This window comes from Variovorax sp. P1_G12 (assembly GCF_056405555.1).
The window spans coordinates 219,696-274,917 of the sequence record NZ_JBFUBW010000004.1; the positions used below are offsets into that span (position 1 = coordinate 219,696).

Below are 55,222 nucleotides of genomic sequence, written 5' to 3' on the forward strand. Positions count from 1 at the left end.
GGTCGCGAAATAGAGCACCAGCACCCGCCGCGTGACCTCCCACAGCAGGGTCGCGGTCACGCCGCCGATCAGCGCATGGCGCAGCCGCAGCCGGCCCACCGGCATCACCAGGTAGAGCGAGGTCAGCATGAAGATCTCGCCCCCCAGCCCCAGCAGGTACAGCAGCACGCCCGAAACGCCCGACAGCGACCAGCGGTACCCCAGCAGTTCGACGCTTTCCTCCCCGATCACCTGCAGCGCGCCCGACACCAGCGTCACCAGCAGCAGCCCGATGCACAGGCACAGGATGTAGATGTAGGGCATCACGACCGAGATCAGGAAGTGGCGCGAGTGGTCGGCCTTGCGGTGGTGGAAGATCACCGCCATGGCGCTCTCGAGCACCGTGAAGGCCAGCGAGCTGAAGAAGATCATCGTCACCAGCAGCACCGGGCCGAGCACGTCGGAATGGGTCAGGAAGTTCGACAGCTCGGCGACGATCGCCTGCGACTGGCCCGGCAGCAGCCAGGCCAGGTAGCGCCCGACCGCGCCGAGCAGCGCCTCCTGGTCGATGAAATGCGACAGCGCGATGACGCTGACGATCAGCAGCGGCACGATCGACAGCAGCGCGTAGTAGGCGACCGCGCCGGCCAGCAGCAGGCCGTGGTTGGCCTTGAAGCTCTTGAGCGCCTGCCAGGCGAAACGCAGCGGATGGCGCAGCACGGGGCCGGCCGCATGGGTGATGGAATGGCGGATCATTCGGTGGTTCCGGGCCATCGGCGGTTCGTGGGGCCGGTGTGGGCTTGACGGCTTGCGTATCATTTGGAGTTCCGAGCCTACATGACCATCCCCGCTTCTTTCATCCAGGAACTGATCGCACGCGCAGACGTGGTCGAAATCGTCGGACGCTACGTCCAGCTCAAGAAGGCAGGCGCCAATTTCATGGGCCTGTGCCCTTTCCACGGGGAAAAATCGCCTTCGTTCTCGGTCAGCCCGACCAAGCAGTTCTATCACTGCTTCGGCTGCGGGGTGCACGGCAACGCGATCGGTTTCCTGATGGAGCACGCCGGCATGGGTTTCGTCGAGGCGGTGCACGACCTGGCCGGCCAGTACGGCCTGCAGGTGCCCGAAGACGATGCCTCGCCCGAGGAGCGCGCCCGCGCAGCCGGCCAACGCCAGAAGCAGGCCACGCTGTCCGAGGTGCTCGAGAAGGCCGGCGAGGCCTACCGCAAGCAGTTGCGCCAGTCGCCCGGGGCCATCGAGTACCTCAAGGGCCGCGGCGTCTCGGGCGAGATCGCCAGGCAATTTGGCATCGGCTATGCGCCGGCCGGCTGGCGCTCGCTGGCCAGCGTGTTTCCGGACTACGACGATCCGCTCCTGGCCGAAAGCGGCCTGGTGATCGTCGGCGAGGCCGACGAAGGCGGCGATGCCAAGCGCTACGACCGCTTCCGCGACCGCGTGATGTTCCCGATCCGCAACGTCAAGGGCGAATGCATCGGTTTCGGCGGCCGGGTGCTCGGCGACGAGAAGCCCAAGTACCTGAATTCGCCGGAAACCCCGGTTTTCAGCAAGGGACGCGAGCTCTACGGCCTCTACGAGGCGCGCGCGGCCTTCCGCGACCGCGGCTATGCGCTGGTCACCGAAGGCTACATGGACGTGGTGGCGCTGGCGCAACTGGGCTTCCCGAATGCGGTGGCGACGCTCGGCACCGCCTGCACGCCTGAACACGTGCAGAAGCTTTTTCGCTTCACTGAATCGGTGGTCTTCAGCTTCGACGGCGACAGCGCCGGCCGGCGCGCCGCGCGCAAGGCGCTCGACGGCGCCCTGGCCTATGCCACCGACGTGCGCAGCATCAAGTTCCTGTTCCTGCCGGCCGAGCACGACCCCGACAGCTTCATCCGCGAGTTCGGCGCCGATGCCTTCGCGCGTTTCGTGAGCGAGGCCACGCCCCTGAGCCGCTTCCTGATCGAGGCGGCGCGCGAAGGCTGCGAGCTGTCGAGCGCCGAAGGCCGGGCCCACATGGCGAGCAATGCCCGGCCGCTGTGGAGCGCGCTGCCCGAGGGGGCGCTCAAGCGCCAGCTGCTGAGCGAGCTGGCCGCCCTGGCGCAGCTCAGCGCCCAGGAGCTCGGCGAGCTCTGGGCGCCCGCAGCGGCACCGCGGCCGCCCGCCCCGGCGCCGGCCCGCGCCCCAGCGCCCTTTTCCGACGACGACTGGGACAGCCGTGACCAGTGGTTCGACGAGCAATCGCGCGCCGGCCCCGGAAAAAAGCGCTTCAAGTCCTTCCGCCCGCCCGCCCCGCGCCCTCCGCCCGGCGGGCGCCGCCTGCCGACCAGCCGGGCCGACGTGGCGGCACGGCTGGTGCTTTCGAATCCTGCCGAATGGGAGGCGCTGTCGCACGAACTGCACGCCCTGCTGTGCGACCTCCCCGGCGACCACGGCCAGCTCTTCGCCTGGCTCGACAGCCAGGCCCACGAGCACGGCACCCAGCCCTGGGCGGCGTTGCGCGAGGGCCTGCGCGGCCTCGCCTTCGAGTCGCTGGCGGTGCGGGTCATGACCGGCCCCGACGGCGGCCCGGTCGGCGACGCCGAGGGCGAGCAGGCGGCCGACGCGGCGCGGGAGCTGCGCAATGTCCTCGACTACATGCTGGACGACCTGCTCAAGGCCCAGCAGAGCGAGGCGATCGCCGCCGTCGGCAGCGATCCACGGGCGCTGGAGCGCTACAAGGCGCTCGAGATGCGCCGGCTGGAGTTGCGCAATCGCCTCAATCCGAGCTCAAACAGTGCTTGAAAAACGCACAGCGCGCTATAATGTAAGGCTTAGTTAGACGCCAGCGGGCTAGTGAGACGCCGGCGTCTAGCGAATTAGGCAAGAGCGACAGCAGCACCTCCGGGCCGACCCCATGCGCAATGCACTTCCCAACGGGAAACGGGTCAATACACCGCAAGGACTGCACACCAAATGTTCGCCCGACATCTTGCCTTTTGACGGCCGTTCGAGGATTCATGTCCCCGACGCCGCAGTGTTTGTGCTCCTGCCTGCGCCGGGTTTGAGGCGCGTGTGATTCCGCTTGGTCCATCTTGTTGTACGAGGTCGTATGCCCAGTTCAAAGAAGCCTGCCGTGTCCGCTGCCAAGAAGCTCGCTGCAGAAAAACCGTCGAAGTCCGCCGCGCTGCAGGCTACCAAGACGGCTGCCGTCGCCTCCAAGGCGTCTGCCGCAACGAAAGTGAAAACCGTGCCCACCAAAACGACTGTCCCTGCCGAACCCACCACCGCCAAGCCCGCCGCCAAGAAAGTGGGCCGTCCGCCCAAGGCCGCCGGCACCTCCACCGCCACCGGCGCCAAGCGCGGCCGCAAGCCCAAGGCCGGCAACGAAGCGACGTCCAGCGACGTCGACCTGTCCGACATCGAGGACGAACTGGTCGGTGAAGAACCGGCGGCCACGACGACCGAGGAAAAGGTCAAGCCGCTGCGCATGAAGATCAGCAAGGCGAAGGAACGCGCCTTGATGAAGGAGTTCGGCCTCGACGAGACCGTCCTGTCCGAGGAAGACCTGGCCAAGCGCCGTTCGCGCCTGAAGACCCTGATCACGCTGGGCAAGACCCGCGGCTACCTCACGCACGGCGAAATCTCCGACCACCTGCCCGACAAGCTGGTCGACGCCGAGACCATGGAAGTCGTGGTCACCATGCTCAACGACATGGGCGTGGCCGTCTACGAGCAGACGCCTGACGCCGAAACGCTGCTGCTGAACAACACCGCCCCGACCGCCACCACGGTCGAGGAAGCCGAAGAAGAAGCCGAAGCCGCCCTGTCCACGGTGGACAGCGAGTTCGGCCGCACCACCGACCCGGTCCGCATGTACATGCGCGAAATGGGCACGGTCGAGCTGCTGACGCGCGAAGGCGAAATCGAAATCGCCAAGCGCATCGAAGGCGGCCTGATGGCCATGATGGAAGCGATCTCGGCTTCGCCCGCGACCATCGCCGCGATCCTCGAAATGGCCGCCACGATCCGTGATGGCAAGGTCGTGATCTCGACCATCGTCGACGGCTTCTCGAACCCCAACGAGGCCGACGACTACGTGGCCGAGGAAGACTTCGACGAGTTCGACGAGGAAGACGACGACGACGGCAAGGGCGGCTCCAAGGCGCTGACCAAGAAGCTCGAGGAACTCAAGCGCGACGCGCTCGAGCGCTTCGATCGCATCGCCGCGCTGTTCGAGAAGATCCACAAGATCTACGAAAAAGAAGGCTACGGCACGCCGGCGTACACCAAGGCGCAGCAGGCCGTGTCCGAAGAGCTGATGACCATCCGCTTCACGGCCCGCACGATCGAGAAGCTGTGCGACCTGGTTCGCACCCAGGTCGACGACGTCCGCAAGAAGGAGCGCGAGCTGCGCCGCATCATCGTGGACAAGTGCGGCTTCCCGCAGGAAGAGTTCATCCGCGACTTCAGCGGCTACGACAAGAACGGCCACCGCGTCGCCTCCAACCTGCTCAACCTCAAGTGGGTCGAGAAGCAGGCCGCTTCCGGCAAGCCCTGGAGCGCCGTGATGGCGCGCAACATCCCGCCGGTGCAGGAGCTGCAGCAGCGCCTGACCGACATCCAGTCGCGCGTCGTGGTGCCGCTGGCCGAGCTCAAGGACATCAACAAGCGCATGAACGAGGGCGAATCCTCCTCGCGCGATGCCAAGAAGGAAATGATCGAGGCCAACCTGCGCCTAGTGATCTCGATCGCCAAGAAGTACACCAACCGCGGCCTGCAGTTCCTGGACCTGATCCAGGAAGGCAACATCGGCCTGATGAAGGCGGTCGACAAGTTCGAATACCGTCGCGGCTACAAGTTCTCAACCTATGCGACGTGGTGGATCCGCCAGGCCATCACCCGCTCGATCGCCGACCAGGCGCGCACCATCCGCATCCCGGTGCACATGATCGAGACCATCAACAAGATGAACCGCATCAGCCGCCAGCATCTGCAGGAGTTCGGCTTCGAGCCCGACGCCGGCATCCTGGCCGCCAAGATGGAGATCCCGGAAGACAAGATCCGCAAGATCATGAAGATCGCGAAGGAGCCGATCTCGATGGAAACCCCCATCGGCGACGACGACGATTCGCACCTGGGCGACTTCATCGAGGACAGCAGCAACACGGCGCCGATCGAGGCCGCGATGCAGGCCGGCCTGCGCGACGTGGTCAAGGACATCCTCGACAGCCTGACGCCGCGCGAAGCCAAGGTGCTGCGCATGCGATTCGGCATCGAGATGTCGACCGACCACACGCTGGAAGAAGTCGGCAAGCAGTTCGACGTGACGCGCGAGCGCATCCGCCAGATCGAAGCCAAGGCGCTGCGCAAGCTCAAGCACCCGTCGCGTTCGGACAAGCTGCGCAGTTTTATTGATACCCTGTAGGCTCGCTGCAAGCAGGACAAGGAAGGCGCCCTAGGGCGCCCTTCTTTTTTCAGAGCACAAGAAAAGACTGGAGACACCGCCATGAACCCCGATGCCGACACACTCTGGCGCGCGCCGCGCTGGGCGCTGGCCGTGCTGCTGGCGGTGCTGGGCATGCTGGGCCCGTTCTCCATCGACACCTACATCCCGGCCTTCTCGGGCATCGCGCGCTCGATCGGCGCCACGCCGGGCGAGATGCAGCAGACGCTGTCGGCCTACCTGTTCGGCTTCGCCTTCATGAACCTGTTCCACGGCGCGCTGTCGGACAGCTTCGGGCGCCGGCCGGTGGTGCTTTGGGGCCTGGCGGTCTTCACCGTGGCATCGCTGGGCTGCGCGCTGTCGCAGACCATCGGGCAGTTGGTCCTGTTCCGGGCGTTGCAGGGCCTGTCGACGGGTGCCGGGATCGTCGTCTCGCGCGCGGTGATCCGCGACATGTTCCCGCCGGCCGAGGCGCAGAAGGTCATGAGCCAGGTGACGATCTATTTCGGCATCGCGCCGGCGATCGCGCCGATCGTGGGCGGCTTCCTGTTCGTCCACCTGGGTTGGCACAGCATCTTCTGGTTCCTGGTCGGGGTCGGCGTGGTGCTGTGGGTTGCCAACTTCAAGCTGCTGCCCGAGACGCTGCACCTGGACCAACGCCAACCCTTCGAGGTCCGGCACCTGATGCGCGGCTACTGGGACCTGTGCTCCGACCCGCGCTTCCTGCTGCTGGCGCTGGCCAGCGGCGTGCCGTTCAACGGCATGTTCCTCTACGTGCTGGCCGCCCCGGCCTTCCTCGGCGATCACCTCGCGCTGGCGCCGACGCAGTTCTTCTGGTTCTTCATCCTGACCATCGGCGGCATCATGGCCGGCGCCTGGGCCAGCGGCCGCATGGCGGGCAAGGTGGCACCGAAGCGGCAGATCCGCGACGGCTTCGTGATCATGCTGGCGACTTCGGTCGTCAACGTGGCCGCCAACGCCCTCTTCCCGCCGCATGCCGCCTGGGCGCTCTGGCCGCTGGCGGTGTTCGCCTTCGGCTGGGCGCTGATGGTGCCGGTGGTGACGCTGCTGGTGCTCGACCTCCACCCCGAGCGCCGCGGCATGGCCTCGTCGCTGCAGGCGGTGATCGGCTCCACGGCCAACGGCGTGGTCGCCGGCGTGATCGCGCCGCTGGTGATGCACTCCACGCTGTGGCTGGCCGCCACCTCGCTGCTGATGCTGAGCGTCGGGCTGGTGGCCTGGGTCTGGCTGCACGGGCGCTGGCCCGAGATCGGGCGACTGGTCGCCGGCGGCGAGGCAGCCTGATGACGCCCACCCCCGTTGCTTGCTCACTTCGTGTAGCCGCCTCCCCCCTCAAGGGGGCAACACCAGCGGCCCGGCAAAGCCGGTTCCGCGGTGTTCCTGGCCTCGGGCAGCGACGACTTCATGCGCCGCGCGCCATGCTCCTGCCCGGCGCAAAGACGAAGTGATGCGGACCGAAGACCTGCGGAGTTTCGCGCGCGCCTGGTTGCCCGGCCGGACCCCGGTCGATGGGCGCGAACGCCTGCGCGCGGCCGCGGGCGCCGCGTTCGGTCTGCTGTTCACCGGGCTGGTTTGCGAATGGCTGGCCGGTGGCAGCGGCTGGCTGGTCGCGCCGCTGGGCGCCAGCGCGGTGCTGGTGTTCGCGCTGCCGGCCAGCCCCCTGGCGCAACCCTGGCCCGTGATCGGCGGCAACACCCTCGCGGCGCTGGTCGGGGTCGCCTGCGCCCGCTGGCTGCCCGACGCCGTCTGGGTCGGTGCGCTGGCGACCGCGCTGGCCATCAGCCTGATGTTCGCGCTGCGCTGCCTGCACCCGCCGGGCGGCGCCGTGGCGCTGCTGGCCGTGCTCACGCACACCGGCGAACTGCCCTTCGCCTTCCTGCCGGTGATGCTCGATTCGCTGCTGCTGGTGCTGGCCGGCGTGGCCTACAACAGCCTGACCGGCCGCCGCTACCCGCATGTGCAGCTGGCGCCGCGCCAGCCCACGGCCGATACCCGCTTCAGCTCCGCCGACATCGACGCCGTGCTGGCACGCTACAACCAGGTGCTGGACATCAGCCGCGACGACCTGGAAACCCTGATCCGGGAGACCGAGATGGAATCCTGGCGCCGGCGGCTGGGCACGGTGCGCTGCGTCGACATCATGTCGCGCGACCTGGTGGTGGCCGAGTTCGGCACGCCCTTGCAGGAGGCCTGGTCGCTGATGCACGAGCGCCGCATCAAGGCGCTGCCGGTGATCGACCGCACGCGTCGGGTGGTCGGGATCGTCACCCAGGCCGACTTCTTCCGCCAGATCGACCTGCAGCACCACGACGGCATCGGCGGGCGGCTGCGCGACCTGATCCGTGCGACCCGCAGCGTGATGTCGAGCAAGCCCGAGGTGGTGGGCCAAATCATGACGCGCCAGGTGCGCGTGGCCAGCGAGGAGCGCCCACTGGCGGAGCTGGTGCCGCTTTTTTCCGAAGGCGGGCACCACCACATTCCGATCATCGACGGCGAGCGCCGCCTCACCGGCATGATCACGCAGTCGGATTTCGTGCGCGCGCTCTACCGCGCGGTGGGGCCGGAGGGCTGAGTTCCTGCGGCGGCCAGTGGGCCGGGTCGGCGAAGCGCAGCACCAGGAAATCCAGCAGCACCCGCAGCGAAGCCGGCATCTGGCGCCGCGACGCGTAGACGCCGTAGACCCCCAGGCCTTGCGGCACGAAGCCGGGCAGCAGCGCCACCAGCCGGCCTTGCGCAATCGGCCCGTTGGCCGAATAGGCCGGCTGCATCGTGATGCCGGCGCCCTCGAGGGCCGCCGCCAGCAGCACCTGCGACTCGTTGGCGCTGAGCCTCCCGCTGACCGGCACCGCGATGCGCTCGTCGCCATGATCGAACTGCCACAGGCTCTTGCCGAAGTAGGAGTAGGTCAGGCAGTTGTGGGTCGCCAGGTCCTGCACGCTGTGCGGCGTGCCGTGCGCGGCCAGGTAGGCGGGCGAGGCGCAGATCACCGAGGCGCAGCGGCCCAGCGGGCGGGCGATCAGGTTCGGGTCGAGTTCGTTGGTGATGCGGATCGCCAGGTCGATGCGCTCCTCGACCAGGTTCACCGGCCGGGCGTCGATGTGGAGGTCTATCGCTGCTTGGCGGTAGCGGCGCAGGTAGTCGGCGACCGCCGACGCGAGCACGTCCTGGGCCAGCGACTGCGCGCAGGCGACGCGCAGCAGTCCACGGGGCTGGTCCGCCCCGGCGCTGGAGGCCATCGCCATCTCGGCCGCGGCCTCGAGCATCCGGCGGCAGCGCGCCAGCGTTTCCTCGCCGGCCTCCGTGAGGCTCAGCCGGCGCGTCGTCCGATGCAGCAGCCGCGCGCCGGCCCACTGCTCCATCTGCGCCAGGTAGCGGGTGACCATGGCGCGCGACATGTCGAGCGCCTCGGCGGCGGCGGTCATGCTGCCGCGCTCGGCGATCCGGACGAAAACCTCGGCGGCGGTGATGCGGTCCATATTCGATCGAATCAAGCAACAAACAATTGCATGCTACGGGGTTTTTCGATCGAATCAAGAAACATACGATTCGGGCCATGACTGAATCGTCCCCCCTTCCCCGGCGCGCGACCCTGCACTATGTCTTCGATCCGCTGTGCGGCTGGTGCTATGCCGCGGCGCCGTTGATCGAAGCCGCGCGCAGCGTGCCGGCCCTGTCCATCGAATTCCACGGCGGCGGCATGCTCACCGGCAGCAACCGGCGCGCCATCACGCCCGAATGGCGCGACTACGTGATGCCGCATGACCATCGCATCGCCCAGCTCAGCGGCCAGCCCTTCGGCGCCGCCTACTTCGACGGACTCCTGAACGACACCGGCGCGATGCTGGACTCCGCGCCGCCCTTGACCGCGGTGCTCGCGGCCGAGGCAGAGGCCGGCCGCGGGCTGGACATGATCGAGCGCGTGCAGCGCGCCCACTATGTCGAAGGCCGCCGCATCGCCGAGGCAGCGGTTCTGCGCGAACTGGCCGCAGAACTCGGCCTCGATGCCGCGGCCTTTTCCGACACCTTCGACTTCCTGGCCGGCGAGCCCACCCAGCGCCATATCGACGACAGCCGGCGCTGGCTGGCCAGGGCCGGCGGACAAGGCTTTCCGACCCTGGCGCTCGCCACCGCCGACGGCCGGCTGACGCCGCTGGACACCGGCCGCTACCTCGGCCGACCCGAGGCCTGGGCCGCGCAGCTCGACGCCCTGATCGGCGCACTGCCGCCGACGGCTTCCCTCGGCTGAAGCACGGCATCGCCCTTTTTCCAACCACCACCCAAGGATCCAACATGAGCAAGATCGCCCTCCTCGGCATCACCGGCCGCGCCGGTTCACGCATCGCCCACGAACTGCTGGCGCGCGGCCACAGCGTCACCGGCATCGCGCGCAAGGTCGACGGCGTCGAAGCCCGTCCCGGGCTGACCGTGAAGGCCGCCGACGCGACATCGGTCGACGCCCTGGTTCCCCTGTTGCGCGGCCATGACGCCGTGCTCAGCGCGACCCGCTTCGCCGGCGGCACCGATGCCGCAACCCTCGTCGCTGCGGCCAGGAAGGCCGGCGTGCCGCGCCTGCTGGTGGTCGGCGGCGCCGGCAGCCTGGAGGTCGCGCCGGGCGTGGCGCTGCTCGACACGCCCGGCTTCCCCGATGCCTACAAGCCCGAAGCGAAGGCCGGCGGCGTGATGCTGGCCGCGCTGCGCGCGGAAAAGTCGCTCGACTGGACCTTCCTGTCGCCCTCCGCGATCTTCGAGCCGGGCCCGCGCACGACCCGGTTCCGGCTCGGCGGCGACGGCCTGCTGAGCGATGCGAACGGCAAGAGCTGGATCTCGATGGAGGACTATGCGATCGCCATGGTCGACGAGATCGAATCCCCGAAGCACCCTCGCCAGCGCTTCACCGTGGGGTACTGAGCTCGCCCCCCAGGTTGGGCTCACTGCGTGTAGCCCGCCCACCCCCCTGCCGGGGGGCGCCGCACTGCGGCCCGGCGAAGCCGGTTCCGCTGCGGCTCCCGTGAAGAGCGCGCTGGGCAAGACGGGAATCAGGCCTCGAGGGTCTTCTTCATCGCCCGCATTCCGTCGGCGATCATGGCGGCGATCGGGGCCGCCATCTCGTGCGGCGTCAGATCGGCGATCCAGACCAGGCGGCTGTGGGTGGCGTCTTCGGGGAACACCTGCAGCGAGGCGTTGTGGTGCGTCAGGCGGCCCCCGCTCGCGGACCAGGCAAGGCGCCGCGCCGCATCGTCGCAATCGACGATCAGTTCGCGCGCCACGAGGCCGTTGGCGAAGGTGACGATGCGGGTGTCGCCCTCGAGCCAGCAGTCGGTCACGAAACCCGGCACCAGCCGGCGGTGGATCTCGCCAACGTCGCGGACCGCGTCCCAGATTGTCTCGGCGCTCGCCGCGACCTGGATTTCCTGTCGAATCGATGCCATGGTTCGCCTTTCCGATCAGCCTGGATCGTGGCCGGCGAGTGTAGGCCGATGCGCCCTAGCGGCCAACCCCGAGCAGGCGTTCGAGCACCTCGGGCTGGGCACGCAGGGTGGCCGCATGGTCGGCGTGCACCACGGTGCCGTGGTCCAGCACCACCGCCTCGTCGGAAATCGCAAGGATCGCCTGCGGATGCTGCTCGACGATGATGGCCGCCAGGCCCTCGTCGCGGGTGATGCGGCGGATGGCGCGCAGCAGTTCCTCGACGATGATCGGCGCCAGTCCCTCGAGCGGCTCGTCGAGCAGCAGCAGCGTCGGGTTCAGCACCAGCGCCCGGCCGACCGCGAGCATCTGCTGCTCGCCCCCCGACAGCTGCGTGCCCAGATTGCCCTTGCGCTCCGCGAGGCGCGGGAACATCTCGTAGACGCGCTGCGGGTTCCAGCGTCCGGGCCGCTCCACCGCCGTGAGGTTCTCGTGCACCGTGAGCGACTTGAAGATGTTGCGCTCCTGCGGCACCCAGCCGATGCCCGCCGCGGCGCGCTGGTGCGGCGGCAGCTTGTGCAGCGCCGCGCCGCCCAGCGTGATGCTGCCGCCGTGCTGGCGCGTGGCGCCGGCCAGCGTGTTGATCAGCGTGGTCTTGCCGGTGCCGTTGCGGCCCAGCAGCGCCAGTGTCTGGCCTTCGCCGAGCGCCAGCGCGATGTCGTGCACAACCACGGCCTCGCCATAGCCGGCGCTCAGGTTCTCGATGCGCAGCAATTCACTCATGCACGGCTCCATGGCCGAGATAGACCTCTTTCACCTTCGGATCGTTGGCGATCGTGTCCGGGTCGCCCTCGGTCAGCAGCGAGCCGTTGACCAGCACGGTCATGCGGTCGGCGAAGCTGAACACCAGGTCCATGTCGTGCTCGATCAGGAGCACCGACACGTCGGCCGGCAGCGCCGCCACGGTCTCCAGCAGCTCTTCGCGCTCGCCGGCCGGCACGCCGGCCACGGGTTCGTCGAGCAGCAGCACGCGCGGCTCGCAGGCCAGCGCGATCGCGATCTCGAGCAGCCTGCGCTTGCCGTAGGCCAGGTGCCTGGTCTGCTGCTGCGCGACGTCGGCAAGCCGGAACTGCTCGAGCAACTGCCCGGCGCGCTCGGCCACGGCCTTCGACGACCCCAGCGGGCGCCACCATTGCGCGCCGACGCCGGTGTGTTGCGACACCACCAGCGCCAGCGTCTCCAGCGGCGTCATCGAATCGAACAGCTGGTTGATCTGGAAGGTGCGGACCATGCCGCGCGCGACCCGGCGGTGCGGCGCCAGGCGCGTGATGTCCTCGCCCTCGAGCACGATCCGGCCCTCGGTCGGCGTGAGCACGCCGGTCAGCAGGTTGATCAGCGTCGTCTTGCCGGCCCCATTGGGACCGATCAGCGCATGGCGGGCGCCGCGCCGCAGGTTCAGCGAGACATCGTTGGTGGCCGTGATGCCGCCGAAGCGCATCACCAGGCCGGTGGCGGACAGCACGATCTCGCTCGCTGGAGTACGGCTCATGACCGGACCGCCTTTCGCGCGCCGAACCAGTTCCAGGGCTTCAAGAGCCGATCCCGCCCGACCAGCACCAGCAGCACCAGGATCAGGCCGATCCAGAACATCCAGTACTGCGGCGTGACGGTCGACAGCGTGTCCTGCAGCAGCTTGAAGACGATCGCGCCCGCGATGCCGCCATAGAGCCAGCCCACGCCGCCGATCACCAGCATCAGCAGCACGTCGGCCGAGCGGTCGAAGGCCAGCACGTCGAGCGAGGCGAAGCCGGTGGTCTGCGCCAGCAGCGCGCCCGCGGCGCCCGCGATCGCCGCGGCCACGGTGTAGATCACGGCCAGCCGCGAAACCACCGGGATGCCGATCGCCATCGCGCGCAGCCGGTTGTCGCGCACCGCCTTGAGCGTGGCGCCAAAGGGCGAGTGCACCAGTCGGCGCATCAGCAGGAACAGCAGCAGCATCACCGACAGCGAGTACCAGGCGGCCGTGCGACCGGAGATGTCGAAGGCGAAGAAGCCCAGAACCGGCCCCATCTCCACGCCCTGCAGGCCATCGGCGCCGCCGGTCAGCCAGTCGAGCTTGTTCGCGAGTTCGAGCAGCAGCAGCGCGGTGCCGAGCGTGACCATGAGCCGGGTCAGGTCGCTGCCGCGCAGGATGGTGATGCTCGCAACCGCGCCGAGGGCGGCCGACAGCACGACGGCCACCAGCAGGCCGACTGTCGGATCGGGCATCACGTGCTTGGCGAACAGCGCCGCGGCGTAGGCGCCGAAGCCGAAGAAGCCCGCGTGGCCGAGCGAGACGACGCCGGCATAGCCGAGGATCAGGTCGAGCGACATCGCGAACAGCGCGACGATGGCGATCTCGTTGATCATCAGCGCGTGCGAGGGCATGACCAGCGGCAGCACGAAGGCCAGCGCCCAGAGCGCGTATTCCCAGGGCCGCCAGCGCGCTTTTTCAAGCAACGGTTGCTGGAAGGACTGTGCCCCCACGCTCGGCACTCGCGTCTCCTCGCTGCCCCCCGAGGGGGTCTTCGCGCCTTGGGGCGGCCCGGCGTCGCTCATGATCACTTGCCCCCCTTGCGCGTGAACAGCCCCTGCGGCCGCCACATCAGGATCAGGATGATGAGCAGGTAGACCGTGAAGGCGCCCATCTTCGGAATGAAGTACTTGCCCGCCACGTCGGCGATGCCGAGCAGCAGCGCGGCCAGCAGCGGCCCGGTGATCGACGAGGTGCCGCCGACCGACACCACGATGAGGAAATAGATCATGTACTTGAGCGGGAAGGTCGGGTCGAGCCCGAGGATCTCGGCGCCCAGGGCGCCGCCCAGTCCCGCCAGCCCCGAGCCCACTGCGAAGGTGAGCAGGAACACGACGTTGACGTTGATGCCCAGCCCGGCCGCCACGCGCGGGTCGTCGACCGCGGCGCGCAGCCGGCTGCCGAAGCGGGTCCTGGAGAGGATCAGCTGCAGCACCACGGTCAGGAGCGCGCAGACCGCGATGATGAAGATCCGGTAGTGACCCATGCCCAGCAGCAGCGCGCCGTCGCCGACCTCGGTGCGGCCGCGCAGCCACTCGGGCAGGTGGATGTTCTGCTGCGAGGAGCCGACGAAATAGTCGACCGCGGCCACCGCCATGAAAGCCAGGCCGATGGAAAACAGCACCTGGTCCAGGTGCGACTTGCCGTACATCGGCCGGTAGAGCGTGCGTTCGAGCAGCGCCCCCGCCGCGCCGACCACCAGGAAGGCCAGCGGCAGGCAGAGCAGGAAGGGCACGCCCAGCTTCTGCATCGCGAACACCGTGAGATAGCCCCCGGCCATCGCGAAGGCGCCGTGCGCGAGGTTGATGAAGTTCATCAGCCCCAGGGTCACGGCCAGGCCGACCGCGAGCACGAACAGCAGCATGCCGTAGGCGATGCCATCGAAAAGTATTGTCAGCATGCGACTGTCCGGAACCCTTCGGCTGGCTTACTTGGTCTTGCCCGGATCCTTGACCGCCTTGATGACGTCGAACTCGACGTTGTAGAACTGGCCGTCCTTCTTCTCGACACGGCGCAGGTACACGTCCTGCGTGATGTCGCGGGTCTGGGCGTCGATCAGCACCGGGCCGCGCGGGCTCTCGAAGACCTGGCCCTTCATCGCGGCCAGCAGCGCGTCGCCGCCGCCCTGGCCCTTGGTGGTCTTGAGGGCCTCGTAGATCACGCGCATGCCGTCATAGCCGCCGATGGCCATGAAGTTCGGCCGCATGTTCTTGTTGGCCTTCTGGAAGTCTTCCACGAACTTCTTGTTCATGGCCGAGGGATGGGCCGCCGAGTAGTGGTGCGAGGTGACCACGCCGAGCGCGCCGTCGCCCATGTCGTTGAGCTGGTCGTCGTCGGTCACGTCGCCGGTGGCGATCATCTTGATGCCGGCCTTGTCCATGCCGCGCTCGAGGAACTGCTTCATCACCGCCGCACCGGCGCCCGAGGGCACGAAGACGAACAGCGCGTCGGGCTTGGCATCGCGCACCTTCTGCAGGAACGGCGCGAAGTCGGGGTTGCGCAGCGGCACGCGCAGCTTCTCGATCACCTTGCCGCCGTTGAGCTCGAAGCGCTCGCTGAAGAACTTCTCGGCGTCGTTGCCCGGACCGTAGTCGGCCACCAGCGTGACCACGGTCTTGACGCCGTTCTTCGGCGCCCAGTCGCCCATCGCGACCGAGACCTGCGGCAGCGTGAAGCTGGAGCGCACGATGTAGGGCGAGGCCTGGGTGATGCTCGAGGTGGCCGCGGCCATCACGACTTCCGGGGTCTTCGACTGGGTCGCGATCGGCGCCACGGCCAGCGCGGACGGCGTGATGCCGAAGCCGGCCAGCACGTTGACCTTGTCGTTGACCACCAGTTCCTGCGCGATGCGCTTGGTGACATCGGGCAGGCCGGTGTCGTCCTTGACGATCAGCTGGACCTTCTTGCCGGCGACCGTGTCGCCGTGCTGCGCCATGTAAAGACGGGCGGCGGCTTCGATCTGGCGACCGGTGGAGGCCTGCTGGCCGGTCATCGGCAGGATCATCCCGATCTTGAAGGTGTTGTCTTGCGCGTAGGCCAGGGGCATGGCCAGCGCGATGGCGGTCAGGCTGGCAGCCTGGACAAGGTGGCGACGAAGCATGGAACTCTCCTGATTCAATGGGATGCGGGACGGGGGATATTGTGACCAGATGCAAGCGAGCCCGGGCTCCGGCAAACACCTAGCGCTCGCCCCGGTGGAATCAAATTCTGCGCGATCATCAAATCGAATGCGCGATGATCGCGCAGACAGTCCGGCGCCTCACGGAGGGTCGGGCCGCCAGGCGGAGTCGAGCGTGATCGTGCCGACCGCGCGCGAGACGCAGGCGCAGATGCGGCGACCCGATGCCTTCTCGTGCTCGCTCAGGAACACGTCCCGATGGTCGATCTCGCCGTCGACCGCGAGCACGTCCATCGCGCACAGGCCGCATTCGCCGCGCCGGCAGTCCCACAGGGTCTGGACGCCGGCGCCCTCGAGCGCTTCGAGCAGCGTGCTGCCGACGGGAACGGTCAGCACCAGGTCGTGGCGCGGAATGCGCACCTCGAAGGCCTGCGTCGCGAGCCGGCCGCTGCTGCCGAAAGTCTCGAAACGCAGGTCGGCCTGCGGCCGGCCGGCGGCGGCCCAGGCGCGCTTGACGGCTTCGAGCATCGGCACCGGACCGCAGGTGTAGAGCTGGCCGCCCGCGGGCAGCGCGGCGATCTCGGCGGCGAAATCGATGGGCGTGCTGCCGGTGTAGGCCTGGACCCGCGCGCTCGCAGGCTTGTCCAGGGCTTGCCGAAGTTCCGGCAGGTAGGCCAGCTCCTGTGCATTGCGCGCGCCGTAGAGCATGCGCACCGGCACCCCGCTGCGCTCGGCCAGCGCACCCAGGCGCTGCGCCATGTAGACCAGCGGCGTGATGCCGATGCCGCCCGCCACCAGCAGGTAGCCGGGCGCCGTCAGGTCGAGGCCGAAATGGCTCTGTGGCTCGCTCACCAGCAGCCGGTCGCCGACGGCCAGCCGCCACATCGCGAGCGAACCGCCGCGGCCGTCGTCGAGCCGCTTGACCGCGATCCGCCAGCCACGCCCGTCGGGGGCGCCGACCACCGAATAGGAGCGGTTCTGCATGCGCCCCAAACCGGGCTCGCCGACCAGCACCTGCACCTGCAGGTGGGCGCCGGGTTCATGCCCGTCGACGATGCCCGACTCGGGCGTGATCTCGAACTCGCGCACCGTGGCACTGACGTCGCGCAGGGAGGTGATGCGCGCGGGCATCCAGTGGATATCGCTTTTCATCTCAGTTTTCCAGCACGTGATCGCGTGACCCGCAACGCGCGGAACCGTCACATCCCAAGCCCAGGGATACCGTGGATCTGGCTTTGCCAGGCCGCTGGTATCGCCCCCTTGAGGGGGCAGCGCCGCAGGCGCTTCGGGGGTGGTTCATGCTCTGCGCCGAATCAGCTGCACGCCGGGCAGCGGATGGTTCTGGGCGCCATGCAGGGCCTCGCGCAGGTTGCGCTGCGCGAGGCGGCTGTGCTCGCGCATCAGCGCCTCGGCGCGCGAGCCTTCGCGGTTCTCGATCGCATCGAGCACCTGGCCGTGCTGGTCCTGCGCGATCAGGAGCATGTCCCGCGCCGCGGGCGAGTTGGCCTGCACCACGACGAAGCCCGAAGGCGAGGCAAAGGGCAGATTGATCACGCGCTCCATCTGCTTGGCGATCAGCGCACTGCCCGACATCTCGGACAGCAGCCGATGGAATTCCTCGTTGAAGGCCACGTAGTGCGAGAAGGCCGCGTCGTCGAGCGCCGGATCGCGCAGCAGCTCGTCGATGCGCCGCAGGCAGGCCCTGGCCTCGCGCAGCACCACCGGCGGTGCGCCGCGCTCGGCGGCCAGCCGCGCCGACAGGCCTTCGAGGGTGCCACGCAGCTCGATGGCGTCGGCCACGTCGCGTTCCGAGAAGGTGCGCACCGCATAGCCGCCGTTGGGCAGGGCTTCGAGCAGCCCTTCCTGTTCGAGCCGCATCAGCGCGCTGCGCACCGGCGTGCGCGAGACGCCCAGCAGTTCCGACACCGCCACTTCGGCGATCCGCGCGCCGCCCGGCAACTCGCCGGCCAGGATCATCTCGCGCAGCCGCAACTGGGCCTTGACCGCCTGGGACCCGCCGGCTTCGCCCGGCTCGCCGGCCACGGGCAGCGCACTCATCGGGCGAGCTCCGCGGCCTGGATCGGAATCGTCGGCGCCCGCGGCTTCTCGCGCGCCACCATCTGGTCGATCAGCCGCCGCGCCCACATCGCGCCGGCGTCGATGTTGAGGTTGTAGAAGCTGTAGTCGGGCCGGTCGTCGATCGCGCGCTGCTGGGCTTCGAGCACCAGCTCGTCCTCGCGGAAGATGCCCGACACGCCCTCGCGCAACTGGTGCGTGAGCCGTTGTTCGCCGATGCAGTAGTTGCGCGCAAAGGCCCAGAAGTAGAGGCAGGTCTTGTCGGTCTCGGGCGTGATGGTGTTGAGCACGAAGCCGTTGACGCCTTTGCTGCGGTCGCCCGGCGCGCCATCGCGCGGCACGGCGCCGCTGCCCGCCTCGGCCACGCCGACATCGATGTTGACGGTGCAGGGCCCTTCGAAGCGAATGATCTGCCAGCGGTCGACCTTGCCCCGATAGCCATGCGCGTGGTGGATCTGACCGGCCCAGAAGGGCGGCGGGTCGATGTTCTTCATCCAGCGCGTGACGGTGGCCGAACGGTCGCCATGGGTGGCGACGAAAGGCGCCTCGGCCACCTCGCGGTTGCCGATCGACGAGCCATGCACGAAGGTCTCGTGGGTCAGGTCCATGAGGTTGTCGACCACCAGCCGGTAGTCGCAGGCGACGCGGATCATCTTGCCGTCGCCGGCCCACTCGGGGTCGTCGTTCCAGTGCATGTCGGGCACCAGCGCCGGGTCGGCCTTGGCCGGGTCGCCGGGCCAGACCCAGACGAATCGGTGCTTCTCGACCACCGGATAGGCGCGCACGCAGGCCGAGGGATTGAGCGTTTCCTGGCTCGGCATGAAGGTGCAGCGGCCCTGGCTGTTGTAGACCAGGCCGTGGTAGCCGCAGACCACCTCGTCGCCCTCCAGCCGCCCGAGCGACAGCGGCATCAGGCGGTGCCAGCAGGCGTCCTCCAGGGCCGCGACCTGGCCGTCGGTGCGCCGGTAGAGCACCAGGTTCTGGTTGCAGATCGTGCGCGCCAGCAATGCGTGCGAGACCTCGACGTCATAGGCGGCGGCGTACCAGGCGTTGAGCGGAAAAGGGCTGGCTGAGGCTTTCATGGGATACGCAATGTATACATTGATGGCCAAAAGTCCACGCTTTTTGGCAGAATTCAGGGTAAATACCGATCTTTCTGTATCCAGCGAAGGGGTTCACTGTCCGGATACGATCGACCGTTCTTTTCCAGATTCGACGGAGCCCACCCATGTCCCAGCACGCCGCCCTGCCCGCCCGCTACGACCACGTCGGCAGCTTCCTGCGCCCCCGGTACCTGCTCGAAGCGCGCGAGCAGAAGGCCAAGGGCGAGATCACGCCCGAACAGCTTCGCCGTGTCGAAGACAAGGCGATCACCGAGATCGTCAAGTTTCAGGAAGACATCGGCCTCAAGAGCATCACCGACGGCGAGTTCCGCCGCACCTATTTCCACATCGACTTTCTGGAGCAACTGGGCGGCGTGAAGACCGACATCCCGGTCACGATCCGCAAGCCCGACGGCACCGAGGAACTGGCGCCGCCCGTGATGCGCGTGACGGCCAAGGTACGCCACGAGAAGAACATCCAGCTCGCGGACTTCGAATACCTCAAGAGCCAGGTGTCGGCGGGCAACACGCCCAAGGTCACGATCCCCTCGCCCACCATGCTGCACTTCCGCGGCGGCCGCGCCGGCATCAGCCGCGAGGCCTACCCCGAGCTCGACCCGGTGTTCTACGACGACGTCGCCAAGGCCTACGGCGACGAATTGCGCTCGCTGGCCGCGGCCGGCTGCACCTACGTGCAGATGGACGACACCAACCTCGCCTACCTGTGCGACGAGAAGATGCGCGAGGCCGCCCGCCAGCGCGGCGACGACCCCAACGAGCTGCCGCACCGCTACGCCGCATTCATCAACAAGGTGGTGGCGCAGAAGCCCGAAGGCATGCTCCTCGCCATGCACCTGTGCCGCGGCAATTTCAAGAGCACCCACGCGGCGGCCGGCAACTACGAGCCGGTGGCCGAGGCGCTGCTCAAGGAGATGGACCTCGATGCCTACTTCCTCGAGTACGACGACGCCCGCTCGGGCGACTTCCGGCCGCTGCGCTTCCTGCCCAAGGGCAAGACCGTGGTGCTGGGCCTGGTGACGACCAAGTTCGGCGAAATGGAGGACAAGGACGAGCTCAAGGCCCGCATCGAAGCGGCCGCCAAGTACGTCTCGCTCGACCAGCTCGCGCTGTCGCCGCAGTGCGGCTTTTCCAGCACGGTGCATGGCAACAACATCGCGGTCGAGGCGCAGCGCGCCAAGCTGCGATTGGTGGTCGAGACGGCCCAGGAAGTCTGGGGGAAATAGGCTCGCCCCCAGGTCGGGCTCACTGCGTGTAGCCCTCCCACCCCCTGCCGGGGGCAACACCAGCGGCCCGGCGGAGCCGGTTCCGCGGTGTTTCACCAACGGGCCTCGCTTCGCTGGCCGGTTTGAATTGGGGTCGGGGTGAAGTAGGTTCTGTGTCCATGAAGCTCTTCACCCTGTAGCCCTCCCACCCCCTGCCGGGGGCAACACCAGCGGCCCGGCGGAGCCGGTTCCGCGGTGTTTCACCAACGGGCCTCGCTTCGCTGGCCGGTTTGATTTGGGGTCGGGGTGAAGTAGGCTCTGTGTCCATGAAGCTCTTCACCGGCCCCCTCAGCATGTTCGGCGCCAAGGCGCAGATCGCGGCGCTCGAGAAGGGCGTCGCCCTCGATTGCGTCATGGTGCCTTTCGACCGCGACGACCACTACCTGCCCAAGCACCCCGAGGTGCTTCGGGTCAATCCGAAGCGGCAGGTGCCGGTGCTGATCGACGGCGAGGTCGAGCTGTTCGACTCGACGCAGATCTTCGAATACCTGGAGGACCGCGTGCCGGAGCCGGCGCTGTGGCCTCGCGAGGTCGCGGCGCGGGCGCGGGCGCGCCAGCTCGAGCTGATGTCGGACGAGGTCTTCTTTCCGCATGTGATCAGGCTTTTCAGGCTTCAGCAGGAGATGCAGAGTCCGGCAGCGCTCGCGGCCTGCGCCGGCTGCACGGCGTTCTACGCCGAGCTCGAAGTCTTGCTGGCCGGGCGTGACTACCTGGCCGGCAGCTACTCCTTCGCCGACATCGCCTTCTACATGGCGCAGGTGTTCGCCGAGCGCAAGGGCGCGCCCATGACCGGGGCCACGCCCCGGCTGCTCGCCTGGCGCGAGCGCGTGGGCGCGCGCGGCCCGGTGCGCGAAGTGGTCGGACCCATGATGCAGTTCCTGGCTTCGCAGGGGCGTCCGGTGCCGCCCTACCTGCAGGCGCTCCTCCGCCCGTGAACCGCATCGACGACCTGCTCGACTGGCTGCCCTCGCCATCGCAGCACCTGCTGGTGGTGACCTTCGCGCTGCTGGTCTATGTGCTCACCACCCGCGCCCGGCGCGAGCAGCGCGCGCCCGCCACCGCCATCGCGTGGGTCATGGGTCTCGCGCTGCTTCCCTACGTGATCCTCCCGATGTACCTGGTGTTCGGCCAGCGCAAGCTGCGGCCCGTGGGCACGCCGCGGCCGCCGCGTTCGGCGCCGGCGGGGCACTGGGCGGCCGACCTGGTCGAGAGTTTCGGCCTCGCCGCGCCCAGCCGCTGCGACGTGCGGCTTCATTCCGACGGCGCCGCCGCGCGCGATGCGCTGTTCGAGGTGATCGAGGGCGCGCGGCATTCCATCGACGTCTCGACCTTCATCATCGGCGACGACGCGCTCGGGCACGAGGTGATCAACCGGCTCTCGCGCCGAGCGCGCGGGGGCATCAAGGTGCGGGTGCTGCTCGACGGCTTCGGCGCGCTGTCGCTGCCGCGCTCGCATTTCGATTCGTTGCGCGATGCGGGCGCCGAGGTGGCGGTGTTCCGCCCGATCTTCAGCCTGCGCCGCAGCGGCCCGCGCAACCTGCGCAATCACCGCAAGCTCACGATCGCGGACGACGGCTGGCTCTGGTCCGGCGGCAGGAACCTCGCGGGCGAGTACTTCGTCGGCAACGATGCCCATCCGGTGCCCTGGCGCGACCTGTCCTTCGACCTCCGGGGCGACGTGGCGACCGCGGCGGCACGCCAGTTCGACCACGACTGGACCTCGGTGCGCGGCCGCACATCGCGCATCATCGCCGCCGACACGGGACCACGCAGCGACGGCAGCCCGGCGCAGTTCCTGCCCAGCGGACCCGACCAGACCGAGGACACGGCGCAGGCACTGCTGATCGACGCCTGCTTCCGCGCCGAGCATCGCCTGCTCGCGGTCACGCCCTACTTCGTGCCCGGCGACGGCCTGCGCGATGCGCTGCGGCTGGCGGCCCGGCGCGGCGTGCAGGTGACGATCGCGATTCCGGCGCACTCGAACCATCGCCTGGCCGACTTCGTGCGCGCCCGCACCATGCGCGACCTGGCGCGCGCCGGCGTGCTCTTCAGGATGCTGCCCTTCATGGCCCATGCCAAGGCGGTGGTGATGGACGACGACCTGGCGCTGTGCGGCTCGATCAATCTCGACCTGCGCAGCCTGCTGCTCAACCACGAGGCGGCGGTGGTGTTCTACGGCCGCGCCGAGATCGACTGGCTGGCGCAATGGATCGAGACCACCGCCTCGGCCGGCGAGACCTACCGGGCACGCACGCCGGGGCTGCTGCGCGACGTTGCCGAGGGGCTGCTGCTCACGATCGCCTTCCAGCTTTGAGCGATGCACGCGAACATGCCCCATGTCCGATACTCCCTGTCTTGACCCCAACATCAGGAGAGACTCATGGGAACCATGATCGAATTCAAGCGCCCGGATGGCGGCGCAGTGCAAGGTTATCTGGCCGAGGCCGAAAAGGCCTTCGGGTCGGTGGTCGTGATCCAGGAGTGGTGGGGATTGAACGACCAGATCCTCGGTGTGGCCCAGCGATTCGCGCAAGCCGGCTTCACCGCGCTGGTGCCCGATCTCTATCGCGGAAAGAAGACCGTCGAGGCCGAGGAAGCCCACCATCTGATGAGCGGGCTGAACTTCGCCGACGCGGCCTCGCAGGACGTGCGCGGCGCGCTGCAGTATCTGAAGGCGCGCGGCGGCAAGGTGGGCGTCACCGGCTACTGCATGGGCGGCGCGTTGACCCTGCTGGCCTCGTCGATGGCGTCCGAGGCCGATGCCGGTGTGATCTGGTATGGCTACCCGCCGCTGGAGTATGTCGATGCCTCGAAGATCACCGTGCCGCTGATGGCGCATTGGGCCACGCAGGACGCGGCGTTCGCCATCGCCGGCGTCGATGCCCTCGAAGAGAAGCTGAGCGCGGCGGGCGTGCGCTATGAAGGGCATCGCTACCAGGCCCATCACGGCTTCGCCAACGAAACCGCACAAGGCCCGGGCCGGATCCCCATCACGCAATACGACGCCGTCTGGGCCCAGCTCGCCTGGGACCGCACGCTGCGCTTCTTCGGCCGGGAACTCGGCTGACGGCGGTCGGTCGCGGCCGCCGATGCGGCGGCCCGATCGACGTGCCTACTTCGGCTTGTTCGTGTAGCTGGCATTGCCCAGCCCGGTGCCGATCGTCAGCACCGCCCAGCGCTTCACGTCCCGCATGAACGGCAATTCGCTGAGGCCCTGCACCACCGCATCGTTGTGCAGCAGCGCCACGGTCGGCGCCCCGGCGATGGCCGGGATCTTCTTGCACAGCTCGCTCGGCAGGTGGAAGTTGTCGCTGTCCCAGTCGCCCGGCAGGTTCTGCGCGCCGCGCGAGATCGAGCCGTCCTTGCGGATCAGCCCCGGGCAGGCGATGCCGATGAAGGGCGCCAGGCGGATGCCCTTCTTCCTGCCGTAGCGGATCTGCGCCTCGAGCATTTCGGCCAGGCGGTCGATCAGCAGCGTGCGGCTCGGTCGCTCGTCGGCGTGGCGCCATTTCTCGCGCCGCATCACCTTGGCCTTCGACAGGTCGGGCGCGCGCTTCTTGCGCAGCTTGACGATGCCGCAGCGCACGTTGGTGCCGCCGATGTCGAGCGCGAGGATGGCGTCGTGGCCCTTCAGCACCGGCGGCGGCACGAGGTGCACCCAGCCGAGCAGGCCGCCGTCGTCCGGCTCGTGGCAGATCCGGGCCAGTTCCACCGACGCCTTGAGGTCCTGCAGCATGGCTGCCGCCTGCAGCACGGCGCGCTCGCCCACGTCGCTGCCCGGGAATCCGCCGCCGATCACGATCCGCTCCACGCCGGCCCACGACGGCTGGCGCAGGAAGCGTTCGATCACCCAGGCCAGCTCCTGCGCGAACGCCTCGATCGCGCCGTGAAGCATGTCCGAAGCCTCGGACGCCTTGCTCCGGCCGATCGCCTGGTCGAGTTCCCGCTTGCCGAGGTCCTTCGAATGGACGCCGCCCAGCGGGTCCCTGCCCTTGCGCCGACGGCGCTGGCGCCAGCGCTCCAGCAGTTGCCGGAAGGCGGTCTGGCTGGCCTGGTCGCCGATGAAGCCGTCCTTGTCGCGCAGCTGGAGGCTGTAGCTCTCGACCGTCACGCAGAGCAATTCGCGGGCGCCGTGCGCTTCGGCAAGCGGCATCGCCTGCGGATCCTTGGCCATTGCTTTTTTCACTTCTTGCCGGAGGCGATATCGCTCAGTCGGCCGTGGTCTCGAGGATCAGCCGCGCCGTCTCTTCCGGCGCATCCCAATGGGGGTAGTGGCCGCAGCGCTCGAACCAGTGCAGCCGCGCATCGGGGAACAGCTGTTGCGCGCGTGTTGCCTGCCTGGGAGGGCAGACGCGATCGAGGCGGCCCCAGCCGATCACCATCGGCCTGCGCATCCGCCCGCGGGGCGCGCCCTCCAGCGGCGCCCCGCGCATGCAATCCTTCAGCATCGGATCGAAGGACCGGGCCGAGGCGTAGCTGCGCATTTCCTCCAGCACCAGAGCCGGCGACAGCTGGTGAGCGCGCGGCGAGAACCGCGCCAGAAACAGCGATCGCGACCACCCATGGGCGGCCATCGACGGCATCGCGAACTTCAGCGTCCGCGCGAGGCGCATCGACATGCGGATCGCGCCCTGGAACGCCAGGCGCTCCCATCCGGCCCAGAAGCCGCCCGGGTCGAGCAGGACCACCGTGCCCAGCGCCTCGCCGCGACGCGCCAGCTCGAGCACCAGCCGCGCGCCCATCGAACTGCCGACGGCATCGGTGCCCAGCAGATCGTGCTCGCGCAGGAATTGCGCCACCGCAGCGGCCAGCGTCTGCATCGAGACTTCGCCCGCCAGCGGCGGGCTCTTGCCGAAACCCGGGAGATCGATCGCCACCACGGCGCGTTCGGCGGCCAGAGGTTGGAGGATGGTTTGCCACGTGTGCCAGCTGCTGCCCAGTCCATGCACCAGCAGCAGAGGCTTTCCTTGACCGTGGCGGACATAGTTGATCAGCATCCGCCCACTATGGCTGGCCTGGGTGCCGGGCAGCATCAGCACGACGCACCATCGGCTGTAGGAGAAGGGCATCTTCGCGCGCCGATACACTGGCCCGATGCAATTGCCTCGTCGCAGGTGGCTCGCCGCCCTGGCCTTCCTGGCCCTCTTTTGCGCCGCCCTGGCTTCGACCGCCCAGGAGCAGCCGCTGCGCATCGGCTCCAAGCGCTTCACCGAGTCCTACATCCTGGCCGAGGTGCTGGCCCAGACCGCGGCGCCCCGGACTCCGGTCACACCGGTGGTGCGGCAGGGGCTCGGCAACACGGCCATCGTCTACGAGGCCCTGCGCTCCGGCGGGATCGACCTCTACGCCGAGTACACCGGCACCATCGCGCTGGAGATCCTCAAGGGCTCGCCATCGATGACGCTCGAAGCCATGAACGCCGCCTTGCGGCCGCTCGGCCTCGGCGTGGCGGTGCCGCTCGGCTTCAACGACGGCTATGCGCTCGCCATGCGCGCCGCCGACGCCGAGCGGCTCGGCGTGCGCACCCTGAGCGACCTGGCCGGCCATCCGGCGCTGCGGCTCGGCCTCTCGAACGAGTTCATCGGCCGCGCCGACGGCTGGCAGGGCCTGGCGGCGCGCTACGGCTTCGGCCAGACGCCGACCGGGCTGGACCACGGACTGGCCTACGAGGCGATCGCGGCGAAGCAGATCGACGTCATGGACATCTACACCACCGACGCCAAGATCGACCACCTGGGCCTGCGTGTGCTCGAGGACGACCGGCGCTATTTCCCGCGCTACGACGCGGTGCTGCTGTACCGGCTCGACCTGCCGACGCGGCTTCCCGAAGCCTGGGCCGCCTTGCAAAGGCTCGGGGGCCGCATCGACGAGCGCTCGATGATCGCGATGAACGCGCGCGCCGAACTGCAGGGCGTGGCCTTCGACGTCATCGCGCGCGATTTCCTGGCGGCGGGGCAGCCCGGAGCAAAGGCCGCCGCCGCGACCGACGTCGCGGCCCGCGGCTTCATGGCCAAGCTGTTCGGCCCCGACCTGGGTCGGCTTGCTCGCCAGCACCTGCTGCTGGTCGCCATCTCGGTCGGCGTCGCGATCCTGATCGCCGTGCCGCTGGGGATCGCGGTGTTCGCGCACCTGCGGTTGCGCGCCCTCGTGCTGGGCTTGACCGGCCTGCTGCAGACCATCCCCTCGCTGGCGCTGCTGGCGATCCTGATCTCGCTGCTCGGCGTGATCGGCACGCTGCCGGCGCTGATCGCGCTGACGCTCTATTCGCTGCTGCCGATCATGCGCAATACCGTGACCGGGCTCGCCGAAGTGCCCGCCGGCCTGCGCGAGGCCGGCACGGCACTGGGCCTGACCGGCGGGCAGAACCTGCGCGTGGTGCTGCTGCCGCTGGCGCTGCCCACGCTGCTGGCCGGGGTGCGCACCGCGACCACCATCGCGATCGGCACCGCCACCATCGCCGCCTTCATCGGCGCCGGCGGCTTCGGCGAACGCATCGTGACCGGGCTCGCGCTCAATGACCGCCAATTGCTGGTCGCGGGCGCGGTGCCGGCCGCGGTGCTGGCGCTGCTGAGCGAGGCGCTGTTCGAAGCCATCGAAGCCTTCATGCGCCGTCGCCGCGGGGGCGCTCCGGCCTCGGCTTAGACTCGCCTTCCCAAGAAGGCTCTCGCACATGCACATCGTCATCACCGGCGGCGCCGGATTCGTCGGCGCCCGGCTGGCCCGCACCCTGCTCGCCGGCGCGCAACGCTCACTCGCCGGAGCCCTCCCCGCATCGATCACGGCGATCACCCTGGTCGACCGCGCAGCGCCGCCGCCCGACCTCGCGGCCGATCCGCGCGTCGCCGCGGTGGTCGGCGACCTCAATGAACTGCTCGCCAGCGCACCCGAGCGCGTGCTGCCGCCGGGCACCGCGCTGGTCTTCCACCTGGCCGCCGCGGTCAGCGGCGAATGCGAGGCCGATTTCGACCTCGGGATGCGCAGCAATTTCGCCGCCACGAATGCCCTGCTCGACGCCTGCCGCCGGGTCGGCACCGTGCCGACACTGGTGTTCTCGAGCTCGCTCGCGGTCTTCGGCGATTCGCCTGAACAACCGCTGCCGACGGTGATCACCGACCAGACGCTGCCGACGCCGCAGACCAGCTACGGCATCCAGAAATTCGTCGCCGAGCAGTTGGTGGCGGACTACACGCGCAAGGGCTTCATCCGCGGCCGCAGCGTCCGACTCATGACGGTGAGCGTGCGGCCGGGCCGCCCCAACGGCGCCGCCTCCGGCTTCTTCAGCGGCATGATCCGCGAGCCCCTGGCGGGCCTGCCCGCCGCCTGCCCGGTCGCCGACGACACGCCGGTGGCGATCGCCTCGCCGGCGCGCACCATCGAGGGCCTGCTGCGCGCCGCCGAGGCCAGCGATGCCGAATGGGGCCCGCGCACTGCGCTCAACCTGCCCTCGCTCGCCACCACGGTGGGCGAGATGGCGGCGGCGCTGGCGCGCGTGGCCGGCCCGGCCGCCACCGCCCTGCTCGACCGCACGCCCGACCCGTCGATCCGGCGCATCGTGAAGTCCTGGCCCGGGCACTTCGAAACCGCGCGCGCCGCCGCGCTCGGCCTGCAGGCCGACGCCAGCTTCGAGACGGTGATCCGCGACTACGTCCGTGAAAATCCCGACGCAGTGAAGCTCGCTATTGCGGCATAGTCGCAGGTTGCCTTGCGGCCCTGGGTCCGCACTCTTTTCCACTCAGGAGACTCCCCCATGAAATTGAGCCAACTGGCCGCAGGCCTGGTCCTCGGCTTTGGCATCGCGAGCGCGGCCCTTGCGCAGACGACGATGAAGATCAGCATCTCGACCTCGCAGAACTCGCACCAGGGCGTCGCCATCGACACCTTCGCGAAGGAAGTCGCGAAGCGCACCAATGGCCGCTACAAGGTCGAGACCTTCTACAACGGCTCGCTGGGTGGCGAGCGTGAATCCATCGAAGCGGTGCAGCTCGGCACCCAGGAACTCGCCTTCTCGTCGACCGGCCCGGTGCCGAACTTCGTGCCCGAGACCAAGATCCTCGACGTGCCCTTCCTGTTCCGCGACAAGGCGCACGCCCGCGCGGTGCTCGACGGCCCGATCGGCCAGGACATGCTGGTCAAGTTCGACGCCAAGGGCTTCAAGGCATTGGGCTGGGGCGAGAACGGCTTCCGCCACATGACCAACAGCAAGCGCGACGTGAAGGCGCCCGAGGACCTCAAGGGCCTGAAGATGCGCACCATGGAGAACCCGGTGCACATCGCGGCCTACAAGGGCTTCGGCATCATCACCACGCCGATGGCCTTCCCCGAGGTGTTCACCGCGCTCCAGCAGGGCACGGTCGACGGCCAGGAGAACCCGCTGCCCGTGATCATCTCGGCCAAGTTCGACCAGGTGCAGAAGCACCTCACGCTGACCGGCCACGTCTACTCGCCCTGCATCTTCCTGATGAGCAAGGGCACCTTCGACAAGCTCAGCGCCGCCGACAAGCAGGCCTTCCTCGATGCCGCCAAGGAAGGCATCAAGGCCAACCGGGCCCGCGTCGACGAAGACGATGCCAAGGGCGTGGCCGACCTGCGCGCCAAGGGCATGACCGTCATCGACAACGTCGACAAGGCCAAGTTCGTGGCCGCGCTGGCGCCGGTCAACGCCGACTTCGAGAAGCAGTTCGGCAAGGCCAACCTGGACAAGATCCGCGACGTCAAGTAACCCGCCGCCGCGAAACTTCTCGCGGCCGCACGCGCCCGCACAGCCTGCGCTGGCGGGCGTTTTTTTGTCCGAACCCTGATGCGCTCATGAAATCCGCCTTCCTCGCACTCGACCGCTGGACCACCGGCCTGGCGATGGCGATCGCCTGCTTCATGCTGGTGGTCGCCTCCGCCCTCGGCGTGTTCCAGATCGTCACCCGCTTCGTGCTCGAACAACCGGCCGAATGGTCCGAGATCCTGATCCGCATCAGCCTGATCTGGATGGTTTTCCTGGGCATCCCGACCGCCTTCCGCGAGGGCGCGATGGTCAGCGTCGACGTGCTCTACCGCTGGAGTCCACCGAAAGTCCGCCGCGTGCTCGACTGGGTGGTGTGCCTGGCCGCGCTGACCCTGATCGCGGTCATCATCTGGTGGGGCTGGGATTACGCGCAGCGCGGCAGCGTGCAGTCGATGGCCGGCCTCGAATCGGTCTCTATGTTCTGGGCCTACCTGGCGCTGCCGGTGGGCGGGCTGTTCTGCGTGATCGGCATCATCGCCAACCTGATCGACCCGAAGCGCAACGAACTGGAAACCGCTCAATGACCCCCGTGATGATCACGACCATGGTGGTGTGCTTCGCACTCACCATCTCCGTCGCCGTTTCCATCGGCCTGGCCTCGGTGCTCGGCATCCAGGCCTCCAGCGCGAACATGCTGATCTCCGTCAAGGAGATGTTCAACGCGATCAACAAGTTTCCGCTCGCCGCCATTCCCTTCTTCATCCTGGCCGGCAACCTGATGGAGACCGGCGGCATCTCGCGCCGCCTGGTCGACTTCGCCAAGAGCCTGGTGGGCGGCGTGCAGGGCGGCCTGCCGATGACCTGCGTGCTGACCTGCATGATCTTCGCCGCGGTGTCGGGCTCCTCGGTGGCGACCACCTTCGCGATCGGCGCCATCCTGATCCCGGCGCTGATCAAGCACGGCTACCCGGTGGGCTACGCCGCCGCGCTGCAGGCCACCAGCGCCGAGCTCGGCGTGATCATCCCGCCCTCGATCCCGATGATCCTGTACGGCGTCAGCGCCGAGGTCTCGATCGGCGAGCTGTTCATCGCCGGCTTCGGCCCGGGCATCCTGATCAGCCTGGCCCTGATGGCCTTCGTCTACGTCTATTGCAAGTTCAAGGGACTGGGCAAGAACGACGGCGACGGCCGGCTCGGCGTCGGCACCGCGACCTGGCGCGCCGGCTGGGCGCTGCTGATGCCGGTGATCATCCTCGGCGGCATCTACGGCGGCATCTTCACGCCCACCGAGGCGTCGGCGGTGGCGGTGCTCTACGCGCTGATCGTCGGCACGCTGATCTACCGCGAGATCAGGCCGGCCGGACTCTATGCGGTGCTGCGCAAGTCGGTGGTGTCGTCGTCGGTGATCATGTTCATCATCGCCAACGCCGGGCTGTTCGCCTTCCTGATCACGCGCGCCGGCGTGCCCGACGCCATCGGCCGCTGGCTGCAGGAGGTGCTGCAGTCGCCGGCGATGTTCCTGCTCGGCGTCAATGGCGCCCTGTTCGTGATCGGCATGTTCATCGAGACCAGCGCGGCGATCATCGTGCTGGCGCCGATCCTGGCGCCGGTGGCGATGCACTTCGGCATCGATCCGGTGCACTTCGGCCTGGTGATGGTGGTGAACCTGGCGCTCGGCATGATCACGCCGCCCTTCGGCGTCAACCTGTTCGCGGCCTGCACCGTGGCGCGCATTTCGCTCGACCGCATCGTGCCCTACCTGGTCCCGTTCGTGCTGGTGATCCTGGCCTGCCTGATGGTGGTCACCTACGTGCCCGGCATCTCGCTCGGGCTGCGCGACCTGGTCTACTCGAAATAGCGCCGATGCCGGCGGTTTCACGACGCCGTCACGCAAGAGGCCCATGCTGCGGCGCTCGACCACCGAACGCCGCAGCACCCCATGTTCCTCATCAAGACCGACAAGGCGCGCCATGAACTCCGCCCCGGCTGCCGCAGCCTGGGCCAGCGCGAACGCGCCCTGCTGCTGATGGCCGATGGCCAGCGGTCGGTGACCGACTTCGGCCAGCTGTTCGGCGGCCGGGACGAAGCCGGGCGTGTCGCGCTGCATCTGGTGCGCGAAGGCTACCTCCTGGATCGCGGACCCCTGGCGCAGGACCGCGTGCCGATGCCGGTGCAGCAACAGCCGGCCGACCCCGCGCCGGCCGCGGCCGATGCCTTCGACGGCAAGCGCTCGCTCGCCACCACGCGCATGTTCCTTTTCGATCTGTGCGAACGCATGTTCGTGCGCCGCGATCCCCTGCTGGCCGAGCGCTTTCGCGAGCTGCTGCGGGAGGCGCGCGACCGCGCCGCGATGCTGGCCGTGGCGAGCGAGATGCTCGACGAAATCGAACAGGCAGCGGGCACCGAACGCGCCGAGTCGATCCGCGAGCGCATCGACCGGCTGCTGCCTTCGACGGCCGTGCACTGAAAAACGCCGGCCGGGCGGCCGCCGATTCCCTTACACTCGCCCGGTCAGGAGAGCGTCCCGCCACCATGGGACCGCCGAAGGCGCAGGTCCCTCGAAACACGGGCCCGAACGCTCAGGCAAAAGGACTGACGAAGCGCCCGTTCCCGGGCGTTTCCTTGCTGGAGAGAGGCGGTTCGTCGCGCAGTCGCGCCGGTCCGTCCACCGAAGGAGCAAACCCCGATCGTGGGGCGAATCTCTCAGGTAAAGCGGACAGCAGGGGTGGCCCATGGCTTCTCGCCATGGAACTAGACTGCCCCTTTGGAGATACGCCCTTGGCCGCCGCATCCGACGATCTGCAGAAGACCCCGCTCCACGGCCTCCACCTGGAGCTCGGCGCCCGCATGGTGCCCTTTGCCGGCTACGCGATGCCGGTGCAATACCCCGCCGGCCTGATGGCCGAGCACAAGCACACGCGCGAGGCCGCCGGCCTGTTCGACATCTCCCACATGGGACAGCTGCGCCTGGCCGGCCCCGATGCCGCCGCCGCCTTCGAGAGCCTGATGCCGGTCGACGTGATCGGCCTGGCGCCCGGCAAACAGCGCTACGGGCTGCTGCTGAACGACGAAGGCGGCATCCTCGACGACCTGATGTTCTTCAACGAAGGCCAGGATTCGCTGTTCGTGATCGTCAACGGCGCCTGCAAGCAGGCCGATATCGCGCACATCACGGCCCGGATCGGCCAGCGCTGCCAGGTGCTGCCGATGCCCGACCACGCGCTGCTCGCGCTCCAGGGGCCGCAGGCCGCGGCCGCGTTGGCGCGCCTGTCGCCCGGCATCGAGCGCTTCGTCTTCATGACCGGCGGCACGGTGCAGATCGGCGGCATCGCGGCCTTCGTGACGCGCAGCGGCTACACCGGCGAGGACGGTTTCGAGATCTCGGTCGCCGCCCGCGACGCCGAGCCACTGGCCCGCCTGCTGCTGGCCCAGCCCGAGGTGAAGCCGATCGGCCTGGGCGCGCGCAACTCGCTGCGGCTGGAAGCCGGCCTGTGCCTCTATGGCAGCGACATCGACGCCGGCACCACGCCGGTCGAGGCCTCCCTCGGCTGGGCGATCCAGAAGGTGCGGCGCACGGGCGGCGCACGCGAAGGCGGCTTCCCCGGCGCGGCCAGGGTGCTGGCGCAGCTCACCGCCGCCAACGGCGCGGCCGGCCACCTGGACCACGAGACGCTCAAGCGCAAGCGGGTCGGCCTGGTGGCGCTGGAACGCATTCCGGTGCGCGACGGCACGATGCTCGAATCCTTCGAGGGCGGCCTGGCCATCGGCCAGGTCACCAGCGGACTGCTGGGCCCGACCGTCGACCGGCCGGTCGCAATGGGCTACGTCGCGCTGGCCTATGCCGAGCCCGGAACACGGATCCAGGCCATCGTGCGCGGCAAGCCGGTGCCGATGGAAGTGAGCACCCTGCCCTTCGTTCCCGCGCGCTACCACCGGGGCTGAGGCCTTCCTCGATTTCTCGATTTCTTCAAGCCAGACACTTTTCAAGGAGATTTTCATGAGCCTCAAGTACACCAAGGACCACGAGTGGGTGCGGCAGGAAGCCGACGCGGCGCTGGTCACGGTCGGCATCACGGTGCATGCGCAGGACGCCCTCGGCGACGTGGTCTTCGTCGACCTGCCCGAAGTCGGCAAGAGCTTCGCCCAGGGCGATGTCGCCGGCGTGGTCGAGTCGGTCAAGGCCGCGGCCGACGTGTTCATGCCGGTGTCTGGCGAGATCACCGAGGTCAACGAGGCGCTGCGCGCCGATCCCTCGCTCGCCAACAGTGCACCGATGGACGCCGGCTGGTTCTTCAAGGTGCGCGTGAGCGACCCCGCGCAGCTCGAGCCGCTGCTCGACGAAACCGCCTACGCGAAATTCTCCGCCGACAACTGACCCCTACGCCCGACCGGACCCTTCCATGCCGACGCCCGTGCTGCCCACTGCCCCCTCGCTCAGCGAACTCCAGAACGCCGAAGAATTCATCGCGCGCCACATCGGCATCGAAGCCGAGGACGAAGTCCGCATGCTCGCCGCCGTCGGCTCGGCCACGCGCGCCGAGCTTATCGACGGCATCGTGCCGCCGGCCATCCGCCGGCGCCGGCCGATGCGGCTGGCGCCGCCGATCACCGAAGCCGATGCGCTGGCCGAGCTGAAGGCGATCGCCGCCAAGAACAAGGTGGCCAGGAACTTCATCGGCCAGGGCTACTACGGCACCCACACGCCCGGCGTGATCCTGCGCAACGTGCTCGAGAACCCGGCCTGGTACACCGCCTACACGCCCTACCAGGCCGAGATCTCGCAGGGCCGCATGGAGGCGCTGGTCAATTTCCAGACCATGGTCTGCGACCTCACGGGCATGGCGATCGCCAACGCCTCGATGCTCGACGAGGCCACTGCGGCGGCCGAGGCGATGACATTGGCCCGCCGCAGCGTGAAGAGCAAGAGCAACGTGTTCCTGGTGTCGGGCGACTGCCATCCGCAGACCATCGAGGTGATCCGCACGCGCGCCGCGCCGCTGGGCATCGAGGTCAAGGTCAGCACCGCCTCCGAGACGCTGCCGCACCTGATGGCCAGCGGCGGCTTCTTCGGCGCGCTCGCGCAATACCCCGCCACCACCGGCCAGGTGCACGACCTGCGCCCGCTGGCCGGCCACGCGCACCAGTGCGAGGCCGCCTTCTGCGTCGCGGCCGACCTGCTGGCATTGACGCTGCTGGCGCCGCCGGGCGAATGGGATGCGGACATCGTCTGCGGCACCACCCAGCGCTTCGGCATGCCGATGTGCAACGGCGGCCCGCATGCGGCCTACCTGGCCTGCCGCGATGAATTCAAGCGCTCGCTGCCCGGGCGGCTGGTGGGCGTCAGCGTCGACGCGCACGGCCAGCCGGCCTACCGGCTGGCGCTGCAGACGCGCGAGCAGCACATCCGGCGCGAGAAGGCGACCTCGAACATCTGCACCGCGCAGGTGCTGCCCGCCGTGGTGGCGAGCATGTACGCCGTCTACCATGGCCCTGAAGGCCTGCGCCGCATCGCGCAGCGCGTCGCCCTGCTGACCGCGGTGCTGGCGCAGGGCCTCGAACAACTGGGCCGCGAGCTGGTCAACGGCACCGCCTTCGACTCGCTCACGATCCGCACCGGCGACGACACGCAGGCGATCAACGAACGCGCACAAGCCGCCGGCATCAACCTGCGCCACCGTCTGCAGCACCACCTGGGCGTCTCGCTCGACGAGACCACCACGCGGGCCGACGTCGTGACGCTGTGGGGTCTGTTCGCGCCGGCCGGCACGCCGGCGCCCGACTTCGACGCCATCGCCGCCGCGGCGGCGCCGCGCCTGCCCGAGGACCTGCGCCGCACGAGCGCCTTCCTGACGCACCCGGTGTTCAACACCCACAAGAGCGAAACCGCGATGCTGCGCTACATCCGCAGCCTGAGCGACAAGGACCTCGCGCTCGACCGCAGCATGATCCCGCTGGGCAGCTGCACCATGAAGCTCAACGCGACCAGCGAGATGATCCCGATCACCTGGCCCGAGTTCGCCGACATCCACCCGTTCGCGCCGCCCGAGCAGATGCTGGGCTATGCGCAGCTCGACGCCCAGCTGCGCGCCTGGCTCTGCGAAGCGACCGGCTACGCGGGCATCAGCCTGCAGCCCAACGCCGGCTCGCAGGGCGAATACGCGGGCCTGCTCGCGATCAAGGCCTTCCATGAGGCCAAGGGCGAAGCGCATCGCGACGTCTGCCTGATTCCCTCGTCCGCGCATGGCACCAATCCGGCCAGCGCCCAGATGGTGGGCATGCAGGTGGTGGTGACGGCCTGCGACGCCGACGGCAATGTCGACATCGACGATCTGAAGCGCGCCTGCGAGAAGCACGGCGACAAGCTGGCCGCGGTGATGATCACCTACCCCAGCACCCACGGCGTGTTCGAGACCCGCGTCAAGGAACTCTGCGAGATCGTGCACGCGCACGGCGGCCGGGTCTACGTCGACGGCGCCAACATGAACGCGCTGGTCGGCGTGGCCGCCCCGGGCGAGTTCGGCGGCGACGTCAGCCACCTGAACCTGCACAAGACCTTCTGCATCCCGCACGGCGGCGGCGGCCCCGGCGTCGGGCCGGTGTGCGTGGTGGAAGACCTGGTGCCCTACCTGCCGGGCCATGTCACCGGCGGGCTGGCGTCGAACGGCGCCGTCGGCGCGGTCTCCGCCGCGCCGCTGGGCAATGCGGCGGTGCTGCCGATCAGCTGGATGTACTGCCGCATGATGGGCGCCAAGGGCCTGCAGGCGGCGACCGAGACCGCGATCCTCAGCGCCAACTACATCAGCGCGCGGCTCAAGGACCACTACCCGACGCTGTACGCGAGCCCGAACGGCCACGTGGCGCACGAGTGCATCCTCGACCTGCGCCCGCTCAAGGAGGCCAGCGGCGTGAGCGCAGAGGACGTCGCCAAGCGACTCATCGACTACGGCTTCCATGCGCCGACGCTGAGCTTTCCGGTGCCCGGCACGCTGATGGTGGAGCCGACCGAGAGCGAGCCGCTGGCCGAGCTCGACCGCTTCATCGACGCCATGATCGCGATCCGGGGCGAGATCCGCCGCGTCGAGGAAGGCATCTGGCCCAAGGACGACAACCCGCTGCGCAACGCCCCCCACACCGCCGCCAGCCTGCTCGGCAGCGAATGGACGCGGCCCTACTCGCGGGAGCTCGGCGCCTTCCCGCTGGACAGCCTCCGACAGGCCAAGTACTGGCCGCCGATCGGCCGGGTCGACAACGTCTACGGCGACCGCAACCTGTTCTGCAGCTGCGTGCCGCTGGACGCGTACGCCAAGGCCTGAGGATTTAGAAACATTTTTTTACAATTGAAAGCCCCTCCGGCTGTCGATTTCGCGTTCGCTGCTTCGACGTCCAATCAGAGCCCCGGAACTGCCCGGTCGATCCCGACCGGCGCCGGCCTCGAATCCGAAGGAGCAACGACATGCGATACATGGTGATCGTCAAGGCCAGCAAGGACTCGGAAGCCGGCGTGATGCCGAGCGAACAGCTGCTGACCGACATGGGCAACTACAACGAGGCGCTGGTCAAGGCCGGCGTGCTGCTCGCGATGGAAGGCCTCCATCCCAGCGCCAAGGGCGCCCGCATGCGCTTCTCCGGCAAGGACCGGACCGTGGTCGACGGCCCCTTCAGCGAGACCAAGGAGCTGATCGCCGGCTTCTGGCTGTGGCAGGTGCGCTCGAAGGAGGAAGCGCTCGAATGGCTGCGCCGCGCGCCCTTCGACGATGGCACCGAGCTCGAGCTGCGCCAGGTGTTCGAGCTGGACGACTTCGGCGCCGAGCTCACGCCGGAGCTGCGCGCGCAGGAACAGCGGGTGCTCGCCGAAGTCGCCGCCAAGCGCGCCTGAACGGACGCCCGAAGGAGACACGACCATGAAATTCATGATCATTCGCAAGGCCGACCCCGAGACCGAGGCCGGCGCGATGCCGACCCAGCAGCTGGTCGCCGACATGATGAAGTACAACGAGCAGATGATCGCCGCAGGCGTGATGCTCGACGGCATGGGCCTGAAGCCCAGCGCCACGGGCGCCCGCATCCAGTTCAAGGGCGGCAGGCCGACCGTGATCGACGGCCCGTTCGCCGAGACCAAGGAACTGGTCGCAGGCTTCACCTTGATCCAGGTGAAGTCGAGGGAGGAAGCGCTCGAATGGGTCAAGCGCTGGCCGCCGATCGACGGCCACGGCAACGTCGCGCTGGAGCTGCGCCAGGTCTACGAGGCGGAAGATTTCGGCGCCGAGTTCACGCCCGAGATCCGCAAGCAGGAAGAGAACCTGCGCGAGCGCGCCGTGGCCCGGCAAGCGGCCGGCAAGGCCTGAGGAGCACTCGCATGCAAGCCATCCTTCCGACCGCGCCCGCCTCGGGCGCCGCCCTCTGGACCGGCCGCATCCTCAGCGGCCTGGTCGTCGCGTTCCTGCTGTTCGACGGCGCCATCAAGGTGGTCGAGATGGACGTGGTCAAGCAGTCACTGGCCGAACTCGGCTATCCGACGGACATCGCCTTCGGCCTCGGCGTGCTGACGCTCGCGATCGGCGTGCTCTACGCCATCCCGCGCAGCTCGGTGCTCGGCGCCATCCTGCTGACGGGCCTGCTCGGCGGCGCCATGGCGACCCACCTGCGCGTGGGCAGCCCGGTCTTCAGCCATCTGCTGTTCGGGCTCTACATCGGACTCATGGCCTGGGGCGGCCTCTTCCTGCGCGACGAGCGGCTGCGCGCCATGCTCCCGCTGCGGCGCTGAGCGCACAACGCTATCCTTGCGGGATGAGATTCGTGATCCTCCGCAAGGCCGACCGGCGCACCGAGACCGGCCTCGACGCCGACGAGACGCTGCCGGTGGCCCCCGCGCTCCCCCATGCCGCGCTGCAGGCCAGCTCGCACGGCGTCCGCCTGCACTTCTCGGCGGACGGCCCGCAGCGGGTGCCGGGGCCGTTCGAGCACACCGAAGACCTGGTGGCGGGCTTCGGCTTCTTCGAGGCCGACTCGCTGCAGGCGGCCACCGAACAGCTCGCCCGCTGGGTGCCGGGCCCCGAGGCCGCTCCCGTGCTCGAGATTCGCGAGTCGGGCTGCCCCGGCGGCCTGCCGGGGATCCACTCGTCGGCCGCGCAGCAGGATCCGGATCCGCGTTTCATGGTGATGCTGCTGTCCGACGCGCAGCTGGAGGCCGACGCGCCCACCGCCCCCGAACGGCTCGACGCGATGGCCCGGCGCAATGACCAGAGCGTCGCAGCCGGCGTGCTGCTGGCGGGCGAAGGCCTGAAGTCGACCGCCAAGGGCGCCCGCCTGAAGTTCGGCGGCGGCAAGCCGCGCGTGGTCGACGGTCCCTTCGCCGAAGCGAAGGAGCTGATCGCGGGCTTCTGGCTGATCCGTGCCCGGTCGATGGATGAAGCGATCGAATGGGCGAGTCGCTACCCCTACGCGCCGGTGCATCCCGTGGTCGAGATCCGCCCCGTGCGCGAGATGTCGCGATAGGCGCTCCCGGATGAACGTCGCCGAGACGCATCGCGCGATCAACGCGGTCTGGCGCATCGAGTCGGCCCGGATCATCGGCGCGCTCGCCAGGATGGTGCGCGACGTCGGCGTGGCCGAGGAGCTGGCGCAGGACGCGCTGGTCGCGGCCCTCGAACATTGGCCGCGCGAGGGCATCCCGGACAATCCGGGCGCCTGGCTCACCGCCGCGGCCAAGCGCCGCGCGATCGACCTGCTGCGCAAGCGCACGCTGCATGCGAACAAGGAAGGGGAAATCGGCCGCGAACTCGACGCGCAACATGCGATCGCCGCCGCCGACTTCGCCGAGGCGGTGGACGCCGCGCTCGACGACGAGGTGGGCGACGACCTGCTGCGCCTGGTATTCACGGCCTGCCATCCGGTGCTTTCGCCCGAGGCGCGGGTCGCCCTGACCCTGCGCCTGCTGGGCGGCCTGACCACCGACGAGATCGCGCGCTCCTTCCTGGTGCCGGAAGCGACGATCGCGCAGCGCATCGTGCGCGCCAAGCGAACGCTGGCCGCCGCGCGAGTGCCCTTCGAGGCGCCGCGCGCGCACGAACTGGCCGCGCGCCTTGCGTCGGTGCTCGAGGTCATCTACCTGGTGTTCAACGAGGGCTATTCGGCCACTGCCGGCGAGGACTGGATGCGTCCGGCGCTGTGCGAGGAAGCGCTGCGGCTCGGGCGCATCCTGGCCGAGCTCGTCGCCGAGGAGCCCGAAGTTCATGGCCTGGTCGCGCTGATGGAGATCCAGGCCTCGCGCGCGGCCGCGCGCATCGACGCCGACGGAGAACCGGTGCTGCTGCTCGAGCAGAACCGCGCGCGCTGGGACCAGATGCTGATCCGGCGCGGCCTCGCCGCCCTGGCGCGTGCCGAGAAGCTCGGCGGCACCCTGGGGCCCTATGCCCTGCAGGCCGCCATCGCCGCCTGCCACGCACGCGCGCGCCACGCGGCGCAAACCGACTGGACGCGCATCGCCGCGCTTTACGAGGCACTGGCCCAGCTCGCGCCCTCGCCGATCGTCGAGCTGAACCGGGCCGTGGCGCTGTCGATGGCCTTCGGCCCGGCGGTGGGCCTTGAAGTCGTCGACGCACTGCGCTCGGAGCCGCAGTTGCAGGGCTACCACCTGCTGCCGAGCGTGCGCGGCGACCTGCTCGCCAAGATGGGCCGAAAGGCCGAGGCCCGCGAGGAGTTCAAGCGGGCGGCGGAACTCACGCGCAACGCACGCGAGCGCAAGCTGCTGCTGATGCGCGCGCTGGCCTGTTCCGGCGGCCCCGCGAGCGCCGGTTGACCGGCCCTCGCGCTATTTCTTCGCCACCGCGCCGGTCGCGAGCTGGGCGCGCAGCTCCTTCAGCCTGGCCTTCAACCGACGCTCGTTGACCGGGCCCATGCGCACCAGCATCTTCTGGCCGGCCGAGAGCGCTTCCAGCTGGGGGTCGGCGAACTCGTAGCTGATCCAGGGATGTTGCGGCGCCATCTCGCCTTTCACTTCGGTGAGCTTCACCTGCACCGGCCCGGCGGGTTCGGGCGCCTGCAGCAGATGGTCGATCACGGCCACCAGGCGGTCGTTGAAATACTTGCCCGGATAGCCCAGCTCTTCGTAGGCCTGCTGGAACAGCGGATAGAGCCTGGCATAGAGCGCCACCGCCCGGGCCGTGTCCACCGACTCGACGAACAGCACGAACGGCGTGTAGCGGCTGGCGTTGTCCGCGCCGATGGTCTTCAGCTCGCCCGCGCCCTGCACCTCGAAGGACTTGGGCGCCCGTTGTGCCGGCCACATGCGCGCAGGCGCCTGCGCCCGCGGCAGGTTGTCCACGGTGGCGACGAAGCGACGCACGAAGCCACCGGCCTCGAGGAAGGTGCCGACCGACTTCTTCCCGAGCAGTTCGTTGAGCGCCGCGGTGACGCGGCCATCGGCGTCGTTCAGCGCGGGCAGCGCGGCCTCGGGCTCGGCCAGTGCATCGACCGGATTCTGCGGGCCGACCGCCACCGGAGGGGGCGTGTCGGCCGGTGCGGCCGAGGGCGGCGGCGCGCTGACGACGGGCGGTGCCGGTGGCGCTTCCTTCTGCAGCGACCAGCGCCACCAGCCGAAGGCGGCCGCGAGGATCACGGCAACGACAATCACCAGGGTCCACACCGAAGACTCGCGTGCTGGCCTGAATTCTGCTGGGTCCCGTTCGGGCATGGTGGAATCCTCTTTTCTCAAATGCGGGCAATGCGTGCGGTCCATTGGAAACCACGCGGGCGCTTCCTGCCGTAACGCTCTGTGAGCGTCAAGGAATCCGAATGAACATCGACTTTTCCACCCTGACCGAGTACCAGCGGTACAAGCTCATGGCGAGCCTGATCGTGCCACGGCCGATCGCGCTGGTGACCACGCTCGGCGAAGACGGCATCGTCAATGCCGCGCCCTTCAGCATGTTCAACATGCTCGGCGAAGAACCGCCGATCGTGATGATCAGCGTCAACCGGCTGCAGGACGGCGTGCTCAAGGACACCGCGGCCAACATCGTGCGCAGCGGCGAATTCGTGATCCACCTGGCGGACGAGGACATCGCCGAGCAGATGCATCGCTGCGGCGAGCGCCATCCGCCGCACGTGAGCGAGCTCGAGGTGGTCGGCTTCACCGCGCTGCCCAGCGAAGCGGTCAAGCCACCGCGAATCGCCGAGGCGCCGGTGGCTTTCGAATGCACGCTCTGGGAGACGCTCGAAACCGAAAGCCGGCAGATCTTCATCGGCCAAGTGCGCTGGATGCACGCGCGCGACGAACTGATCGACACCGAGACCTGGCGCGTGCGCCTGCAGCACTACTTCCCGGTCGGCCGCTTCGGCGCGAGCTTCTATGTGAAGACGCGCGAGCGCTATGCGCTCGCGGCGCAGAACGGAGCGCGAAGCACGCCGATCGACGAGATGTAGCGTGGGGGCTCAAGCCGGCGCCGGGCCGCCCCAAGGCGGCTTGCGGCCCCCTCGGGGGGCAGCGACCACACGCAGTGAGGGAGCGTGGGGGCTCAGTCCAGCCGGACGACGTGCGCGCTGCGCGGATCGACACGGCCATCATGCAGATCGGCGACCACCTGCTGCGCGGCTTCGAAGCCCCGGCTTTCCGCCAGCGTCATCCAGCGACTGTCCGGACGGCTGAGTTCGGCGATGAAGCGGCCCTGGGCGTCGTTGAAGCGCCGGTTCACCTCCTGCGGACCCCAGTCTGCGTTGCGCTTGCGGATCTGCACCGGCGCGAAATACAGCAAGGGCTTGGGACCCGGCAGCGGGGTTTCGGCGAGGAAGGCGGTCTTCTGCGCCGAGCCGGCGTAGCAGTCGTAGACCAGCGCCGCGCCGAAATGATGGTGGAGGGTGGCGCGCAGATCGTCATCGCCCGAGAAGTCGACGTAGAGCGTTGGCACACTGGCGGGCAGCAAGGTGGCGCTCGTGTAGGGCAGAACCTGGTCGTAGCAACGCAGGTTCTCGACGAAGCCGCGGTTGCGCTCCGAGGTCAGGGCGATCAGGCTCAGCCCCTCGCGCTGTCCGAGGCAGAAGGCGGTGCCGTAGGCCGTCTTGCTCGACGCACTGGAGACGACCACCTGCGTGGCGCCGAAGAAGGCGTTGTCCTCCAGGAAATCCGCCAGCATGAAGGAGGTGATGAAGAGCGGACGCACCAGCATCTGGTAGTTCTCGAGCGCCTGGACATAGCCGGCGTCGCGGCTGCAGCGCATGTACTGGTTGTAGGCCGAGACCAGTTCGCTGCGGTGCGGCGCGCCGTCGTAGAAGCCGCGCTCGGTCACGCGCACCGGTGTCATGCGCAAGTGGCTGGCGATCGGGAAGTAGCCGTAGAAGCGTTCTCCGACCTCGACGCCGTCGACCGTGGATGCGAACACATCGGCGAAGCCCCAGGCCGGCATGTGGCCCCAGTCCGGGTCGCCGGTCGGGAAGAACGACCAGTACTTCATCATCGCGTCGCCGAAGGCCGCGTAGGTGATGTTGTTGGTGGTCAGCGCAAAGCGGTCGATGCGCAGCAGCACCTCGCCGGCGGCCAGCACGCCGGGGTCCTGCGCGCTGCGAAGGCGCGTGGTGCCCAGCGCGTCCTTGCGGGTCTCGAGACGGGTTAAAGTGAAAGCGACGCTCATGTCTTGTCCCAGGTGATTCGGGGGTCGACCCCCTTGCCAAAAAATGTACCGCCGCACATCCACCAGCGGGTTCGGAAAACAGGAGGAGGCCGCCGCGCCCCGCTCCAAGCCGCTGAAACGCCCGACGCAAGCCCGGGGCAAGTTCACCGTGCAGGCCATCTACGACGCGTTTGTTCGGATATGGAATGCCGAGGGCTGGGACGGCGTGACGACCCGCGCCGTGGCCCTCGAAACCGGCATTGCGGTCGGCACGCTGTACGACTACTTTCCGGACAAGGAGGCGCTGCTCTCGGGCTACGTGCGCCATTGCATCGAGGCCTTGCTGCGGCGGCTCGACACCGACGTCATCGCACCGCCGGCCACGGAACTGCCGGCGCGGGAGCGCGTGAAGCAGCTGGTCCGGATCACGTGCGACACCCGGCTCGAAGGGCTGCCGGCCTTCGACCGCGGCATGCTGCAGCTGGAGCACCGCGTGGCCGAGCCCAAGCACCATCAACGTGTGTATGACGAACTGGCGATCCGGTGGCGCGAGGCCTTCGCGGCCTGCACCGACCTGCCGCGGCCACCGCCGCCGTCGACCATCCAGGCCTTGCTGACCGCGGCCTGGGGCGGACGACGCTATCGCCTTCTGCTGCGGCCCGATCCACCGGACGACGCCGGCTGGGTCGCCGAGATGGAGGCGATCGTGCTGCACCGCATCGCACTGGCGCAGCCCAAGCAGGGTTGACGTCTTCGTCGACGCCTTGCCCATGCATCGCCCATGCATCGCCCAAGCAAAAGGCCACCCGGAGGGTGGCCTTTTTGTCTGCGTGCTTCGCGTTGAGCACCAGATTCGATATCTGGAGCGGGAGAAGAGTCTCGAACTCTCGACCTCAACCTTGGCAAGGTTGCGCTCTACCAACTGAGCTACTCCCGCGAAGCCTCTGATTATAGTGCATTTTTTTCGACTTCTTCGCCGGCCGGCAAATGAATGAGGCCGGTGCGCAAATCGAACTCGAACACCTCGCCATAGCGCCCCCATTCGATCGCGGTCCGCAGCACGCGCTCGGCGGTCGGCCGGTCCAGGCTTTCCTCGAGCAGATCGAGGAAGGGTTCCTGCGGCAACTCGCCCGCCGGTGCCTGCTCCAGGCTGTGGCGGATGTGCGCCGCGAGCGGTACGTGCGCCAGCAGCTGCTGGCCCAGCAGTTGCTGGCGCAGCGTGTGCGCGCCAGCCACATAGCGGCGGCCCAGTTCCGTGAGATGCAGGTCGGCATCCGCCAGCTGCGCGAAGCCCAGCATCGACAGGGCCTGCGCCAGCGGCAGCAGGTCGTGGTCGGTGAGCTCGGCCTCCTCCGCGAGCTGCGGCAGATCGGCTCGCCCTTCGCGGCCGTCATCCACYAGCATCTCGAGCAAGGCCTCCATGCGGCCGATGTCGGCATCGGGCAGGCGATCGCCCAGGTGCATGCGCACCGGCTCCTCGGGCGGGCGGCCGGCCACCGGCGCGCCGGCGGTCATCAGCGCGTAGGCCTCGTCGATCAGCGCCCTCACCTCCAGGCTGTCGGCGTCGCGCGGCCGCGCGAGCCGGATCGGCAGTTCCGCGCGCACGCGGCCCGGGTCGGCCGCGAAGATCAGCACGCGGTCGGCCATCAGTACCGCTTCCTCGATGTTGTGCGAGACGACCAGCATCGCCTTGGTCGGCATCGCGCCGCCGCCCCAGAGCCGCAGGATGTCGTCGCGCAATCGCTCGCCGGTCAGCACGTCCAGCGCCGAGAACGCCTCGTCCATCAGCAGCACCTCGGGCTCCACCACCAGCGCGCGCGCGATGCCCACGCGCTGCCGCATGCCGCCCGACAGCTCGCGCGGCAAGGCACCCTCGAAACCGGCGAGGCCGATCAGCTCGATCGCAGCATTCGCGCGCCGGGCCCGCTCCGCCGGCGCCACGCCGCGCGCCTCCAGCCCCAGCTCGACGTTCTGCTGCACCGTGAGCCAGGGAAAGAGCGCGAAGGACTGGAACACCATCGCGATGCCGCGCGCCGGCCCGTAGAGCGGCTGGCCGCGGTAGCGCACGCTGCCGGTGTCGACGCCGATCAGGCCCGCAAGGATGCGCAGCAGCGTCGACTTGCCCGAGCCCGACTGGCCCAGCAGCGCCACGATCTCGCCTTCGGCCAGGCGGAAGTCGACGCCTTCGAGCACCGAACGCGCGGCGCCGTCGGCCGAGCGAAACGACTTGCCCACACCCTTCAATTCAACGATGGCTTCGGCCATGGACCCTCCTCGCGCGTTCATCTTCAAAAGTGCATCCTGTTCTCGGCCAGCTCGTAGAGGCGACGCCACACGAAGTGGTTCATGCCCATGACGAACACGCACATCACGCCGATGCCCAGCGCGATGCGCGGAAAATCGCCGATGGCCGTCATGTGGGCGATGTAGCTGCCCAGGCCCGCGGCCTGCAGCGTGGTGTCGCCCCAGGTCACGTACTCGGCCACGATGCTCGCGTTCCAGGAGCCGCCGCTGGCCGTGATGGCCCCCGTGACGAAGCTCGGGAACACGGCCGGCAGCAGGTAGCGCCGCCAGCGCAGCCACCCGCCGAGCCCGAGGTTGCTCGCTGCGTAGCGCAGTTCGGTCGGCACGGTCGACGCGCCGGCGATCACGTTGAACAGCAGGTACCACTGCGTGCCCAGCACCATCAGCGGCGCCAGCCAGATGTTCGGGTTGAGCTGCCAGCGCACGATGAACAGCACCGCCACCGGGAACATCAGGTTGGCCGGGAACGCCGCCATGAACTGCGCCACGCCCTGCAGCCGCCCGGCCCAGCGCGGGTTCATGCCGATCCAGATGCCGATCGGCACCCAGACCAGCGCGGCCAGCGCGATCAGCACGACCACGCGGATCATGGTGTAGAAGCCCAGCACGAACACGTGTCGGACCTCGGACCAGCCGACCTCGGTGTGGATGAAGCGCACCAGCCACACCACGGCGAGCAGCACCGCGGCGGCGAGCGCGGCGTCCCACGCGCGCGCCATGGCCGGGTTCGGCGTGCGTGGCCGGGCCTTGATCGAGGTGCCGTCATGGTCGCGCCGGAACAGCACCAGCGAGCGCTCGAGCAGCCGCGCCGCGCCGATCATGGCCCGCTTGATGCGCTCTGTGCGGCGCAGCCAGGTGAGCAGCCAGGAGCGCGGCGCATCCTCGCTGCTGCCCTCCTCGAAACGGAACTTGTCGGCCCAGGCGATCAAGGGCCGGAAGAACAACTGGTCGTAGAGCGTGATCCCGATCAGCATGCCGCCGATCGCCCAGCCGATGGCGCCGAGGTCGCGCGCCTGGATCGCCATCGCGATGTAGGAGCCCACACCGGGCAGCATGATGCTCTGGTTGGAGACCGAGATCGCCTCGGAGGCGACCACGAAGAACCAGCCGCCGGACATCGACATCATCATGTTCCACAGCAACCCGGGCATCGCGAACGGCAGCTCGAGCCGCCAGAAGCGATGCCAGGCCGAGAGCTGGAACACCGATGCCGCCTCGCGCAGTTCCGAAGGCACGGTACGCAGCGACTGGTAGAGGCTGAACGCCATGTTCCAGGCCTGCGAGGTGAAGATGGCGAAGATCGCGGCGCACTCGACGCCGAGCAGGTTGCCCGGGAACAGCGCGATGAAGCCGGTCACCGTGATCGACAGGAAGCCCAGGATCGGGATCGACTGCAGGATGTCGAGCATCGGCACCAGTATCTTCTCGGCGGCGCGGTAGCGCGTCGCCAGCACCGCGAAGACGCAGCTGAACACCAGCGACGCCGCGAGTGCCAGGAACATGCGCAGCGTGGTGCGCAGCAGGTAGTACGGCAGCATCCACGGATCGAGGCTGATCGGCAGCGGCTGGCCGAGCTCATAGGGCCGCGCCATCTGGGCGCCGCCGAAGGCCAGCGCGAACAGCGCCGCCAGCACCAGCGGCAGCAGCGCCCAGTCCCAGCGGTTGCCGCCGGACACGACGGCCTGGCGCGGAAAGAAGCGTTTGTCGAGCATGGGCGGAAGCGTTGGGTTCGATGCACGGACCCGGTCCGCAGCGCGGGCGCCATTGTGCCTTCCGAACCGGACGCAGGCCTGACTCATTCGCCCCCACGCTCCGTCACTTCGTGTACTCGCTGCCCCCCGAGGGGGCCGCAGCCCGCCTTGGGGCGGCCCGGCGCCGGGCTGTGTGCTACAGCGGGAAGGCGTCGAGCCCGCGCTGCCCCTCGGCCCCCTGCACCGGCGTGTGGGCCACGTTCATGATCCAGCAGACCATCGTGAAGTAGCCCACCAGGGCGCTGAGCTCGACCACCGTCGCCTTGCCGAAGCGCGCCTCGGCCGCCGCATAGGTCGGCTCGCTGACGCCGTCGTGTTGCAGCAGTTCGAGGGCGAAGTCGAGCGCGAGCTGCTCGTCCGGCGCCAGCGGCTGGGCCCGGCGTCCGAGCCGCAAGGCTTCGATCGCCTCGGCGTTGACCCCGGCCTTGACCGCCGCCGTCGCATGCAGGACCCATTCGAACTGGTTGCCGACGTGGCGCGCGACCGCGCAAGTCACCAGCTCGCGCACGCGGGCGTCCAGCGCACTGTCGAAGCGCAGGTACTCGCCGAGGCTGCCGATGCGTTCCATCAGCACCGGGCTCTGCAGCAGCGGAACGAAGGGGCCGAAGACGGCCTTGCGAGGCCCGTCGATCAGGGCCTGGGCGGCGGCGCGCTGCGCGTGCGTCATCGCGCCGGCGGCGGGCATCGGGAGGCGTTCGGTCCAGGGATGGGTATGGCCTTGCTGGAACATGGGGGGGTCTCTTTCAGTTAGTTCAGGTCGGTTTTTAACAGCCACGCCGCGCTGGCCAGCAAGGCCACCGCGCCGACGGCCAGCGCGACGAACAAGCCGCCGAAGCCCTGCGACTTCGCGCTCAGGGTCGAGGACAGCATCGGCCCGGCCATCTGGCCGATCGCGAAGGCGGCCGTCATGCGGCCGAGCGCGCGCGTCGGGTCGCCGACGGTGCGCGCCCTGGCCTCCTGCATGCCGGCCATGGTGGCGACCATGAAGGTGCCGCCCACCAGCAGCGCGGCCGCCAGCACGGTGATCGCCGACAGATGCAGCAGCGGCAGCAGGCAACCGGCGGCCATGAGCACATGGCTGCCGGCCAGCACCCGCCGCCGAGACACGCGGCCCAGCACCACGCTCGCGAAGAAGGTGGACGCGGCGGCGGCAGCGCCGAACACCGGCCAGGCGGCACCGAACACCAAAGGGTCGTCGACCACGGCGCGCGCGAGGACCGGCAGGAAGGTGGCCGGCAGGATGTAGCCGAAGCCGAGGGCGCCGTAGCAGATCACGAGGCCCCATGGGGTGTCTGCGGTGCCCGACGACGCGGCTTTCGATCCCGGTGCCGCGGCGGCGCCGGCCGCCGCCTCGCGCGGCATCAGCAGCGCGACGACGAACAGGCCCGCCAATGCGATCGCACCGAGCTGCAGCCAGAGCGCATCGGCCGCGGCGCCGACGGCACCGGCGCGCCAGCAATGAAGGCCGGCGAGCGCGATGCCCACGCCGACGCCCGCATAGAGCAGCCCCGCCCCGGACGGCCGCTCGAAGCGCGCGAGCCAGGCCAGGCACCAGACGCTGGTGCTCACCAGCGCCCAGGCGCTCGCCGCGCCGGCGACGAAGCGCAGCACCAGCCAGGCCGGCAACGACGCCGTCAGGCCCATGGCGGCCGTCGACAGGACGATCGCCGAGAGCGCCACGAGCCCGATGCGCTGCGGCGTCAACGGGATGCGCACGGTCGTCAGTGCGCCGAGCAGGTAGCCCGCATAGTTGGCCGCGGCGAGCCAGCCGCCATCCGCCACATCGACGCTGCCGGCGCGAATCATCAGGGGCAGCATCGGCGTGAAGGCGAAGCGTCCGATGCCCATCGCAACAGCCAGTGCGAGCAGACCCGCGATGCAGGTGGCGACAAAGGAAGGCCGGGCCAAGGCGATGGAAGGGTTCGACATGGATGTCGATTGGACGCAGAATCCACTCACGGCACAAATGAATTATTCAGAACATTCATTCTTCAAATGAGAACCATCGATCTCGACTCCCTGGAGATCTTCCGCACCGTCGTCGCCGAGGGCGGCGTAATTCGCGCGGCCGACAAGCTCCATCGCGTGCAGTCGAATGTCACGACGCGCATCCAGCAGCTCGAAGGCCGGCTGGGCCAGAAGCTGTTCCATCGCCAGGGCCGCACGCTCGCGCTGGCGCCCGCCGGCGCCAAGCTGCTGCCCTACGCCGAGCGCCTGCTGCGCCTGGCCGATGAAGCCGAGAGCGAACTGCGCAGCGCAATGCCGATCGGCACCTTCAGGCTCGGCTCGCTCGAAAGCACGGCGGGCAGCCGGCTCGCGCCGCTGCTGTCGCGCTTCCACAAGCTCTATCCCGGCGTCGTGGTCGAGCTGGTCACGGGGACCACGGGCGCACTGCTGAAGCGGGTGAACGCCTTCGAGGTCGAGGCCGCGTTCGTGTCCCAGCCCTTCTCGGCCCCGGGGCTCGAAACGATGGCGGTCTTCGAGGAGGAACTGGTGCTGGTCACGGCGCGCAGCGTGGCTTCGGTCACCGGGCCCGGCGACCTGGCCAACGCCACGCTGATCGCGTTCGCGCAGGGCTGCTCCTATCGGCGGCTGCTCGAGCAATGGCTCGGCAAGGGCGGCGCGGCGCCCTCGCGTTCGCTCGAATTCTCTTCCTACCAGGCAATGATCGCCTGCGTGGCGGCGGGCACGGGCTTCGCCATCGTTCCGGTGTCGGTGCTCAAGGCGCTGCGCGCGACTGCCGATGTTCGCCAGCATGCGCTGCCGGAGCGCATCCGCATCAATCGCACGCATCTCGTGTGGCACGGCACGCCGTCGGTGGCGCTGGCGCGGTTGATCGAGATGCTGGGCAAGGCCTGACGGACGGTCGATCTCAACCCGCGAAAGCCCCCGCATCGTAGGCGGCGCAGAACACCTTCCAGTCGCCGTCGACCTCGGCCGCGCAATGGCGCGCGACCTCCATGAGCTGGCGGCGCCATTTGCGGCCCTGTGCGAAATCGATCAGCTCGTCGGCGTCAGCCGAACCGCCGCGCCCGCTGCTGCGCAACTGCGCCCATGCCAGGCACTGCGCCATCACGGTCACAAGGTGTTCCAGCCGCAACTGCGGATGCCGGATGCCTGTGGCGGCGAGCGCCACCCGGTCTTCGCTGGGCTGCAGGGCGCGCAGCACATAGGGGATCCCGCCCATGTGCACGGGATGCAGAAAGGCCATTGCGATCGCCTGCATCCGCTGCTGCACCGTCACCACGCGCTGCGCGTCGTCGGTCCAGGCCGGCTGCGGCAGGGGCACGCGCGGCAACGGCGATGCGGGCAGGGCCTGCTTCAGGTCGAGCAGGTAGTTGCCGTCGGGCGAGCCTTTGCCGTGCACCAGAACGATGTAGCGATCCACGCCCAGGCTGCCGTTGCCGGCGATCCGGCGCGCCACGTCCAGCACCTCGAAGAAGCGCGGCACCGGTTGCCGCACGGCGAAGTCGGCAACGAAAGTCTTCACCGTTGCATGCTGCTGCGGCGTGGCGGCCAGGGCCTTGCGTCCGTCGATGCGGATCCGGCGGCGACGGCCATGCAGCACGGTGCGGGTGTCGAGAAAGGTCGACCGGCTGCGCTGGCGCACCGCCTGCAGCAGGTCGCTGACCGGCGGCATGGCGGTCTCGCGCTCGACCCATCGCGGCTTGCCGTCGACCAGCGTGCGCGCATAGACGCCCAGGAACAAATCGCACAGGTGCGGCGGCACGGCCGGGTCGCGATGCAGCGAGTTGCCCGCGACCAGGATGCTGGCCAGGCCGCGCACCGGATCCCACGTGAGCGGCGCCAGCAGCGCCTCGTCGAAGTCGTTGACGTCGAAGTACACCTGCCGGTTGTCGCCCTTGTAGCTGCCGAAGTTCTCCAGGTGCAGGTCGCCGCAGGCCCAGGCCGCCGGCGCCTTGCGCATCACCGGCTCCAGCGGCAGACGGGCGTAGAAAAGGTGGCAGGTGGCGCGCAGAAACACGAAAGGATCGCTGCGCATGTTGCGGTACTTGAGCGCCAGACGTTCGGGCTCGCGGTCCGCATTGAAGTTGCGAATCTGCTTGACGATGTTCATGGCGCACCTCGGCTGCACCGAGGCCGGTGCACATCGGCAACATCCTAAGCGCACCGGTCGCGGGTCAGCGTCCGGTCAGGCCCTAGACCAGGCCGAGATCCTTCGCCGCCACGCCCCCGAACACCCGATCGAGCTGGGCCGGCGCGAGCCCGTACATGCGCGCGAACACGCCGCCGAACACCGCGCGGTATTCGTTGAGCACCGGGTAGTCGCGGTTCTGGAAAAGACGCGGTTGCGAGACCTCCACCTGCTCCCCGACGATCCGCCCGCCCGCCTGCGCGGCCAGTCCGCCGCCGAGCACCCAGTAGACGGTTCCGTGCCCATGGTCGGTGCCGCGGTTGCCGTTCTCACGGAAGGTGCGGCCGAACTCGCTGATGACCACCACCACGGTGTCGCGCCAGGCGTCATCGCCCATTTCGGTGGCGAAGCCCGCCAAGCCGCGGCCCAGTTCCTCGAGCCGGTTCGCGAGGTAGCCGGTGGCACCGCCCTGCCCCACGTGCGTGTCCCAGCCGCCGACGTCGACGAAGCCCAGATCGAAGCGCTCGCGCATCAGCCGCGCCATGCGGCGGGCCGTGAGTTCGAAGCCCTTGGCGGTCATCGCATTGCGGCTCGCGGCGTCCATCTCGGCCTGCACCGCACGCCGCACCTCGTCGCGCACTTCGAAGCCTTCTCTCACCGGCTGCGCGAGGGCGGTGTTGCGGTACATCGACTGGATCACCTGGCTCTGGCGCTCGTCGATGCCCTGCCGGGCGACGGCAGTCAGCGCCATGTTGGCGGCCTTGGCCTCGCCGCGCAGCGAGAGCGGCAATCGGTCGGTGAAGGCGATCGACGCCACATCGGTCAGCGGACCGGCGCCGAGCACGAGCGCCAGCCGATTGAGGAAGCCCGAGCGGTAGTCGCGGCGCTGGTCGAGCGCCTGGCCCAGTTCGATCGAATCCTGGGTCTCGAAGTGGCTGCGCGTGAGGTCGTCGATGCCCGCGAACGGGATGAAGGTGAGCTGCTTCCTTTGGACCATCGGCATCAGGCTCGCGGCCAGCGCCGGATGCAGGCCCCAGTGGGCGTCGAGGGCCAGCGCGCCGTGGGGTTCGCCAGGCCGCGCGATGGCGATGTTGGGGCGCGCGGCGTAGTAGAAGTCGCTCGCGGTCGGCACCAGCACATTGGCGCAGTCGTAGGCACCGCGCAGGAACACCAGCAGCAGCTTCGCGCCGCCGGCCGCCGGCGCGGCGAGCAGCCGGCCGGCCGCGCCGGCGAGCGGCGCGGCAGCCAGGAGTCCGACGAGGTCACGGCGCTGCATGGACGGTCCTTCTTCAACGGTGCATGAGTTCGGGCGAAGCCAGCAGGAAAGTGTTCCATTCCTGCGGCGACCTGGCCTGGGCCAATGCGTCGCGCGTGTCGACCCCGAAGCCCGGCAGGCTGGCGCGCACGATGCGCGAATCGGTCAACTGCGGAAACGCGGGTTGCTCCAGGGCGGCGCCGTCATCGGTTCGGAACAGCACCGCGCCGTTGCTGCCGATGGCGCGCGCGATCTCGAAGCGCGTGCTCATCTGGCCCGCGCTGGCCCAGGCATCCTGCGTCAGCGGATAGCCGTCAGGCGTCTCGTGGCCATAGAGCGTCTCGCCCATGCGATTCATCCAGCCGAGCATCGGATTCACGTTGCTGGCCACGCGAACGTCGTAGGCCAGCCGCACGCCGGCGATCACGTAGTGCACCGGGTCGCGGAACTTGTGGCCGAGCGAGGCCGAGAACTCGGGCGATTCGAACATCGTCTGCAGCGTCGCGGCGATATCGCCGTCGGTGCGGCCGAAGGTGTCGGCCATGTGCGCCACCAGCGCCGGCGACGGTTCGTCGGCGACGAAATAGACCGCCAACTTGCCCGAGATGAAGCGTGCCGTGGCGGGCGAACGCGCCAGCCGGTCGAGCGCCTCGTCGACCTCGGCCAGGCCGTGCTGCGTCATGGGCAGCCCCAGGAAGGTCTTGGCACCGTAGTCGTGCCGGTTCGGATTGAACTCGAACAGACCCTGCTGTACGTAGTCGCCGCGCAAGGCCGGCCGGACGGCGAGCGGCGGCGCATCGGGCGCGCGCACCCGGACGCCGACGCCGGTCAGTACCCGGGCGAGCTCCTGAACGTCGGCCTGCGAATAGCCGCTGCCGACGCCCAGCGTGTGAAGTTCCATCAGCTCGCGCGCATAGTTCTCGTTGATGCGGTTGGCCGCGTTCTGGGCATTGTCCAGATAGCGCAGCATCGCAGGGTGGCGCAGCGTGGCGCCGAGCAGGTCACGGAACTTGCCGAGCGCATGCGGCCGGATCGCCGTCTCCTCGTAATCGCCGATCAGTGCGCGCAGGTTGTTCTTGCGCGCATCGACGTTGAAGTGGTTGACCCAGAACCAGGTCATCTGCTCCTGCAGCTGGTTCGGCGAATAGAGCGCACGCAGCACGAAGCGCTGGCGCGCCTCCTGCGCAAGCTGCGTGAGCTGCTGCTGGTAGGCCTTTCGCGCTTCCTTCTTCTGCGCTTCGTCAGCCAGGACATCGGCGGCGCGCCGCTGCGCATCGAGCGTCACGGCCAGCTGCTCGACCGGCGCATGGGAGATCGCCATGGCGTCGATCCGAGCCTGCGCCTCGGCCGGCAGCACCGCCGGCCGCGGATGCAGCTGCTTTTGCAGCCATGCGGGCAAGCCCTCGTGCGCCAGTTGCTGGGCGCTGCTTGCAGTGGCACCCCAGCTCACGCGGTCCAGCCAGCGCAGCTGCGTGGCTTCATCGGGGGCAGACACCTTGGGCGGCGGACCCCAGCCCTTCGGTGCCGCGCAAGAACCCAGCAACACGGCGCCCACCAGCAGGAGCGCGGATGCGGCGGCGGATCGGTGGGTCGTCATCCAGGCTCCTTGCCTTCGAGTGGGTGAGGCTGTCCCCCTCAACCGCCCGGCCCGCCCGGCGGTTGACGTACTTTACTTCTGCCTCAAGCGAGGGACGTCGCAGCCGGCGCCGCACCGGCGATCTGCCGCAGCGCACGCTCGAAGACCTCGACCGGCTGGCCGCCCGAGATCAGGTGCTTGTTGTCGATGATGATGGCCGGCACCGAATGGATGCCCGCGTCGGTGTACATGCGTTCGCGTTCGCGGGTTTCGGCGGCGTATTCGTCGCTCGCGAGGATGGCGCGCGCGCGCTGCGCATCGAGCCCGGAGTCGGTCGCCAGCCGCACCAGTACCTCGGGATCGGAAGGATTCTCGCCGTCCGTGTGGCAGGCCTTGAGCAGCGCCTTCTTGAGCGCCGCCTGCTTCGCCAGGTCCTCCAACTCGGCCCAGTGCAGCAGCCGGTGCGCATCGAAGGTGTTGTAGACGCGCGAGCGCCCGTTTTCCCTGAAGCCGAATCCCACCTCGGCACCGCGCGCGCGGATTGCGGCGCGGGCCTGCGCCTGCTGCTCGCGGGTCGAGCCGTACTTCTGGTTCAGGTGCTCGAAGGCGTCCTGGCCTTCGGGCGGCATCTGCGGATTGAGCTCGAAGGGCTGGAAGTGCAGTTCGGCCGTGACGTCGGGCGCCACGTTCTTCAGCGCGGCTTCGAGGGCGCCGAGGCCGACGGCACACCAGGGGCAGGTGACGTCGGAGACGAAATCGATCTTGAGGCGGGAGGTCATGGTGGAGGGTCCGAAGGATGAGGCAGCACCGGATGATGGGGGTCGGCAGCGCATCTTTCAACCGCGCCGCCCCGATTCCCCCCGAGTCATGGTGTTTCCTTTCTTGGATGGGACGGCGGCAGGCGCGGCAGCCAGACGAACGCGATCAGCACCAGCGCGACGCCGGCCGCCGCCATCGGCAGCACCATCGGCCAGGCGCCGTGGCTGAATTCGGGGTCGACGAAACCGGCCGCGATCTGCCCGAGGGTGAACGCGGCCGCCATCATCGCAAAACCCGACCACGACACCGCGCGGCCGGCCAGATGCGGCAGGTCGCCGACCGCCCCGGCCTGGCCGCAGGGTTGATGGATGCCATGGCCGACGCAATAGATCGCATGGCCCAGCAGCAGCGGCCAGGCCGACATCGGCGCCAGCCAGCAACCCAGCGCCTGCACCAGCGGCCCGGCCAGGCTCAGCTGCGAGCCGAGCTGCACCGCGCGCACCGCACCCCTGCGCTTGAGCAGGCGGCGGCACAGCGTGGTGCTGAAGATGTAGACCAGCGAGCCACCGGCCGGAATCCAGCCGTACCAGGCCGGCGAGAGCCCGAGATAGCTGATGTAGACCATCGGCGACAGCAGCAGGAAGCAGAACAGCCCGCCATAGGTGGCGGCGGCCAGAGAGGCCCAGGCCCTGAAACTGCGGCTCGCGAAGACCTCGCGCACACTGCCTGCCGGCGCCGCCGGGTCGGACGCGCGCACCCGGGTTTCATCGAAGCCGCGCAGGCACAGCAGCCACAGCACCAGCGCGTAGGCAGCCATCCCGGCCAGCACCCAGCGCCAGCCCGCCGACTGCACCGCGTAGGCGCCCAGCACGGGTGCGAGCAACCCCACCACGCCGAGCCCGGTCAGGCCGCGCGCCATGACGTGCGGGCCTTCGTGCGCGGGATAGAGATCGCGCACCGCGGCCCGGGCACAGACCAGGATGGCGGCCATCGAGAACCCCTGCAGCGCCCGGCAGGCCACCAGCATCGGGATGCCGCTCGCGAGCGCACAGCCCAGGGCGGCCAGCGCATAGCAGGCAAGGCCGGTCAGCAGCACGGGGCGGCGCCCGAAACGGTCCGACAGCGGACCGCACGGCAGTTGCCCCAGGCCAAAGGCGAGCACGAACACCGTGAGGCT

At 68.9% G+C, this 55,222-nt stretch carries 51 protein-coding genes, 1 tRNA gene and 2 riboswitches (2 of these 54 only partly in view); of the genes, 27 read left to right on the top strand and 25 right to left on the bottom strand.

What is annotated here, in order from left to right:
- Window positions 1–735, bottom strand: partial view of a YihY/virulence factor BrkB family protein gene (locus AC1D2O_RS06710; protein ID WP_478086338.1) — the 5' portion only. It extends 231 nt beyond the left edge of the window; 735 of the gene's 966 nt are visible here — the first part of the coding sequence; its start codon is at window positions 733–735; its stop codon lies off the left edge, out of view.
- 81 nt (window positions 736–816) lie between these two features.
- Here AC1D2O_RS06710 and dnaG point away from each other — a divergent pair, with 81 nt between their 5' ends.
- The 4 genes from dnaG (at window position 817) to AC1D2O_RS06730 (ending at window position 7,997) form a co-directional block, all read left to right on the top strand.
- Window positions 817–2,763 (top strand): DNA primase, encoded by a 1,947-nt coding sequence (gene dnaG, locus AC1D2O_RS06715; RefSeq protein ID WP_478086339.1) that lies wholly within the window; start codon window positions 817–819, stop codon window positions 2,761–2,763.
- Window positions 2,764–3,070: 307 nt separating this feature from the next.
- On the top strand, window positions 3,071–5,386 hold the full coding sequence (gene rpoD / locus AC1D2O_RS06720) for an RNA polymerase sigma factor RpoD (protein ID WP_478156546.1): 2,316 nt from the start codon (window positions 3,071–3,073) through the stop codon (window positions 5,384–5,386).
- A gap of 81 nt (window positions 5,387–5,467) precedes the next feature.
- A complete protein-coding gene (locus AC1D2O_RS06725; RefSeq protein WP_478156547.1) occupies window positions 5,468–6,709 on the top strand; it encodes a multidrug effflux MFS transporter in 1,242 nt (413 codons plus the stop codon).
- A 163-nt stretch (window positions 6,710–6,872) separates the two neighbouring features.
- Window positions 6,873–7,997, top strand: a complete 1,125-nt coding sequence (locus AC1D2O_RS06730) for an HPP family protein (RefSeq protein WP_478086343.1) — start codon at window positions 6,873–6,875, stop codon at window positions 7,995–7,997.
- Here the strand turns inward: AC1D2O_RS06730 and AC1D2O_RS06735 are convergent.
- Window positions 7,942–8,901, bottom strand: coding sequence for a LysR family transcriptional regulator (locus AC1D2O_RS06735; protein ID WP_478086345.1), 960 nt, complete (start codon window positions 8,899–8,901; stop codon window positions 7,942–7,944). The two genes, AC1D2O_RS06730 and AC1D2O_RS06735, sit on opposite strands and share 56 nt — an antisense overlap.
- Before the next feature lie 77 nt (window positions 8,902–8,978).
- On the opposite strand from AC1D2O_RS06735, the gene AC1D2O_RS06740 reads away from it, so the two are divergent.
- Window positions 8,979–9,671 (top strand): DsbA family protein, encoded by a 693-nt coding sequence (locus AC1D2O_RS06740; RefSeq protein WP_478086346.1) that lies wholly within the window; start codon window positions 8,979–8,981, stop codon window positions 9,669–9,671.
- A gap of 44 nt (window positions 9,672–9,715) precedes the next feature.
- Window positions 9,716–10,333, top strand: a complete 618-nt coding sequence (locus AC1D2O_RS06745; protein WP_478086347.1) for an NAD(P)-dependent oxidoreductase — start codon at window positions 9,716–9,718, stop codon at window positions 10,331–10,333.
- A 128-nt stretch (window positions 10,334–10,461) separates the two neighbouring features.
- Here the strand turns inward: AC1D2O_RS06745 and AC1D2O_RS06750 are convergent, their stop codons facing one another.
- From AC1D2O_RS06750 to AC1D2O_RS06790, 9 genes are all read right to left on the bottom strand, one after another.
- On the bottom strand, window positions 10,462–10,854 hold the full coding sequence (locus AC1D2O_RS06750) for an SRPBCC family protein (RefSeq protein ID WP_478086349.1): 393 nt from the start codon (window positions 10,852–10,854) through the stop codon (window positions 10,462–10,464).
- A gap of 55 nt (window positions 10,855–10,909) precedes the next feature.
- Entirely contained in the window at window positions 10,910–11,614 is a 705-nt protein-coding gene (locus AC1D2O_RS06755) for an ABC transporter ATP-binding protein (protein ID WP_478086351.1), read from the bottom strand.
- On the bottom strand, window positions 11,607–12,380 hold the full coding sequence (locus AC1D2O_RS06760) for an ABC transporter ATP-binding protein (RefSeq protein ID WP_478086352.1): 774 nt from the start codon (window positions 12,378–12,380) through the stop codon (window positions 11,607–11,609). The genes AC1D2O_RS06755 and AC1D2O_RS06760 overlap by 8 nt, the downstream gene beginning before the upstream one ends.
- Complete coding sequence (locus AC1D2O_RS06765) at window positions 12,377–13,429, bottom strand: branched-chain amino acid ABC transporter permease (protein ID WP_478086353.1); 1,053 nt, start codon at window positions 13,427–13,429, stop codon at window positions 12,377–12,379. The genes AC1D2O_RS06760 and AC1D2O_RS06765 overlap by 4 nt, the downstream gene beginning before the upstream one ends.
- A 2-nt stretch (window positions 13,430–13,431) precedes the next feature.
- On the bottom strand, window positions 13,432–14,304 hold the full coding sequence (locus tag AC1D2O_RS06770) for a branched-chain amino acid ABC transporter permease (protein WP_478086355.1): 873 nt from the start codon (window positions 14,302–14,304) through the stop codon (window positions 13,432–13,434).
- A gap of 27 nt (window positions 14,305–14,331) precedes the next feature.
- Window positions 14,332–15,504: an ABC transporter substrate-binding protein gene (locus AC1D2O_RS06775; RefSeq protein ID WP_478156549.1), complete on the bottom strand. Its 1,173-nt coding sequence runs from the start codon at window positions 15,502–15,504 to the stop codon at window positions 14,332–14,334.
- Window positions 15,505–15,663: 159 nt separating this feature from the next.
- A complete protein-coding gene (locus AC1D2O_RS06780) occupies window positions 15,664–16,674 on the bottom strand; it encodes a PDR/VanB family oxidoreductase (protein WP_478156551.1) in 1,011 nt (336 codons plus the stop codon).
- A 144-nt stretch (window positions 16,675–16,818) separates the two neighbouring features.
- Window positions 16,819–17,580, bottom strand: coding sequence for a GntR family transcriptional regulator (locus AC1D2O_RS06785; protein WP_478156552.1), 762 nt, complete (start codon window positions 17,578–17,580; stop codon window positions 16,819–16,821).
- The gene (locus tag AC1D2O_RS06790) at window positions 17,577–18,680 is read right to left on the bottom strand and encodes an aromatic ring-hydroxylating dioxygenase subunit alpha (protein ID WP_478156554.1); all 1,104 of its coding nucleotides are present in this window, start codon (window positions 18,678–18,680) and stop codon (window positions 17,577–17,579) included. The genes AC1D2O_RS06785 and AC1D2O_RS06790 overlap by 4 nt, the downstream gene beginning before the upstream one ends.
- A 146-nt stretch (window positions 18,681–18,826) precedes the next feature.
- Here AC1D2O_RS06790 and AC1D2O_RS06795 point away from each other — a divergent pair, with 146 nt between their 5' ends.
- From AC1D2O_RS06795 to AC1D2O_RS06810, 4 genes are all read left to right on the top strand, one after another.
- Window positions 18,827–19,945, top strand: a complete 1,119-nt coding sequence (locus tag AC1D2O_RS06795; protein ID WP_478093836.1) for a 5-methyltetrahydropteroyltriglutamate--homocysteine S-methyltransferase — start codon at window positions 18,827–18,829, stop codon at window positions 19,943–19,945.
- A gap of 305 nt (window positions 19,946–20,250) precedes the next feature.
- Window positions 20,251–20,919 carry a glutathione S-transferase family protein gene (locus AC1D2O_RS06800; protein WP_478093838.1) on the top strand — a complete coding sequence of 223 codons (669 nt, stop codon included), beginning with the start codon at window positions 20,251–20,253 and terminating at the stop codon, window positions 20,917–20,919.
- Window positions 20,916–22,298 carry a phospholipase D-like domain-containing protein gene (locus tag AC1D2O_RS06805; RefSeq protein ID WP_478156568.1) on the top strand — a complete coding sequence of 461 codons (1,383 nt, stop codon included), beginning with the start codon at window positions 20,916–20,918 and terminating at the stop codon, window positions 22,296–22,298. The genes AC1D2O_RS06800 and AC1D2O_RS06805 overlap by 4 nt, the downstream gene beginning before the upstream one ends.
- Window positions 22,299–22,373: 75 nt before the next feature.
- Complete coding sequence (locus AC1D2O_RS06810) at window positions 22,374–23,051, top strand: dienelactone hydrolase family protein (protein WP_478093306.1); 678 nt, start codon at window positions 22,374–22,376, stop codon at window positions 23,049–23,051.
- A gap of 45 nt (window positions 23,052–23,096) precedes the next feature.
- On the opposite strand, the gene AC1D2O_RS06815 is transcribed toward AC1D2O_RS06810, so the two are convergent.
- Together AC1D2O_RS06815 and AC1D2O_RS06820 are read right to left on the bottom strand one after the other, a co-directional pair.
- Window positions 23,097–24,158 carry an ROK family protein gene (locus tag AC1D2O_RS06815; RefSeq protein WP_478093302.1) on the bottom strand — a complete coding sequence of 354 codons (1,062 nt, stop codon included), beginning with the start codon at window positions 24,156–24,158 and terminating at the stop codon, window positions 23,097–23,099.
- A gap of 34 nt (window positions 24,159–24,192) precedes the next feature.
- Window positions 24,193–25,053: an alpha/beta fold hydrolase gene (locus AC1D2O_RS06820; RefSeq protein WP_478093300.1), complete on the bottom strand. Its 861-nt coding sequence runs from the start codon at window positions 25,051–25,053 to the stop codon at window positions 24,193–24,195.
- Window positions 25,054–25,078: 25 nt separating this feature from the next.
- On the opposite strand from AC1D2O_RS06820, the gene AC1D2O_RS06825 reads away from it, so the two are divergent.
- The 14 genes from AC1D2O_RS06825 to AC1D2O_RS06890 all read left to right on the top strand — a co-directional run bounded on the left by AC1D2O_RS06825 (window position 25,079) and on the right by AC1D2O_RS06890 (window position 39,498).
- On the top strand, window positions 25,079–26,626 hold the full coding sequence (locus tag AC1D2O_RS06825; protein WP_478093298.1) for an ABC transporter permease/substrate-binding protein: 1,548 nt from the start codon (window positions 25,079–25,081) through the stop codon (window positions 26,624–26,626).
- A gap of 28 nt (window positions 26,627–26,654) precedes the next feature.
- Window positions 26,655–27,674, top strand: a complete 1,020-nt coding sequence (denD, locus tag AC1D2O_RS06830; protein ID WP_478156570.1) for a D-erythronate dehydrogenase — start codon at window positions 26,655–26,657, stop codon at window positions 27,672–27,674.
- A 57-nt stretch (window positions 27,675–27,731) separates the two neighbouring features.
- Window positions 27,732–28,703 (top strand): TRAP transporter substrate-binding protein, encoded by a 972-nt coding sequence (locus AC1D2O_RS06835; RefSeq protein ID WP_478094620.1) that lies wholly within the window; start codon window positions 27,732–27,734, stop codon window positions 28,701–28,703.
- Between the two features lie 86 nt (window positions 28,704–28,789).
- Window positions 28,790–29,284 carry a TRAP transporter small permease gene (locus AC1D2O_RS06840; protein ID WP_478094621.1) on the top strand — a complete coding sequence of 165 codons (495 nt, stop codon included), beginning with the start codon at window positions 28,790–28,792 and terminating at the stop codon, window positions 29,282–29,284.
- Window positions 29,281–30,558 (top strand): TRAP transporter large permease, encoded by a 1,278-nt coding sequence (locus AC1D2O_RS06845; RefSeq protein WP_478156571.1) that lies wholly within the window; start codon window positions 29,281–29,283, stop codon window positions 30,556–30,558. The genes AC1D2O_RS06840 and AC1D2O_RS06845 overlap by 4 nt, the downstream gene beginning before the upstream one ends.
- Before the next feature lie 81 nt (window positions 30,559–30,639).
- Complete coding sequence (locus tag AC1D2O_RS06850) at window positions 30,640–31,167, top strand: hypothetical protein (protein WP_478094042.1); 528 nt, start codon at window positions 30,640–30,642, stop codon at window positions 31,165–31,167.
- A gap of 43 nt (window positions 31,168–31,210) precedes the next feature.
- Window positions 31,211–31,297: riboswitch (glycine riboswitch) on the top strand.
- 18 nt (window positions 31,298–31,315) lie between these two features.
- Window positions 31,316–31,430, top strand: a riboswitch (glycine riboswitch).
- 15 nt (window positions 31,431–31,445) lie between these two features.
- Complete coding sequence (gcvT, locus tag AC1D2O_RS06855; RefSeq protein ID WP_478094044.1) at window positions 31,446–32,642, top strand: glycine cleavage system aminomethyltransferase GcvT; 1,197 nt, start codon at window positions 31,446–31,448, stop codon at window positions 32,640–32,642.
- 55 nt (window positions 32,643–32,697) lie between these two features.
- A complete protein-coding gene (gene gcvH, locus AC1D2O_RS06860; RefSeq protein ID WP_478094045.1) occupies window positions 32,698–33,075 on the top strand; it encodes a glycine cleavage system protein GcvH in 378 nt (125 codons plus the stop codon).
- Window positions 33,076–33,100: 25 nt separating this feature from the next.
- Window positions 33,101–36,013, top strand: a complete 2,913-nt coding sequence (gene gcvP / locus AC1D2O_RS06865) for an aminomethyl-transferring glycine dehydrogenase (protein WP_478156573.1) — start codon at window positions 33,101–33,103, stop codon at window positions 36,011–36,013.
- A 140-nt stretch (window positions 36,014–36,153) separates the two neighbouring features.
- Window positions 36,154–36,576, top strand: a complete 423-nt coding sequence (locus AC1D2O_RS06870; RefSeq protein ID WP_478088879.1) for a YciI family protein — start codon at window positions 36,154–36,156, stop codon at window positions 36,574–36,576.
- Between the two features lie 25 nt (window positions 36,577–36,601).
- Window positions 36,602–37,045: a YciI family protein gene (locus tag AC1D2O_RS06875; protein ID WP_478088878.1), complete on the top strand. Its 444-nt coding sequence runs from the start codon at window positions 36,602–36,604 to the stop codon at window positions 37,043–37,045.
- 11 nt (window positions 37,046–37,056) lie between these two features.
- Window positions 37,057–37,464, top strand: a complete 408-nt coding sequence (locus AC1D2O_RS06880; protein ID WP_478088877.1) for a DoxX family protein — start codon at window positions 37,057–37,059, stop codon at window positions 37,462–37,464.
- Window positions 37,465–37,496: 32 nt separating this feature from the next.
- The gene (locus AC1D2O_RS06885) at window positions 37,497–38,195 is read left to right on the top strand and encodes a YciI family protein (RefSeq protein ID WP_478088875.1); all 699 of its coding nucleotides are present in this window, start codon (window positions 37,497–37,499) and stop codon (window positions 38,193–38,195) included.
- Between the two features lie 10 nt (window positions 38,196–38,205).
- Window positions 38,206–39,498, top strand: coding sequence for an RNA polymerase sigma factor (locus AC1D2O_RS06890; protein WP_478156575.1), 1,293 nt, complete (start codon window positions 38,206–38,208; stop codon window positions 39,496–39,498).
- 12 nt (window positions 39,499–39,510) lie between these two features.
- Here the strand turns inward: AC1D2O_RS06890 and AC1D2O_RS06895 are convergent, their stop codons facing one another.
- On the bottom strand, window positions 39,511–40,392 hold the full coding sequence (locus AC1D2O_RS06895) for a DUF3014 domain-containing protein (RefSeq protein WP_478088873.1): 882 nt from the start codon (window positions 40,390–40,392) through the stop codon (window positions 39,511–39,513).
- 101 nt (window positions 40,393–40,493) lie between these two features.
- Between AC1D2O_RS06895 and AC1D2O_RS06900 the strand changes: the two genes are divergently transcribed.
- Entirely contained in the window at window positions 40,494–41,123 is a 630-nt protein-coding gene (locus AC1D2O_RS06900) for a flavin reductase family protein (protein ID WP_478088872.1), read from the top strand.
- A 92-nt stretch (window positions 41,124–41,215) separates the two neighbouring features.
- On the opposite strand, the gene AC1D2O_RS06905 is transcribed toward AC1D2O_RS06900, so the two are convergent.
- Complete coding sequence (locus tag AC1D2O_RS06905) at window positions 41,216–42,325, bottom strand: DUF2855 family protein (RefSeq protein WP_478088870.1); 1,110 nt, start codon at window positions 42,323–42,325, stop codon at window positions 41,216–41,218.
- A 43-nt stretch (window positions 42,326–42,368) separates the two neighbouring features.
- Between AC1D2O_RS06905 and AC1D2O_RS06910 the strand changes: the two genes are divergently transcribed.
- Window positions 42,369–43,052 (top strand): TetR/AcrR family transcriptional regulator, encoded by a 684-nt coding sequence (locus tag AC1D2O_RS06910; RefSeq protein ID WP_478088868.1) that lies wholly within the window; start codon window positions 42,369–42,371, stop codon window positions 43,050–43,052.
- 113 nt (window positions 43,053–43,165) lie between these two features.
- Here AC1D2O_RS06910 and AC1D2O_RS06915 read toward each other — a convergent pair.
- The 5 genes from AC1D2O_RS06915 to AC1D2O_RS06935 all read right to left on the bottom strand — a co-directional run bounded on the left by AC1D2O_RS06915 (window position 43,166) and on the right by AC1D2O_RS06935 (window position 48,288).
- Window positions 43,166–43,241, bottom strand: a tRNA-Gly gene (locus tag AC1D2O_RS06915).
- 11 nt (window positions 43,242–43,252) lie between these two features.
- Window positions 43,253–44,569 carry an ABC transporter ATP-binding protein gene (locus AC1D2O_RS06920; protein WP_478088866.1) on the bottom strand — a complete coding sequence of 439 codons (1,317 nt, stop codon included), beginning with the start codon at window positions 44,567–44,569 and terminating at the stop codon, window positions 43,253–43,255.
- A gap of 23 nt (window positions 44,570–44,592) precedes the next feature.
- A complete protein-coding gene (locus tag AC1D2O_RS06925) occupies window positions 44,593–46,320 on the bottom strand; it encodes an ABC transporter permease (protein ID WP_478088864.1) in 1,728 nt (575 codons plus the stop codon).
- A gap of 175 nt (window positions 46,321–46,495) precedes the next feature.
- Window positions 46,496–47,089: a carboxymuconolactone decarboxylase family protein gene (locus tag AC1D2O_RS06930; RefSeq protein WP_478156577.1), complete on the bottom strand. Its 594-nt coding sequence runs from the start codon at window positions 47,087–47,089 to the stop codon at window positions 46,496–46,498.
- A 17-nt stretch (window positions 47,090–47,106) separates the two neighbouring features.
- Window positions 47,107–48,288 (bottom strand): YbfB/YjiJ family MFS transporter, encoded by a 1,182-nt coding sequence (locus AC1D2O_RS06935; RefSeq protein WP_478088861.1) that lies wholly within the window; start codon window positions 48,286–48,288, stop codon window positions 47,107–47,109.
- 66 nt (window positions 48,289–48,354) lie between these two features.
- On the opposite strand from AC1D2O_RS06935, the gene AC1D2O_RS06940 reads away from it, so the two are divergent.
- Window positions 48,355–49,218 (top strand): LysR family transcriptional regulator, encoded by an 864-nt coding sequence (locus AC1D2O_RS06940; protein WP_478088859.1) that lies wholly within the window; start codon window positions 48,355–48,357, stop codon window positions 49,216–49,218.
- 13 nt (window positions 49,219–49,231) lie between these two features.
- On the opposite strand, the gene AC1D2O_RS06945 is transcribed toward AC1D2O_RS06940, so the two are convergent.
- From AC1D2O_RS06945 to AC1D2O_RS06965, 5 genes are all read right to left on the bottom strand, one after another.
- Complete coding sequence (locus AC1D2O_RS06945; protein ID WP_478088857.1) at window positions 49,232–50,437, bottom strand: DUF2252 domain-containing protein; 1,206 nt, start codon at window positions 50,435–50,437, stop codon at window positions 49,232–49,234.
- Between the two features lie 82 nt (window positions 50,438–50,519).
- Entirely contained in the window at window positions 50,520–51,731 is a 1,212-nt protein-coding gene (locus tag AC1D2O_RS06950) for a DUF1501 domain-containing protein (RefSeq protein WP_478156578.1), read from the bottom strand.
- Window positions 51,732–51,744: 13 nt separating this feature from the next.
- Entirely contained in the window at window positions 51,745–53,307 is a 1,563-nt protein-coding gene (locus AC1D2O_RS06955; protein ID WP_478089454.1) for a DUF1800 domain-containing protein, read from the bottom strand.
- Between the two features lie 83 nt (window positions 53,308–53,390).
- Window positions 53,391–54,065: a DsbA family oxidoreductase gene (locus AC1D2O_RS06960; RefSeq protein WP_478089455.1), complete on the bottom strand. Its 675-nt coding sequence runs from the start codon at window positions 54,063–54,065 to the stop codon at window positions 53,391–53,393.
- An 86-nt stretch (window positions 54,066–54,151) separates the two neighbouring features.
- On the bottom strand, window positions 54,152–55,222 hold the 3' portion of the coding sequence (locus AC1D2O_RS06965; protein ID WP_478089456.1) for a multidrug effflux MFS transporter. 138 nt of this gene lie beyond the right edge of the window; only the last 1,071 of its 1,209 coding nucleotides appear in the window; its start codon lies beyond the right edge, outside the window — the gene reads right to left on this strand; it ends in the stop codon at window positions 54,152–54,154.

What these genes read in the sequence shown, in the direction of transcription:
- AC1D2O_RS06890 (WP_478156575.1), top strand. Translation starts at nt 38,206, where the DNA reads ATGAACGTCGCCGAGACGCATCGCGCGATCAACGCGGTCTGGCGCATC.
- AC1D2O_RS06880 (WP_478088877.1), top strand. Translation starts at nt 37,057, where the DNA reads ATGCAAGCCATCCTTCCGACCGCGCCCGCCTCGGGCGCCGCCCTCTGG.
- rpoD (WP_478156546.1), top strand. Translation starts at nt 3,071, where the DNA reads ATGCCCAGTTCAAAGAAGCCTGCCGTGTCCGCTGCCAAGAAGCTCGCT.
- AC1D2O_RS06745 (WP_478086347.1), top strand. Translation starts at nt 9,716, where the DNA reads ATGAGCAAGATCGCCCTCCTCGGCATCACCGGCCGCGCCGGTTCACGC.
- AC1D2O_RS06845 (WP_478156571.1), top strand. Translation starts at nt 29,281, where the DNA reads ATGACCCCCGTGATGATCACGACCATGGTGGTGTGCTTCGCACTCACC.
- gcvP (WP_478156573.1), top strand. Translation starts at nt 33,101, where the DNA reads ATGCCGACGCCCGTGCTGCCCACTGCCCCCTCGCTCAGCGAACTCCAG.
- AC1D2O_RS06820 (WP_478093300.1), bottom strand. Translation starts at nt 25,053, where the DNA reads ATGCCCTTCTCCTACAGCCGATGGTGCGTCGTGCTGATGCTGCCCGGC.
- AC1D2O_RS06835 (WP_478094620.1), top strand. Translation starts at nt 27,732, where the DNA reads ATGAAATTGAGCCAACTGGCCGCAGGCCTGGTCCTCGGCTTTGGCATC.
- AC1D2O_RS06765 (WP_478086353.1), bottom strand. Translation starts at nt 13,429, where the DNA reads ATGAGCGACGCCGGGCCGCCCCAAGGCGCGAAGACCCCCTCGGGGGGC.
- AC1D2O_RS06780 (WP_478156551.1), bottom strand. Translation starts at nt 16,674, where the DNA reads ATGAAAAGCGATATCCACTGGATGCCCGCGCGCATCACCTCCCTGCGC.
- AC1D2O_RS06810 (WP_478093306.1), top strand. Translation starts at nt 22,374, where the DNA reads ATGATCGAATTCAAGCGCCCGGATGGCGGCGCAGTGCAAGGTTATCTG.
- AC1D2O_RS06850 (WP_478094042.1), top strand. Translation starts at nt 30,640, where the DNA reads ATGTTCCTCATCAAGACCGACAAGGCGCGCCATGAACTCCGCCCCGGC.
- AC1D2O_RS06960 (WP_478089455.1), bottom strand. Translation starts at nt 54,065, where the DNA reads ATGACCTCCCGCCTCAAGATCGATTTCGTCTCCGACGTCACCTGCCCC.
- AC1D2O_RS06725 (WP_478156547.1), top strand. Translation starts at nt 5,468, where the DNA reads ATGAACCCCGATGCCGACACACTCTGGCGCGCGCCGCGCTGGGCGCTG.
- AC1D2O_RS06925 (WP_478088864.1), bottom strand. Translation starts at nt 46,320, where the DNA reads ATGCTCGACAAACGCTTCTTTCCGCGCCAGGCCGTCGTGTCCGGCGGC.
- AC1D2O_RS06895 (WP_478088873.1), bottom strand. Translation starts at nt 40,392, where the DNA reads ATGCCCGAACGGGACCCAGCAGAATTCAGGCCAGCACGCGAGTCTTCG.
- AC1D2O_RS06905 (WP_478088870.1), bottom strand. Translation starts at nt 42,325, where the DNA reads ATGAGCGTCGCTTTCACTTTAACCCGTCTCGAGACCCGCAAGGACGCG.
- AC1D2O_RS06735 (WP_478086345.1), bottom strand. Translation starts at nt 8,901, where the DNA reads ATGGACCGCATCACCGCCGCCGAGGTTTTCGTCCGGATCGCCGAGCGC.
- AC1D2O_RS06910 (WP_478088868.1), top strand. Translation starts at nt 42,369, where the DNA reads ATGTACCGCCGCACATCCACCAGCGGGTTCGGAAAACAGGAGGAGGCC.
- AC1D2O_RS06740 (WP_478086346.1), top strand. Translation starts at nt 8,979, where the DNA reads ATGACTGAATCGTCCCCCCTTCCCCGGCGCGCGACCCTGCACTATGTC.
- AC1D2O_RS06900 (WP_478088872.1), top strand. Translation starts at nt 40,494, where the DNA reads ATGAACATCGACTTTTCCACCCTGACCGAGTACCAGCGGTACAAGCTC.
- AC1D2O_RS06840 (WP_478094621.1), top strand. Translation starts at nt 28,790, where the DNA reads ATGAAATCCGCCTTCCTCGCACTCGACCGCTGGACCACCGGCCTGGCG.
- AC1D2O_RS06730 (WP_478086343.1), top strand. Translation starts at nt 6,873, where the DNA reads ATGCGGACCGAAGACCTGCGGAGTTTCGCGCGCGCCTGGTTGCCCGGC.
- AC1D2O_RS06815 (WP_478093302.1), bottom strand. Translation starts at nt 24,158, where the DNA reads ATGGCCAAGGATCCGCAGGCGATGCCGCTTGCCGAAGCGCACGGCGCC.
- AC1D2O_RS06795 (WP_478093836.1), top strand. Translation starts at nt 18,827, where the DNA reads ATGTCCCAGCACGCCGCCCTGCCCGCCCGCTACGACCACGTCGGCAGC.
- AC1D2O_RS06775 (WP_478156549.1), bottom strand. Translation starts at nt 15,504, where the DNA reads ATGCTTCGTCGCCACCTTGTCCAGGCTGCCAGCCTGACCGCCATCGCG.
- AC1D2O_RS06800 (WP_478093838.1), top strand. Translation starts at nt 20,251, where the DNA reads ATGAAGCTCTTCACCGGCCCCCTCAGCATGTTCGGCGCCAAGGCGCAG.
- gcvT (WP_478094044.1), top strand. Translation starts at nt 31,446, where the DNA reads ATGGAACTAGACTGCCCCTTTGGAGATACGCCCTTGGCCGCCGCATCC.
- AC1D2O_RS06790 (WP_478156554.1), bottom strand. Translation starts at nt 18,680, where the DNA reads ATGAAAGCCTCAGCCAGCCCTTTTCCGCTCAACGCCTGGTACGCCGCC.
- AC1D2O_RS06950 (WP_478156578.1), bottom strand. Translation starts at nt 51,731, where the DNA reads ATGCAGCGCCGTGACCTCGTCGGACTCCTGGCTGCCGCGCCGCTCGCC.
- AC1D2O_RS06750 (WP_478086349.1), bottom strand. Translation starts at nt 10,854, where the DNA reads ATGGCATCGATTCGACAGGAAATCCAGGTCGCGGCGAGCGCCGAGACA.
- dnaG (WP_478086339.1), top strand. Translation starts at nt 817, where the DNA reads ATGACCATCCCCGCTTCTTTCATCCAGGAACTGATCGCACGCGCAGAC.
- AC1D2O_RS06770 (WP_478086355.1), bottom strand. Translation starts at nt 14,304, where the DNA reads ATGCTGACAATACTTTTCGATGGCATCGCCTACGGCATGCTGCTGTTC.
- gcvH (WP_478094045.1), top strand. Translation starts at nt 32,698, where the DNA reads ATGAGCCTCAAGTACACCAAGGACCACGAGTGGGTGCGGCAGGAAGCC.
- AC1D2O_RS06825 (WP_478093298.1), top strand. Translation starts at nt 25,079, where the DNA reads ATGCAATTGCCTCGTCGCAGGTGGCTCGCCGCCCTGGCCTTCCTGGCC.
- AC1D2O_RS06875 (WP_478088878.1), top strand. Translation starts at nt 36,602, where the DNA reads ATGAAATTCATGATCATTCGCAAGGCCGACCCCGAGACCGAGGCCGGC.
- AC1D2O_RS06930 (WP_478156577.1), bottom strand. Translation starts at nt 47,089, where the DNA reads ATGTTCCAGCAAGGCCATACCCATCCCTGGACCGAACGCCTCCCGATG.
- AC1D2O_RS06755 (WP_478086351.1), bottom strand. Translation starts at nt 11,614, where the DNA reads ATGAGTGAATTGCTGCGCATCGAGAACCTGAGCGCCGGCTATGGCGAG.
- AC1D2O_RS06870 (WP_478088879.1), top strand. Translation starts at nt 36,154, where the DNA reads ATGCGATACATGGTGATCGTCAAGGCCAGCAAGGACTCGGAAGCCGGC.
- AC1D2O_RS06785 (WP_478156552.1), bottom strand. Translation starts at nt 17,580, where the DNA reads ATGAGTGCGCTGCCCGTGGCCGGCGAGCCGGGCGAAGCCGGCGGGTCC.
- AC1D2O_RS06940 (WP_478088859.1), top strand. Translation starts at nt 48,355, where the DNA reads ATGAGAACCATCGATCTCGACTCCCTGGAGATCTTCCGCACCGTCGTC.
- AC1D2O_RS06760 (WP_478086352.1), bottom strand. Translation starts at nt 12,380, where the DNA reads ATGAGCCGTACTCCAGCGAGCGAGATCGTGCTGTCCGCCACCGGCCTG.
- AC1D2O_RS06935 (WP_478088861.1), bottom strand. Translation starts at nt 48,288, where the DNA reads ATGTCGAACCCTTCCATCGCCTTGGCCCGGCCTTCCTTTGTCGCCACC.
- denD (WP_478156570.1), top strand. Translation starts at nt 26,655, where the DNA reads ATGCACATCGTCATCACCGGCGGCGCCGGATTCGTCGGCGCCCGGCTG.
- AC1D2O_RS06955 (WP_478089454.1), bottom strand. Translation starts at nt 53,307, where the DNA reads ATGACGACCCACCGATCCGCCGCCGCATCCGCGCTCCTGCTGGTGGGC.
- AC1D2O_RS06945 (WP_478088857.1), bottom strand. Translation starts at nt 50,437, where the DNA reads ATGAACATCGTCAAGCAGATTCGCAACTTCAATGCGGACCGCGAGCCC.